This is a genomic window from Planifilum fimeticola (assembly GCF_003001905.1).
In the GTDB taxonomy this organism is placed as follows: Bacteria; Bacillota; Bacilli; order Thermoactinomycetales; family DSM-44946; genus Planifilum; species Planifilum fimeticola.
In genome coordinates this window covers 57,672-115,342 of sequence record NZ_PVNE01000004.1, presented here as the reverse complement: position 1 = coordinate 115,342, position 57,671 = coordinate 57,672, and the positions used below count along the sequence as shown (strand labels likewise).

Sequence of the window (57,671 nt, the reverse complement as noted above, 5' to 3'; positions counted from 1 at the left end):
CCGACGCTTACCCACGAGGAGAAGCTGGAGCTGTTCAGCAGGGTGAGCCGGCAGGTGGACGGCCGGGTCAGAGTGATCGCCGGAACGGGCAGCAACAACACCGAAGCCTCTATCCGGCTGACGAAGGAGGCGGAAGAGGCCGGCGTGGACGGGGTCATGTTGGTGGGCCCCTATTACAACAAACCCTCTCAGGAAGGTCTGTTCCGCCATTTCCAGGCGATCGCCGAAGCGACTTCCCTCCCGGTCATGCTCTACAATGTCCCGGGACGGACCGGGTCGAACATCTCCGTCGACACGATGGTCCGGCTGACGGAGTTGGACAACGTGGTGGCGATCAAGGAAGCGAGCGGCGACTTGTCTCAGGTGACGGAATTGGCGTCCCGCGTGCCAGAGAGGGTGGCGGTCTACAGCGGCGACGACAAGCTGCTGCTGCCCATCCTTGCTGTGGGAGGGGTCGGGGTCGTCAGCGTGGCAAGTCATCTGGTCGGTCCCCAATTGAGGGAAATGATGGACGCCTTTTTCGCCGGCGATGTCCGGCGGGCGGCCCAAATCCACCAGCGATACAATCCGCTGTTTGAGGGCCTGTTCATCACCTCCAACCCGGTTCCCGTCAAATACGCCATGCATCTGAAGGGGTTGTGCGAACCGACGGTGCGCCTTCCGCTCGTGCCGCCGACGGAGGCGCAACAGAGTCAGATCAAAGAATTGCTCCGCATGCTCAACCTTTGATTCGAATCGCTCCGGGAAGTTCCCGGGGCTTTTTTATTGTCTCGGAAGGGATCCTGAAGATTGTTGCGTCTCCCGTCTCGGTTCGTGTATAATGAACGCAAGTGGCTTGTGCGGTTTCGGGTGACTTACAACTGAATACAGGAGGGTATTTTTTTGACGAAATTCAACTCACGAGGCAAACTAACCGTTTTTGCGCTCGGTGGGTTGGACGAAATCGGGAAGAACATGTACGTGGTTCGGTACGGGGACGATATCGTCGTGATCGACGCGGGTTTGATGTTCCCTGAAGAAGAGATGCTGGGAATCGATGTCGTCATTCCCGACATCACGTACTTGATCGAAAATCGCGAGAAAGTACGCGGGATTTTGTTGACGCACGGACACGAGGATCACATCGGGGCACTTCCTTACATCCTGCGCCATCTGAACGTGCCGGTTTACGGAACGAAGCTGACCCTCGGTCTTGTCGAACACAAGCTGCGGGAAGCGCACCTTTTGAATGAGACGAAGCGGATCTTGATTCACAGCCGTTCGGAAGTAAAGCTCGGTTCGATCAAGGCCACCTTTTTCAAAACCAACCACAGCATTCCGGATTCCGTGGGAATCTGTCTGGAAACCCCGGAAGGCTTGGTGGTGCATACGGGGGACTTCAAGTTCGACCTCACCCCGGTGAACGGACAGGCTGCGGAAATGCACAAGATGGCTGAGATCGGAAAAAGAGGCGTTCTGTGTCTTCTGTCGGACAGCACCAACGCGGAGCGGCCCGGTTTCACCGGTTCGGAACGGGTGGTCGGGGAAGCCTTGGAAGAGGTGTTCCGCAAGGCGAAGCAACGGATCATCGTGGCCACCTTTGCCTCCAACATTCACCGGATCCAGCAGGTGATGGATGCCGCCCACAACCACGGACGAAAACTGGCGGTTGTGGGGCGCAGCATGGTGAATGTGGTCAACATCGGTATGGAGCTGGGGTATCTTCGGGTCCCCGACGGTTTGTTGATCGATCCGGACGAGATCAATAAGCTGCCCGCTCATCGGGTGGCCGTGATGTCGACGGGGAGCCAAGGGGAACCGATGTCGGCTCTGACGCGGATGGCCCATTCGTCCCATCGCAAGGTGGAGGTGCTTCCCGGCGACACGGTGGTGATCGCGGCCACGCCCATCCCGGGGAATGAGAAGTTCGTTGCGCGCACGGTGGATCAACTGTTCCGCATCGGGGCGGACGTCGTCTACAGCACGACGTCTCAGCATGGTGTGCACGTATCCGGCCACGGGTCGCAGGAAGACCTGAAACTGATGTTGAACCTCATCCGTCCCAAGTACTTTATCCCGATTCACGGTGAGTACCGCATGCTGCGTGCTCACGCCCAACTTGCCGAGTCCGTTGGCGTCCGACCGGAAAACATTTTTATCTGTGACAATGGTGACACGGTGGAGTTTTCCGACGGAAAAGCGCGCTACGGTCCCAAGATTGCCACAGGCAATGTGTTGATTGACGGTTTGGGAGTCGGAGATGTCGGAAATATCGTGCTCAGAGACCGCAAGTTGTTGTCACAAGATGGAATTTTGGTGGTTGTAGTCACCCTGAGCAAAAACAACGGCACGATTTTGTCCGGTCCGGATATCATTTCCCGAGGTTTCGTCTATGTGCGGGAATCGGAACAACTGTTGGACGAAGCCAACCGCATTGTCACGCAGACGATGGAAAAATGCATGAAGGACCGAGTCAGCGAATGGGCCTCCCTCAAGACCAGCATCCGGGACGCCCTGAGCCGCTTTCTGTACGATCGGACGAGGCGGCGGCCGATGATTTTGCCGATCATCATGGAGGTCTGAGTCTCGGTTCCAAAACCGGCACCCGAAGGGTGCCGGTTTTTTCATGAAGGAATCGGATGTTGACGGTTTTCTCCTGTAGCGTTCAACCAAAGGGTGGATGTGCACGATCCGGATCCGGGAGAAGCCGGTCAGGCCGGACAACCGAAAATTTTCATTGGAAACGGCATTTCACTCTGCATGTGTTTGCCGCGGAGGGAGAAGGAGCTCCTTATTATTCGGGGGGATCTCTGAGCATACTAGGTGGGAAGACGGAGGGGTTGCGCGAGGAATGATTTGCGGCGGGTCTCGCCCCCTCGCGGTCCGGATTTTTTGCATTTTGGACAAAGGGGTGCTCACCAAAGTGGATTCGTTTTGGAATGAAAAGCCTTTGACCGAAGAGCAGGACAAGAAAAAAGAGACGATTCAAGCCATCCAGCAGCTGGGCGGGGCCAATGTTCCGCAGTTGGAATCCAACATCTATTGTTTGTCGGTGATCGGTCAAATCGAAGGGCATCTGGTCATGCCTTCCCACAACAAGACGACCAAATATGAACACGTCATTCCTCAGATTGTCGCCGCCGAGCAAAATCCGCAGGTGGAAGGCGTGATCGTGGCCCTCAACACCATCGGCGGGGACGTGGAAGCGGGTTTGGCCATCGCCGAGATGATCGCCACGATGAGCAAACCGACGGTTTCCCTCGTTCTCGGGGGAGGGCACAGCATCGGCGTGCCGATCGCCGTGGCGGCCGATGTCAGCTTCATCACCGAAACGGCCACCATGACCATCCATCCGATCCGGTTGACGGGCATGGTGGTCGGGGTGCCCCAAACCTTTGAGTACCTGGAGAAGATGCAGGAGCGGGTGATCCGCTTCGTGGTCAACCATTCCAACATCACCGAGGCCGCGTTTCGCCAGCTGATGTTCCGGACCGGAGAGCTGGCCCGGGATATCGGCACCAATGTGATCGGCCGGGATGCGGTGGGATATGGACTGATCGACCGGGTCGGCGGATTGGCCGATGCCATGGCGGAGTTGAACCGGCTGATCGAGGCCAGGAAAGCGGGAGGGCCCGTCCAATGATTCATTACACGGTCTTTCCTCCCGAATGGATCTACACGGATCCGCACCGCCCCCCGGAACGGCGCATCCGGGACGTGTCCATCGGCGGTGTGGCGATGCAGGTCGAGATATTGGAAAACGGGGAGGCGCGGATTCTCCGCCTGCTTTCCCCGGATCCACGGCATTATCTGAATCCCCGCCTTCAACCGGGCAACCGGATCCATCTCATCCCCACCCTCCAATAAAAAGCCCTTGCTCCTCGTTTGTTTCCGTTTATACCGGTCTTGCAAAGCACGGCCGAACTCCCGCGGTGATCCATGGGAATTCGGCCGTTTGTCGTTCGGGACAAATTTGCCCTTCAATTGGCTGAATGTGCCAGTTTCCATGTTATAATGGGAACGGAGGCTTGCCCGGGAAAGGTGAGATCGATGTCGAAGGGAAAGAGAAAAAGAAAAGAACAAATTCAAAGGGCCATCCACTTTGAATTGTACGGGATCGCCCTGTTTACCGCGTCTTTGATTGCCATGGCCAGCCTGGGGGCGGTTGGCCGCTCCCTGACATATTTGTCCAGGTTCCTGGTGGGAACCTGGGATTTCATCATCCCACTTACCGGCATGATCTTGTCCGTCTATATCATGGTGAAGCGGAGGTGGCCCACGGGTTGGTCCCCCCGCTGGACCGGGGTCGTCCTGATCATCCTCGCGTTTCTGGTGCTGAACCACATGAGCATGATGGACGCCCTCGGGCCGGAGGACCGGGGAAAAACGGTCCTCGCCGTCACCTGGGAAAAGATTTTGGCTGAACGACAAGCGGAGCTCCCCACGGATATCGGCGGGGGGATGATCGGCGGTTTGGTCTATTCGCTCTTCGAGTATCTGTTCGATGAGGCGGGGACGCCCATTGCCGTGGTTTCCCTGCTTCTGGCGGGGAGTCTGCTCGCGACGGGATTCTCCTTCGTTCACATGGTTCGTTCCATCCGGGAACGGGTGCGGCGTCGGCTGACCGGGTGGAAGCAGCAGCTGACGGAGCGCTGGCTGAAGCGGAAATCCTCTGCCAGGAGAAAAAAAAGGCCCAAGAAAACGGCTCAGCCCCCCCTCGGGGAGATGGAGATGGAGGGCGGAGATGGGGAGGTGCCGGTGATCCACGACTTCACGGAAAAGGAACATCAACGGGAATTCACCTCATCTTCGGAATCCGGCCGGCCCCAGCAGCTCACCCTCCCGCTGAAGGAGAGGGAGGAAAAACCTGAACCGAAAGAGCAGGAGAAGGCGTCCGTCAAGGTGCATTTCCAGCAGACGGATTTGGATCCGTCGGAATACCGCCTGCCTCCCTATTCGCTGCTGAACAAGCAACGTAACACCAATCGTGGGGAGGAGAAGCAGGAGATCAAGTCCAAGGCGAAAAAGCTGGAAGCCACCTTGGAAAGCTTCGGTGTCCGGGCCAAGGTGACCCATGCCCATCGCGGGCCTGCGGTGACCCGGTATGAGGTGCATCCGGAGGTCGGGGTGAAGGTGAGCCGGATTGTCAACCTGGCGGACGATCTTGCCCTCGCCCTGGCCGCGAGGGATATTCGAATCGAGGCCCCGATTCCCGGCAAGTCCGCTGTGGGCATCGAGGTGCCCAACCCGGAAATCGCGATGGTGGGTCTCAGGGATCTGCTTGAAAGTTCCGCATACCACGAATCCCCCTCCAAGCTGAGCCTGGTTCTGGGACGGGATATTTCCGGTGAACCGGTAGTCGGCGATCTGGCGAAGATGCCCCATCTGCTCGTCGCCGGTGCGACGGGTTCCGGGAAGAGCGTATGCATCAACGCGATGATTACCAGCCTCCTTTACAAGGCGAAGCCGAACGAAGTCAAGATGATGATGGTCGATCCCAAAATGGTGGAGCTCAACGTGTACAACGGGATCCCGCATTTGCTCACCCCGGTGGTGACCGATGCCCGGCGAGCGGCAGTGGCTCTGAAAAAAGTGGTGGCCGAGATGGAGAAGCGTTACGGGTTGTTCGCCAAAACCGGAGCCCGTGACATCGAAAGGTACAATCAAATGATCGAGGGGGATCCCGAGCGGGAACCGCTGCCGTACATTGTGGTGATCATCGATGAGCTGGCGGATCTGATGATGGTGGCGCCGGCGGATGTCGAAGACGCGATCTGCCGCCTGGCTCAAATGGCCCGCGCCGCGGGAATCCATTTGATCATCGCCACACAGCGTCCCTCCGTCGATGTGATCACCGGTGTCATCAAGGCCAACATCCCTTCGCGGATCGCCTTCAGCGTCTCCTCCCAGGCGGACTCCCGAACCATTCTGGATATGGGCGGTGCGGAAAAATTGCTGGGCAGGGGGGATATGTTGTACCTGCCCGTCGGTTCCTCCAAGCCGATCCGCGTTCAGGGGGCCTTTGTCTCCGACAAGGAAGTGGAGGCGGTGGTCCAGTTCGTCAAAGGGCAGCAGGAAGCCCGTTATAACGAGGAGATGATCCCCGACGTGAAGGAGTCGGAGGGAGAGGAAGCGATGGACGACGAGCTGTATCCGGAGGCGGTTCGGCTGGTGGTGGAGGCGCGGGTGGCCTCCGCTTCCATGTTGCAGCGCCGGTTGCGCATCGGATACACGCGGGCGGCCCGGCTGATCGACCTCATGGAAAGCCGGGGCGTGGTCGGTCCCTATGAGGGGAGCAAACCGAGGGAGGTGCTGATCACTCCCGAACAGCTTCACGCCCGGAAACAGATCTCCATTTGAGGGAAGTGATGAAAATACTGGCCAAAAGCCACCGGGCATGGTATAAAAATGATGGGGTAACCCTCGGTGTTGTTGCTGCCGGAAGGAGGCTGATACCACGAGTATGGAGGAAAGTTCCTGCGTCGAACGGTTGAGAGAACTGCTGAACCGCGGTGTCTGGGCGGAAGGGGAGATCCTTCCCTCGGAGTTTGAATTGGCGCAGCAGTTGGATGTCAGCCGGAGCGAGATTGTGGAGGCGCTTATGGCCCTGGAGGAGGAAAAGTACCTCGTTCACCACCACGGGATCGGGTGGGTTGTCGGTGCCCGTCCTGTTTTTTCTATCCGGATGGAGGAGCTGAGCAGCGTCTCCGAGATGATTACCCGTTCGGGGCGTTCCGCCGGTACGGTCTTTTTGGATGCTTCCGTCGAAAAACCGGATCCTTGGCTTCGGGAGCAGTTGAAGCTGGGACCCGAGGAGCTGGTTTTTCGACTGGAGCAGGTCCGGACAGCGGATGGGAAACCGGTGGTTTATTGTTTGGACAAGTTTCCGGCTTCGATTCTTCAGGATTTCCATCCCTGTGAAAGCGATTTCCTGTTTCAGCTTTTCGAAAAGGCTGGAAGGGGCGTGGTGAGGGCTCACACCCGCGTGGAAGCGATTGGATACCACGAGAGAATCTCGTCCCTTTTGTGCAGTCCTCCGGAATCATCGCTCCTGATCCTGCGCCAGCTCCATTTTGATGGACAGGATCGTCCGGTCTTGTTCTCTTCCCATTATTTTCGCTCCGATCAATTCTCCTTTCAGGTGGAGCGGTTCCGCCCGGCAGGACCCGTCGCGACTGATCTGGAGTTGATCGGGGAAAAATGAGCATGAGCTCGTCGCCATTTTTTCAAGGGGGTCAAGGAATTGAAGCGAAAAAGCTGGATTTCGTTGTTGTTATGCGCATTTCTCGTTCTTACCGCCGCAGGTTGCGGTTCCGGGCAACAGGGAGATCAGCAGGGCGCTGATCAAGAGGCCTTTTCTGCCGGAATGGTGACCGATACCGGGGGTATAAACGACGAATCTTTCAACCAGACCGCCTGGGAAGGGATGAAACGCCTGAAAGAAGAGTTGGGTGTGGACGTCAAATACCTGGAATCCAAGCGGGATGCGGATTACGTCCCCAACCTTTCGCGTTTTGCCCGGGAAGGGCGGGACATCATCTGGGGGATCGGCTTCAAGTTTGAAAACGTGATCCCGCAGGTGGCCAAACAATTCGGCGATGCGAAGTTCGGAATTGTGGACAGCAACCTCGGCGGCAACATTCCGCCCAACGTGGTGGCGGTCACCTTCAAGGAACATGAAGGTTCCTTCCTGATGGGCGTTATCGCCGGTTCGATGACCAAGACGGACAAGGTGGGCTTTATCGGCGGGATCTCGTCTCCGCTGATCAAGAAGTTTGAAGTGGGCTTCCGGGCAGGCGTCAAGGCGGCCAACCCCGATGCGGAAGTGAAGGTGGCCTACGCGGAAAGCTTCGACGATGTGGCCAAGGGACGTTCGCTGGCCCAAAACATGTACAACAACGGCGTCGATGTGATCTACCATGCAGCGGGGGGAGTCGGCAAGGGGCTCTTCAATGAAGTGAAGACCCGCGAAAAAGGGAAATACTGGGCGATCGGCGTCGACATGGATCAGTCCTCCCTGGCTCCGGACCACACTCTCAGCTCGATGATCAAGCGCGTCGATGTGGCGGTTTTTGAAGTGACCAAGCAGGTGAAGGAGAACAAGTTCCAGGGCGGAAAAGAAGTGGAGCTGGGATTGAAGGATGACGGCGTGGGCATTGCCGAGACGACCAGCAAGCACGTTCCCGAAGACGTGCTGAAAAAAGTGGAGGAGTTCAAGCAGAAAATCATAAAGGGCGAAATCAAGGTTCCCTCGACGGAAGAAGAATTCAAGTCCTTTCAGTGACATGGGATGAAGCGGGGGCTAGCAAAAGCTAGCCCCTTTCTTGGGGGTAACGACCGAAAGGGGGGATCCGATTGTTTGTGGTTGAGATGGAGGGAATCACCAAGCGTTTCGGCTCCTTCGTCGCCAACGACGGTATCGATCTGCGCGTAAAGGGCGGAGAGATTCACGCGCTGCTCGGGGAGAACGGCGCGGGGAAGTCGACGCTGATGAACATTTTGTTCGGTCTGTATGAGCCGGATGAGGGAAACATCAAGATCAACGGAAAGTCGGTGACCATCAGCGATCCCAACGAGGCGGTCCGCCTGGGGATCGGGATGGTTCATCAGCATTTCATGCTGGTGGAACCCTTTACGGTGACGGAAAACATCATCCTCGGCAAGGAACCTCGCCGAATGGGTTTTCTGGACCTGAAGCGGGCGGAGGAGGAGGTTCGCCGCCTGTCGGAACAGTACGGGCTTCAGGTGGATCCCAGGGCGAAGATTCGTGACATTTCGGTGGGGATGCAGCAAAGGGTGGAGATTTTGAAAACCCTGTACCGGGGGGCGGACATCCTGATTTTGGATGAACCGACCGCCGTGCTGACTCCCCAGGAGATCGACGAATTGATCGAAATCATGAAACGGCTTGTGCGGGAAGGGAAGACGATTATCTTCATCACGCACAAGCTAAAGGAAATCATGCGGGCCTGCGATACGGTGACCGTGATCCGGAGAGGGAAGATGATCGACTCCCTTCCTGTCTCCGAGACCGATGAAAACCGGCTGGCGGCCCTGATGGTGGGGCGCGATGTTTCCTTTACCGTGGAGAAGGCTCCGAGTCAGGCGGATGAACCGGTCCTGGAAGTGGAAGGACTGGTGGCGAAGGACAATCGGGGGCTTGAAGCGGTACGCGGGCTGGATTTGACGGTTCGCGCGGGGGAAATCGTCGGAATCGCCGGGGTGGACGGCAACGGACAGTCGGAACTCCTAGAGGCGATCACCGGCCTGCGGCGGGTCGATGCGGGTGTCGTCCGCCTGAGCGGAAAGGATGTGACGAACAGAAAAACCCGGGAGATTCTCCGTGCAGGCGTGGGACACATCCCCGAGGATCGTCAAAAGCGCGGGTTGGTGCTGGACTTTTCCATCGGAGAAAACCTGGCCCTGATCACCTATTATCAATCTCCCTTTGCACGCGGTATCCGTCTTTGCTACCCGGAGATCTTTGCCCACGCCAAACGCCTGATCGAGCAGTTTGACGTCCGGACCCCGGACGAACGCACGGCGGCCCGGGCGCTGTCGGGGGGGAATCAGCAGAAAGCGATCATCGCCCGGGAAGTGGAACGGGATCCGGATCTTTTGATCGCCGCCCAACCGACCCGCGGGCTGGATGTGGGGGCCATCGAATTCATCCACCGGCGGCTGATCGAGCAGCGGGACAAGGGAAAAGCGGTATTGCTTTTCTCCCTGGATTTGGATGAGATTCTGAAGTTGAGCGATCGGATAGCCATCATCTGTGAAGGGAAAATCGTCGGCTGGGTGGATCCCGAAACGGTGACCGAAGAGGAATTGGGGCTCATGATGGCCGGTGGGAAGGAGGAAGGAGCAAAACCATGAATCTCTTTGTTCGCGCCAATCGTCAATCACCGCTGGTTTTGGCCATCGTTTCGGTTCTGCTGGGAATGCTGGTGGGGGCGATTCTGATGGTGCTGGCCGGCTATGATCCGGTGCGGGCCTACAGCGCCCTTTTTCGGACTCCCTTTACCCAGTCCTTTGACATCGGGGAGACCATCCGAACCATTTCTCCGCTCATCATGACCGGTCTGGCCGTCGCCATCGCCTTCCGGACGGGTTTGTTCAATATCGGAGCGGAAGGACAATACATCATCGGACAGTTGGTGGCCGTCATCGTGGCGCTGAAGTTGTCCCTTCCCCCGGTGCTGCACGCTCTGGTCGCCATGATCCTCGGAGGGTTGGCAGGTGCCCTGTGGGCCCTTTTGCCGGGGATTTTGAAGGCAACGCGGGGAGTTCATGAGGTGATTTCCACCATCATGATGAATTTCCTCGCCTTCTATCTGTCCAACTTCCTGGTCCGGTCGTGGCTTAGCAGCGGGGCCGATTCGACGCCGATGATTCCGGAGTCTGCTTCCATACGATGGAATGTGTTGACGGATGTTTTTGCCAATTCGCGGATTCATTTGGGAATTATCATCGCGCTTCTCCTCGCCCTGTTCATGCACTGGCTGCTGTGGAGGACCACCGTCGGCTTTGAATTCCGGGCGGTCGGCCTGAACCCGCATGCCTCGGAGTACGCCGGAATGAGCGTGCGGCGGAGCATCATCCTGTCGATGATGATCAGCGGTTCCTTCGCCGGTCTGGCGGGTGCCACCGAGATGCTGGGAACCGACGAGTATTTAACGATCCTCACGTTTTTCAACGGACTGGGCTTCGACGGCATCGCCGTCGCCCTGCTGGGCGGAAATACTCCGTTGGGCGTGATTCTGGCCGCCGTCCTTTTCGGGATATTGACCTACGGCGGGGGGACGATGCAATTTGAAGCAAATGTTCCCTTCGAAGTGATCCGCGTGGTGTTTGCGGCGATCATCCTGTTTGTGGCGGCCAATGTCACCGGTTGGATCGTTGAGCGCTTCCGGCGGGAAAGGAGGGTGAAAGAAGATGCCTGATCTGACGGCCTTGATTCACTCGGCGGTGCTTTATTCCACCCCCCTCATCCTGGCCGCCATCGGTGGGCTGTATTCGGAGCGGTCCGGCGTGGTCAACATCGCCCTGGAGGGGTTGATGATCATCGGAGCTTTCACTGCCGCGGTGATCACGATTTTGACGGGGAACCCCTGGATCGGTCTCGCGGCCGCGATGATCGCCGGTGTCCTCATGGCGATTCCCCATGCCGTGGCTTCGATCACCTTCAAGGCGGATCAAGTGGTCAGCGGGGTGGCGATCAATTTTCTCGCCCTGGGGCTTTCGGTTTATCTCGTCAAGTATATGTATGAGGGCGCCGGCAAGACGCCGACGGTTCCGGAATTGTTCCACCAGGTGCCGGTTCCCCTGTTGAGCGAGATTCCCGTGATCGGGCCTTCGCTGTTCAACCAGTTTCCCACCACTTACCTGGCTTATCTGGTGGTGATCGTCACTTATATCGTGCTGTACTACACTCCCTTCGGCATGCGGCTCCGGTCGGTGGGTGAGCATCCCAGCGCCGCGGAGACGGCGGGGATCAACGTGATCCAAATGCGCTACATCGCCGTGATGATCAGCGGTGCCCTGGCGGCCGCAGGAGGAGCCGGATTGTCCATCGCCATCGGCAGCGAATTTGGCCAGACGACGGTTTCGGGACAGGGCTTCATTTCTCTTGCGGCGCTCATCTTCGGGAAGTGGCATCCCTTGGGAGTGTTGGGGGCGGCGCTCTTTTTCGGCTTTTCCGTCTCCCTGGCGCTGATCGGTCAAATTTACGGATGGACGCAGGTCGTCCCGAGCGAAGTGCTGAGCATGTTGCCTTATGTCCTGACTCTTTTGGCCCTGGCCGGTTTTGTGGGCAGATCGGAAGCGCCGGCTGCGGTTGGTAAGCCCTACGAAAAGGGCGGGCGATGAGCAGATAAGAACCCGGAAAGCGGAGGGGACTCAATACGTTGTGCCCGTCCCCATTTGCTTTCCGGGCTTCTTTTTTTCTTCCTGGACGAGGGACAAGATCCACGCCTTCAGGTCGACGATGCGTCGGTGGGCCGGCTTGACGGTAGTCCCACCCGCGATCAGGGGAACGAGCATTTCCCGTTGCTTCAGGGAGCCGTGGCTTCCGCCGCCCGGATGGCTCGGGGAGGTGCCGTAACGGAACTCGTATCCGGTGCGGGCGGTGACGAGGAGACAAGGACCCCGCTGAGCGCCCGCAGCTCCCAGGATTTGACGGAGTGCGTCGGGGTAGGTTCGGTATCCGATACTTTTGTTTGCCGGATCGATCCGAAGGTCCAGGACTTCCGGGTTTCCCGAAACGGTCCAGGTGTTTCCGTAGGGATCGGTCCACGGCCCGCCCCTCCGAAAGCGGAGGATGCCCGTTCGGCTCTGGACGGTGATCATGTTCCCGTCGCGCTGCATCACCAGGTCGATGCCGGGGTGTTTCAACAGCCTCCTTTGAACGGGCAGGGTCGGCACGGAGGGACGGGCGGGATAGAGAACCGCCAGCTGTTCGTTGGGAGCTACCACCCAGTCGTAGTCGCCCGGTTTCAGGCGGGAGCCCGGCGGAAGAAGGCGGAATCCTTTCAAGATCTCTTCCAGATGGATTTGATGGCCTTCGTCGTCCTTGACCGGGACATGGCCGCTGTCCCCCATCAGAATGAAGATGTAGCGGTCAAGGGCCTGTTCCCAGCTCCCGAAGGAGGAGAGGAGGGAGGACAGTCGTCGATCGATTTCCAGGAGGTGTTGGCGGTGGCTCGGTCCTTCCCTGTGCACCTTCTTGTCCAGCTCGGACAGATAGGCGATCAAAAAATCGGGCTGGGGATTCCGGTGTAGCCACCGCCTGGCCGTGCGCCAGACATCGGCATCGCGAAAGGAGTTTGTGGTGAAGAAGGTTTCTCCGCCGGATTCTTCCTTCTCCGAAAGGATAGGCCCCAGAGCCAACAGGTCGGGGCCCTTTAAGGTCAGTTCGAACAGGGGAGTGTGATGGCTGACGGGTCCCCGGTGAACCAGGAGGTTGATGGAACCGGTCCGGAGGCCGGTCCGCTCCAGGGCTTCGTGGATGGTGGAGACGCGAGGACTGAGGTGTTTTTGATTCAGATCCGCGAGCACCCAATGCAGGGTGGTCAAGGGTCCCTGTTTCCACAGGGAGCGGGGGGAATCCCCGTAATTGATGACCCGTCGGGATTCCGGATCGTACCAGACGAGGGCGGGGACGCGGTGTTCGTCCGGATAGGTGCCGGTGATCAGGGAGCTGTCGATCACCACACTCATGGACGGGAAGACGCTGACCACGTCATCCCAATAGAAGCCGTGATCGATGAGAAACGGAATGGCTTTCAGTTTTCCCTCCCGGAGGAGTTCGTTCAGGGCTTCCGGCATCAAGGAATCGGCGACAAAAAGCGCCACGCCCCGAGAGGGGGAAGGTGCCGACTCCGGCGATTGGAGCGGTTTTGAAGCGCGGACGGGGAAAAGAAGAAAACCGACCAGAATAATTGAGAAGAGGATGGACAACAGGTTTCGCAATGGGAGGTCCCCCCTTGATGAGGTAATACCGTTTGATAGTATGGCCGAAAATGGGGATATTACCTGAAGTGAAAAGAGGGATGTCCACCCGTTTCACTCCCATTTTGGTTGGTCTATAATGGAAAGAGGCGTTGTCATTTCACATCCAGGGAGTGTGTGAGAAGGAGGGTATCGGCGTGGGAGTGTCGCCTTTTGAGACGGTATCAATGGGAAATTTCCGCGTTCATGTCTGTCCGACGGAAAAATTTAAAACCACCACCATCGCCGCCATGATTCAGCAGGAGCTGACGCCGGAGACGGTGACGAAGACGGCGTTGCTGCCGAACGTACTTCAGCGCGGAACGGTTTCTTATCCGTCCACGCTGCAGTTGAAGCGGAAATTGGAGGACCTTTACGGGGCCACCCTGTACACCGACGTGTTCAAGCGGGGAGAACGCCACATCATGCATGTGGGACTGGAGATTGCCAACGGCCGGTATCTCTCCGAAAGCCCGAAGCTGCTGCGGGAAGGGACCGCTTTTCTGATGGAGGTTTTGACCCGTCCCGTGACTGAGGACGGGGGGTTTCGCCGCGCTTACGTGGAAGCGGAGAAGAAAAATCTGAAACAGAAGATCGACAGCCTGTTGGATGACAAGATTCGTTATGCCGCCCAGCGCTGTGTCGCGGAAATGTGTGACAAGGAACCTTTCGGCCTGTTTGTATACGGTCGGACCGAGGATCTTCCTTCGATCGACCCGGATAATCTGTATACATATTATCGCCAGGTGATCGAAACCCGTCCGATCGATTTCTTTTTCGTGGGAAATGTCTCCGTCGATGAAGTGGCCGCGCTGGTGCGGGAGCTGTTTCCATACGCGGAGGGGGAGCGTCCGCCCGTCGAGGTAAAGCGGGAACAGCCCGCCGTCGACCGGGTCAAGGAAGTGGTGGAACGGCTGGATGTGATTCAAGGGAAGTTGAACATGGGCTGTCGCACCGGGGCGACGATCCGGGATGATGATTACATTTCCCTTTTGATGTATAACGGAATTCTCGGAGGTTTTCCCCACTCGAAGCTGTTCATGAATGTGCGGGAAAAGGCCAGCTTGGCCTACTACGCCTCTTCCCGGCTGGAGAGTCACAAGGGGATTTTGACCATACAGTCGGGGATTGAAATCGCCAATTACCGGAAGGCGTTGGACATCATCCAAAAGCAGCTGGATGCGATGCGGAAGGGGGACATCTCCGACCGGGAGCTCAGCCAGACCCGGGCCACCTTGTCCAATCAACTGCGGGAACGCCAGGACCGACCCTATGAGCTGATCGATTTTGCCTACCATTCCATCTTGAGCGGAAGGGATTGGACGATCGATCGGTTGCTCAAGGGAATCGAAGAAGTGAACAAGGAGGATGTGCGCCGGGTGGCGGAACGGGTTCAGCTTGACACCATCTATTTCTTGCGGGACAAGGGGGGAACTGCAGATGGAGCGAATTGAGCATCGTCAGCTGGGGGAAACCCTGTATCGCGAAGAGCTTCCCAACGGACTTCAGGTTTACGTATTGCCCAAGCCGGGCTTTTTCAAGACTTACGCCACCTTCACCACCCATTACGGTTCGATCGACAATCATTTCCGGCCCCCCGGGAAGGAAGAGATCCGCGTTCCCGACGGGATCGCTCATTTCCTGGAGCACAAAATGTTTGAAGAGGAGGACGGAGACGTTTTTCAGCGCTTCGCCGCCCAAGGGGCGTCGGCCAACGCGTTCACCAGCTTTGACCGGACGGCTTACTTGTTTTCCTGTACCGAACAGGTGGAGGAAAATTTGACGACCCTGATCGATTTTGTCCAGAATCCCTATTTTACCGAGGACGGGGTGGAAAAGGAGAAGGGGATTATCGGACAGGAGATCCGGATGTATGACGACAACCCGGATTGGCGTTCCTATTTCGGGTTGATCGAGAGCCTTTATCAGCGGCATCCCGTACGGATCGACATCGCCGGCACGGTGGAGTCCATCGCCGAGATCACCAAGGATACGCTGTATACGTGTTATGAGACCTTTTACCACCCCAGCAACATGCTCCTGTTCGTCGTCGGGCCCGTCGATCCCGAGAGGATCATGTCCCTCGTGCGGGAGAACCAGGCGAAAAAATCCTTTGAACCTCCGGGGGAAATCGGTCGGTTCTTCCCCGAAGAGCCGGAGGAGGTTGCCCGTCCGCGCCATGAGATTCGGCTGAGCGTGGGGATTTCCAAGTGCATGTTCGGATTCAAGGAGCCGAGGACCGGGTTGTCGGGGGACGACTATCTGAAGCAGGAGACGGCCACCTATGTGGTGTTGGAAGCCCTGTTCGGTCCAGGTTCCGATCTGTACCAGTCTTTGTACGACGACGGATTGATTGACGAAAACTTCGGCTTTGATTATTCCCTGGAAAAGGGATACGGGTTTTCCGTCATCGGCGGAGACACGCCGGATCCCGACGCCTTGATCAGGCGGGTGGAGGAGGAAGTTCCCCGCGTTCTGAACAAGGGCATTTCGGAGGAGATTGTCCAGCGCATCCGCAAGAAGCGGTTGGGTCAAATGCTTCGGGCTCTCAATTCACCGGAGTGGATCGCCAATCAGTTCACCCGCTACCGCTTCAATCAGAGCGATCTGTTCCGGGTGATTCCCGTGTTGGAAGAGTTGACGCCGGAGGAAATCAATCGCCGCCTCCAAGAACATGTGAATCTGAACCGGATGGCGGTCTCGATCGTGAGGCCCCTTGGAGAATAAACATTTGGTCCGGTAAAGATCTTCTAGGATCGGAAGGCAGGGGGTTGTGCCATGGCGGAGGTCACGGCATAACCCCCTGCCGGGTTGATGAACGAGTTGGAGGTGGGAGGATGAAACCCCTCGCGGGACAAGCTGCCTTGATATCCGGAGGAAGCCGCGGGATCGGTGCGGCGGTGGCCCGTCGGTTGGCGGAAGCCGGTGCGGATGTGATGGTGATGTACCGCACTTCCCGGGCAGCGGCGGAAGAGGTGGTGCGAAGTTGTCGCATGCAGGGGGTTCAGGCCTGGGCGGAGCAGGGGGATGTTCGCGTTTACGAGGATGTGAAGCGGGTCGTCCGGAATTCGTCTCTTTATTTCGGGCATCTGTCCCTCCTGATTCACTGCGCCGGGGTGGCGGGGAAGGGACTTGTTCAGGATGTGGATGATCAGGAGTATGACCGGGTGATGGACACCCATGTGCGCGGGGCCTTTCACCTGGTCCGGGCGGCGCTTCCTTCCTTTTTGGCGCATCGGTACGGAAGGATCATCCTGCTTTCCTCGATCTGGGGAGAGGCGGGGGGATCCGGAGAGGTCTTGTATTCGGCGGCAAAGGGAGCCATCAACGGCTTGACGCGGGCATTGGCCAAGGAGTTGGCTCCCTCCGGGATCAGCGTCAATGCCGTGGCTCCCGGAGCCATCCGGACGGACATGCTGGAGGAGCAATTGTCGGAGGAAGAGATGGATGCGCTTTCGGAGCGGATTCCCGCCGGCCGCTTGGGAACGCCGGAGGATGTGGCTTCGGTCATCTGCCATTTGTGCCTTCCGGAATCGGGATATGTGACCGGTCAGGTCATCCATGTCAACGGCGGCTGGTATCCGTAAATTGGGTGATTTCCGGCCGCCTGTGGGCTGCGCCTGCATAAGAGGAAAGGGAAATGATCATATTACATCCTAGATCGAGCCAAAATGCAAAGGAGGCGCAACCCGTGTCCATCTTGGATAACTTTCAGGATTGGAAAAACTTTTTGTCCGAACGGGTAAAGCAGGCGGAAAAAATGGGAATGAGCAAGGACACCATCCAAAATCTCGCATATGAAATCGGCGATTATCTGGCCAAAGATGTAGAACCAAAAAATGAAGAGGAACGTCTGCTCAAGGATATGTGGAATGCGGCGGATCAGGAGGAGCAGCGCGTGATGGCCGGATTAATGGTGAAAATGTTGAATGATGGAAAAAAATAAGCCCATTCTTTTCCATTCAAATGAAACGCCCTGTTACGGGCGTTTCATTTATGTTACAAAAGGATTTCAATCGCGCGCAGGGTTTTGCTCAGTTAAAGGCGTGTGGTATACTATATAGCGAATTAGCGGGATATTTGGCAATTCGACTGAATATTTGACAGGATTTGACGAAAGGTGTCTCGAATGATAGATAATATGTGGTATCTCGAATATCACATTCACAAAAACCGCCCCGGATTGTTGGGAGACATCGCTTCCCTTCTCGGGATGCTGTCCATCAACATCTTAACCATCAACGGGGTTGAAGACCGGCGGCGCGGCATGTTGCTCAAGACCGACGACAGGGAAAAAATTCACGCCCTCAAACACATTCTGAACCGGGTTGACAACATTACCATCACCGCGCTTCGCCCTCCCACGTTATTGGACCGCATGGCGGTTCGCCACGGCCGCTATCTGGACCGATGCCTGGAAGACAAGCGAACTTTCCGCTTCACGCGGGATGAGCTGGGTCTGCTGGTGGATTTCATGGCGGAGTTGATGAAGAGGGAAGGACACCAGATCATCGGCGTGAGGGGAATGCCGAGGGTCGGAAAAACGGAATCGATCGTGGCCTCCAGCGTTTGTGCAAACAAGCGATGGACCTTTGTTTCGTCCACCCTGCTCCGCCAAACGGTTCGAAGCCAGCTGGCGGAGGACGAGATGAATCCCAATAACGTGTTCATCATCGACGGAATCGTCTCCACGCTCCGTTCGACGGAACGCCACCATATGCTGGTGCGCGAGATCCTACAAATGGATGCCACAAAGGTTATCGAACACCCAGACATATTTATCCGCGAGACCGAGTACACGCTTGACGATTTCAATGTGATCATCGAACTCAGGAATCACCCCGAAGAAAAAATCGACTATGACGTACTGGATTCCGATATCGCGGCATTTTGACGCTGGTTAAAATCGGGGAGAGACGAGGAGTGGGAATTATGGAGATCGGAACTCAATTGAGGCGGGCGCGAGAAGCGATGGGATTGTCGTTGGAGGATGTGCAGCAGCAGACGAAGATCCATGCGGAGTACCTGCATGCTCTGGAAAACGATCGGTTTGATTCGCTGCCGAGCCCCTTTTACGTGCGCGCGTTTCTGCGCACCTATGCGCGATGTCTGGGGATGGATCCTCAATCCCTTCTGGACCGCTACGAACGTCTCAATCAGGGTGGAGCGGATTCGGCAGCGCGGTTTCGCAGAGCTCGTCCTGCTCAAGGTGCCGGGTATCGGAGCAACACCGGTCGTTTTCGAGCCGCTTCTCCCATGAGGGCTCCCGGGCCGAGCCCGCAAGGGGCGGCCGCTTCTGAGCGCCCAAGTCAGCACGCGGGCCCCGCCGGCCCGTCCCAACACACGGTTTCGTTCCGTCCATCTCAGAACACCGGGCGCTTTCAAACGGTGCAGATGGATGCGGTCACCGGACGGGAACGGGCAGTGCGCGAGGAGACGCGTCCTCCCGTCTCTTCCCGGCCCTCCGCCGTCTCCCAGCAAACCGGACGTTTCCGCAGCGGAGCGCATCCGATTGTCAAAGCGGAGGGACAAGCTCTTCCGCAGCCAAGACCTTCATACAACAACAGACCTCCGGTTTCTCCGCAGGAGTCCCAAGGGAAGAAACGGGGAGGAATGTGGATAGGTGCCGCCGCCGTCGGCGTCCTCCTCTTGGGTTCTGCGGCTTGGTATTGGACGCAGATGGACACTCCCTCCAATCCTCCCGAGGCGCAACAACCCGGTGGGACCGGGGAGACCGGCAACGGCACGGCTTCCGCGCAGCAGACAAACACACCTGAGCTGGTACTTAAGGAAGTGGATTCCGGGTTTTCCGGCGATCTGTTCGAGCTGAGCAAAGCGGACGAGATTGTCCTCGAGATCAAAGCGACCCAGGGGGAGAGCGTTTTCCTCTACGGGGAAAATCCCAATGAGCCGGAAGAAACCTACACGATGAAACTGGGAGATGCCCGGACCGTTAAAAAGGACAAATTTTTGTGGTTCCGGTTGACGGTTCCTTCCGCGGTGCAGATTCGGGTGAACGGCGTGGAGGTCGATACGACCGCACAGGATGTGGCGAAAAGTTATCGCATTCAATTGAAAAAGTAATCATCGGATGAAACAGCGTTTCGGGAGGTGGGCTGGGTGTCGGAGGATATCGGTTACCGGCTCAGACGGGCCAGGGAGGCCCGAGGCCTGACCGTGGATGAGGTGGCGGATCGCATCCGTATCAAAAAAGCGTATGTAATGGCGATGGAGCAGGGACAATTTGATGCGCTTCCCAGCCCGTTTTATGCCCGCTCCTACCTGCGCACTTATGCCCATTTCCTCGGGTTGGATGCATCGGCCGTTTTGCGGGAATATCGGGAACAAACGTCGGAACAGGGGAACTTTGAACGCCCCTTCTCCCGCGGATGGGAGCGGGGGACGAGACGGCCACCGGTTCGGGAGGAGGGAGGTTCTCGCCAATGGCCCTTGCCGGAGAGGGAGGATCGGGAACCCCCTTCCTGGACGGGAAAGGGGAGAGCGTGGGAAAGGGAGTCCTCTTCCTATGGGCCGGAGCGATCGGACAACATTCCTTACCGGTCGACAGCCTATCCGAACGGCCAATCGCAGGAATGGGAGGAGGTATCCCGGGAAAGTCCCCCTGGGGCCGGATCCTTTTCCGCGGATCCTGCCCTGCCCCATTCCCATTCCTCGTATTCGACAAGGCCCTTGAGAAGCCTTTCGATGTCGCAGGACGTGCAGCCGCGCGGTGAGCTCGAGTATCCGATGCGTTCGGCCGATCCGGGGGACGGGCGCGCCCTACCCATGGTGGTGGAGGAAAGGAGCGGGGAAGCTGAATTGGTTTCTCACCTTTCCCGCCGCCGAAAATCGGCGTCAAAGGAAAAGGAAGGAACCTTCGGCAAATGGTACAACCGTTTCCTCATCGCCGGCACGGTTCTCCTGATACCGGCAGCCCTTGCCGTCGGCATTCTGATCTGGGGAGAAGACAAGCAACCCATCAACGCCGGGGATCGCACCGAGGTTTCGGCCGACGGTTCGGGGACGGACAAGAAGGAGCCCATCGTTTATCCGACTGAAACCAGCAAGAGCGGCCCTGACCACTTTGAGCTGACCCAGGCGGACAAGATTGAGCTGAAGATCGATGCGGAGAGCGAATGTCGGATCGAGATACGCGAGCAGGAAGTGGGCAAGAAGTTGGAGGAGGTCACCCTGAAATCCGGTTCCGCTCCCTTCGCTTACGAGTCCGATAAAGAAGATTTGTGGGTCGAGCTGAAACCCTCGAAGAGCGTGAAAATCTCGGTGAACGGCAAAAATGTGGGCGAGTATAAGAAACAAAAAGTGGTTCACATCCGTTTGGTGAAATGAGCTCCCGATCCGTGGGAGCTTTTTGACATTGATGAGCGCAGCAGGTTATACTCAAACAGGAAAGAGACGACTTGTTTGATGGGTGGCTTAATCTATGGGAGGTGTGCCGGGTGTCTCTCGAGATCGGTCTCCGGCTGAAAGAAGCAAGGGAATCACTGGGTCTTTCCATACAGGATATTCGGGATCAAACCCGCATAGAATCCGGATATCTGATCGCCCTTGAAAACGGGGAGTTTGACAAATTGCCCAGCCCCTATTTTGTACGCACCTGCATCCGGGCGTATGCCAAGTGTGTCGGCATTGAGCCGCATCATCTGCTGAAAAAATATCATCCCATTCCGGGCGAGTCCGGATCTCAAGATGCGTCGAAGAAGAGGAACACGGATCGGCAGAAGACGGTACAGGATCGTTCCCGCTTTACGTCGACATATCCCCGCGTCTCTCCCTGGGAGGAGTCTGCCGATTCTTTCAACGAAGAGGGGGGGAGGCAGGGAAGTCGAAGCTATATGCAGCGCACCACGCGCATGGAATCGCTCTCGCAAAGGACTAACCCGAACCTGGGAACCGGTTTTTCCTCGGGAGACACGGATCCCTACGGAATTCCCTCCCGGAGGGAACATCTTTCTGACGCGGATCAGGCTTCCGGGGATCCGATAAAAAGCCGGAACACGGGACGGCAGAGGGCGGTACAGGATCACTCCCGCTTCACGTCGAAGCTCTCCCGCCTTTCATCCCGCAGGGAGTCGGATGGGTCCGGTGAAGAACGGGGATGGGAGGATGCGCAAGGATCTCCAGAGCGGACCATGCGTTTGGAGTCGCTGTCGCAAAGGACCAACCCGGGAGCCGGTTTCGTTTCGGGAGACACCGATCCGCGCGATGAGGAACGGGAATCCCGGTATCATTATCCGGTGGAGCTTTCCGCCCGTTCCCGCCGCTCGGAGAGAGCCGATGAAGGATCATCCAGCCGAAAAATTCGCCGGATTGGCATTGTCGCGGGGATTGCCCTGTTTATTCCCGCCGCGGCCTGGGGAGCATTTTCACTCCTGAAGGATGATCCTCCCGCGGAGACGCCCTCCCCGAAAGCGCAGCAACAAAGCGAGTCGGGGGGAGTGAACGCCGATGAGCCGCTGTCGGCTCAGGACAACGATGTCTCCGAAGACAGAGGGGAAGAGGCTGAGGTGACGCTGGTGGATAACAGCGGCGGAGTCGCTCATTATCAAATTGCCGCAACGGGGGAGCTGTCGCTGGAAATCGGACCGGCGAGCGATGTCTGTTGGGTGCAAATCCGCGAACAGGCAGAATCAGGGAAATATCTGAAGGATGTGACCCTTAGGAATAACGAGACCTATAAATACACACACCCGGCGGACGGGTCCTCCAATTTGTACATTGAATTCGGGGCTCCGCATGCGGTTAAACAAATCAAGGTGAACGGTCAGTCCATCGATTCTTCCAAGATGGTCCGCATTGAACGGACCGAGTGAAGAATCGGCGGATCAGGGGCAGGGTCAGCATCCCTTTCCACGAAGTTTCGCCGGGTTCCCTGCCCCAAAAGCTTTTCAGGCCCATGGGCCTTGCGGTGAGGACCGGGACGCAAGGTCGGGAGGTGTCAGTCCATGTCCAATCCCGCGGAAGAGCTGAGGCGGGCGCGGGAAGCGGCCGGTCTCAGCTTGGAGGATGTCGAGAGAAGGACGCGTGTGCAGTCACATTATTTGAAGGCGATCGAAGAGGGGAATTATTCCGCGTTGCCCGGACATTCCTATGCCCGGGCGATTATTCGCACTTATGCGCAGTGTTTAGGGGTTTCGCCGGCGCCGATTTTGCGCGATTACGAGGGGAAATTGAAGCACTCCGCTACCGTGGAGGCTCCCAAGCGCTCCCTTCCGAGCCGCAAGGAGCGATACGCGGCGAGGAGGGGTCGGAGGAAGGACTGGAAAACGGCACTGCCGGAGGTTTTTTCTTCAAAGCAATTATTGATCGGCGCTTTATCGCTGGTTCTCATATTGGGCGTTGCGTCCACGCTTTATTTTGTCGATGTCTTCGGGAGCGGTCCGGAAGGCGATGAGTCGGCTTCCCCGGAGACATCGGAGGTGCGGGAAGAGGGACCCCCGTCAGAGGAACGGGGTTCACCCCAAGCGGCTTCCCTGTCCGGGGACGGGAACGAGGTGTCTGTCCGCCTGGTGAAGACGTCGGAATCGAACAAGCACGGCGATGAATACGCGATCGGCCATGCGGACAAGGTGGTGGTCACCATCAAAGCTTCGGCCGAAAGCTGGTTCCGCGCACGGGGAGGGGGGCCGACCGCTTCGGTGATGAAGGACGGGTATATCAAGGCGGGACAAACGGAAACCTTCACCCACTCCGAATGGATTTCCCTTCATCTGGGCAAGCCGGACAAGATTGAACTGCGGGTAAACGGGTATTTGGTGGACACGGAAGGGCAGAAAGATCCCCAGACATATCAGTTCCGGCTGGACGACAAGACCGATGAGAAGGCGGACAAGGATTCGTAGAAGTCATTTCGCTTTTTGACATGCTGAATGGGCATCGTATATACTTACGGAAGAATGTCAGAGATGGTGCCCATTTTTTGGAGGAAATGCGATGCCGGAAAAAGTTGCGATTGTCACGTTGGGATGCGAGAAGAATCTCGTGGATTCGGAAATCATGTCGGGACTGATTGATCGGCAAGGTCACATGCTGGTGGAGGATCCGAACGACGCCACCGTCGTGATAGTGAATACATGCGGGTTTATCGACGCCGCGAAGGAAGAGTCGATTAACGCCATTTTGGACTTGGCGGAGCTGAAGGAATCGGGACAAGTGAAAAGCCTGATTGTCTCCGGGTGTCTGGTACAGCGCTATAAAGAGGAACTGATGAGGGAGATTCCGGAGATCGACGGAATCGTGGGGACGGGCGATTTCGACAAGATCGCGGAGGTGATTGCCCAATCCATTTCGGGTCGTCGGCCGGTGATGGTAGGCAATCCCGTTTTTTCGTATGAGAAGGCTCTCCCGCGAAAGCGGTTGACTCCTCGCCATTTTGCCCATGTCAAAATCGCCGAGGGCTGTGACAACGCGTGCACTTTTTGCAGCATTCCCGTGATGCGCGGTGCACTTCGCAGCCGGAGCATCGAAAGCATTGTACGCGAGGTGGAGCAGTTGGCTGCGGAGGGAGTGCGGGAGGTGAGCCTGATCGCTCAGGACACCAGCAACTACGGAGTGGATCTGTATGGCTCCCCGTCCCTGGCACCCCTTTTGAACCGCGTTTCCGAAGTGGAGGGGATCCGCTGGGTTCGGCTTCATTATGTCTATCCGGGTGCTTTCAGCGATGAACTTCTGGAGACGATCGCTTCCAACCCGAAAATCTGCAAATACATCGACATGCCCCTGCAACACAGCGAGGATCGCATTCTCAGGCGCATGCGCCGACCGGGCAGGCAGCGGGATATCCTGTCCCTGATCGAAAAAATTCGCGGTCGCATTCCGGATGTGGCGATCCGCACTTCGATCATCGTGGGATTTCCCGGTGAGACGGAGGAGGATTTTGAGAACCTGCTCCGCTTTGTCCGGCGGGTGGAGTTCGACCGTTTGGGTGTCTTCACCTATTCCAACGAAGAAGGAACGCCCGCATCCCGGTTGCCCGACCATGTTCCGGAGGAAGTCAAGGAGGAGAGGGCCAACCGGCTGATGGAGTTGCAGCGCCAGATTTCGAGCCGTCGGAATCAGCGGCATGTCGGACGGGAATTGGAGGTTTTGATCGAATCCTACGATGGGCGCAGTGACGTTTACGTGGGTCGCAGTCAGTATGACGCCCCGGAGATTGACGGCGAGGTGTTTGTCCGCGGACAACAATTGCCCATAGGTGAAGTGATTCGCACCCGGATCACCCATTCTTTTGAATTCGACCTCGCGGGGGAGGTTCTCTGACGTGAATTTGGCCAACAAAATCACGCTGGCCCGCATCTTTCTCGTCCCGGTGGTGATGTTTTTCCTTCTGGTCCGGTTCAATCTCGGCCAGTTTCAGTTCGGGCAGGGGGTGATCACCGTCAGCGAGATCATCGCCGCCCTGATCTTCATCCTGGCCGCCGTCACGGACGGGCTGGACGGATATATCGCCCGGAAACGGAAGCTCGTGACCAATCTGGGAAAATTGCTGGATCCCCTGGCGGACAAGTTGCTGATTTCCGCAGCGCTGATTTCGCTGGTGGAGATGCAGCGACTGGATGCATGGGTGGCGATAGTCATCATCAGTCGGGAGTTTGCGGTAACCGGGCTGCGAATGATCGCCGCCGCCGAGGGGAAGGTGATTGCCGCCAGCCCTTGGGGGAAATTGAAGACGATCGTTCAAATCGTCGCCATCGTCGCCCTGATGATCAACAATTTTCCCTTCTCGTCCTTCGCCTTTCCCTTTGCCGGGATCATCACCTGGGCTGCTGTGATCATCACGGTCTGGTCCGGTGCGGATTATTTCATCAAAAATTGGAAGGTCATCCGATTTTCCAAACATCGATGAGGTGTGCCGCCCGTTTTGTCCGGGCGGCGAGACCCTCCGGATCCAACCGGCCGAATTGTCATCAGATCGGATAAACAGGAGGGTTGTATGCGCGGCGAAATCATTGCAGTTGGAACGGAGCTGCTCCTGGGTCAAATTGTGGATACCCATTCCGCCTACCTCTCCCGCGAGTGCGCCGAGCTGGGAATCAACATTTATTATCATTCCGCCGTCGGTGACAACCGGGAGCGGCTGAAGGAGATTCTCCGCCTGGCCGGGTCCCGGTCCGATCTGGTTTTGATCACCGGAGGACTTGGTCCGACCGAGGATGACTTGACGAAGGAAGCCCTTGCGGAGCTTCTGAATTTGCCCCTCGTGCCGCATCCCCCTTCCATCGCCCGGATGGAAGCTTTGTTCGCCCGCTTCGGAACGTCGGTTCCTCCCGGAAATTATAAACAGGGACTGGTGTTTGAAGGGGGGACGGTTTTTGAAAACCGCAACGGGACGGCTCCGGGCGTGGCGGTCACGCACGGGGGAACCACCTACGTGTTGATGCCGGGGCCCCCCGGCGAGTTGATTCCGATGTTTGAAGAGGAAGTGAAACCTTTCCTGATTTCCCTTCTGCCCGGTGATGAGAGGATCGTCTCCCGGGTTTACCGCTTTTTCGGGATCGGTGAGTCACATCTGGAGGAACGGATCAAGGATCTGATTCAAAACCAGGGGAATCCCACCGTCGCTCCGCTGGCAAAGGAGGCGGAGGTCACCCTGCGCTTGACCGCCAAGGCCCGCGATGCGGATGAAGCGGAGAGGATCATGGAACCCGTCCGGAGAGAAATAATGAAGAGGGTGGGCGGCTTTTGTTATGGAGAAGGGGAGTTATCGCTGGAGGAGTTGGTGATCCGGCGTCTCCTCGATCAAAAAAGGACCCTGGGTCTTGCGGAAAGTTGCACCGGCGGACTGATCACCCGCATGCTTACAACGGTTCCGGGAAGCAGCGGAGCGGTGAAGGGGGGCGTGGTCAGCTACACGTCGGATGTGAAGAAAGGAGTTCTGGGGGTTCCCGCCGGGGTGATCGAGCGATACGGGGCGGTCAGCATGGAAGCGGCCCTCGCCATGGCGGAGCGCGCGCGGGAGCTCTTCGGTTCCGATTTGGCCGTCAGTGTGACCGGTGTGGCGGGGCCGGATCCGGCGGAGGACAAACCGGTGGGACTGGTGTATATCGGTTGTGCGGAAGAGGGGTATCCCACCCGTGCGTATCGGCTCCGTCTCGGCGGAAACCGCCAAGGGATCCAGTTGCGTGCGGCAAAACATGCACTTTTCATCCTACAGGAACGATTAAAGAAAGGTGAAGCTCAGACATGAAGCGTTTTGACATGTTCGATTTGGATCCGGCGATCTTGCGCGGAATCGCCGATATGGGATTTGAGGAACCGTCCCCGATTCAGGCGGAATGCATCCCGCTGGTGTTGCGCGGGGAGGATGTGATCGGCCAGGCACAGACCGGAACGGGAAAAACCGCCGCCTTCGGCATTCCGGTTCTGGAACGGATCGATCCCCGCCGTCGTGAGGTGCAGAGTCTGATTTTGGCCCCCACGAGGGAGCTGGCGATCCAGGTTTCGGAAGAGATGCGGAAGATCGGGCGCCCCAAAAGGGTCAGGACCCTTCCCATCTACGGCGGGCAGTCGATTGGACGGCAAATCAAGGCCCTTCAGCAGGGCGTTCACGTGGTGATCGGGACGCCGGGACGGATTTTGGACCACCTCCGCCGGGGGACGCTGAACCTGAACCATGTGGAGATCATGGTTCTGGACGAGGCGGATGAGATGCTGGATATGGGCTTTATCGACGACATCGAATCGGTGATGAAATATTTGCCCGAACACCGGCAGCTTCTTCTCTTTTCCGCCACCATGCCTCCCGCCATCCGGCAACTGGCGAAAAAATATATGCGAAAACCCCGTTATGTCACGGTCAGCCGCGGCGAAGTGACCGTGCCCGTCATCGAGCAGGCGTATTATCGAGTGTTGGAAAGCAACAAGCTGGAGGCGCTGTGCCGGATACTGGACAGCGAGGATATCGACTTGGCCATACTCTTTTGTCGGACCAAAAAAGGGGTGGACGAACTGGCGGAGGCCCTTCAGGCAAGGGGATATCTGGCCGGGGGGCTGCACGGCGACCTTCCCCAGCAACAGCGGGATCGCGTGATGAACGCCTTCCGCGGAAAGGAGATCGAGCTCCTGGTGGCCACGGATGTGGCGGCACGGGGGATTGATGTCGGAAGCGTTTCCCATGTGATCAACTACGACATTCCCCAGGATACCGAAAGCTATGTGCATCGCATCGGCCGTACCGGACGGGCGGGCAGGACGGGAGTCGCCCTCACGCTGGTCACTCCCCGGGAGATGAAGCAGCTTCGTTCGATCGAGGAAGGGATTCATCAGCGGTTGGAGCTGCGGGAGATCCCCAGCCTGGAGGAAGTGGCGGAGAAGCAGCAGCAGACGTGGATAACCCAGGTTGAGGAGACGATTCGGTCGGAACAGGATTTTTCCCTGTTCAAAGAGATGGTGCGGGAGTTGACGGCCCGGCACAGCCCGGAAACCGTCGCGGTCGCCGCTTTGTATCTGGCCTTTGCCGATCGGTTGACCGGAAGCGCCGATCCCGCCTACGATTTCGGCGAGACGGGTGCCGCGCCCGGAATGGTTCGCTTCTTTGTGAATCTGGGGCGCAATGCCAATATCCGTCCGCAGGAATTGGTGAAAGTCATATCGGAGCAGGCGGGCATTTCGGCCAAACAGGTGGGGCGGATCAACATTTACGACCGGTTTTCCTTTGTGGAAGTTCCGGAAGAGGTGGCTCCTTTCGTCTTCGAAGCCCTGCGCCAATCGAAAATCAACGGGGCGAGGGTCAACCTCGAACCGGCGCGGCCCCGCAATCGTTCCTGAAAGAGAGAAAACACCCTGCCGGCAGGCGGCAGGGTGTTTCCGTTATTGAATGCCCAGGGCGATTTTGGCGTAACGGGACATCCGGTCTTTGGTCCACGGCGGATCCCAGACGATGTTGACTTCCACTTCCTTGACGCCGTCCACCCTTTTGACGGCTTCCGTGACGGCGCCGTTGATCATTCCGGCCAAGGGGCAACCGATGGCGGTCAGGGTCATCGTCACTTTCACATTGCCTTCGTCGTCGATATCCACGCCGTAGACCAAGCCCAGGTTGACGATATCGATTCCCAATTCGGGATCGGTGACTTCTCCCAGGGCCTCCATGATCTCCTCTTTCATCTTTTCCTTGTCCATCATCCACCCCTCCTTCCCGGGAAACGATGCCTCTCTTGGTGACGAGACGCTGTCTCCCCCTAGTTTACCACAATGGACCGGTCGCCGAAACACGGAAGGACCCTGGGGCCGATTGCGCCGGAGGAAGGAAGGGTTTTTTCCATTTCTTCGGAGGAAAATCCGAATAAATGTTCGCAAATGATCTTGGCACCCGGTGAAAAACGCGGTATGATGATATCGAGGTGAAACGGAAACAGAGGAGTGATCCTATGTCTGACCGCCGTCAGGCTTTGGAGATGGCTCTAAGGCAGATCGAGAAGCAGTTTGGCAAAGGTTCGATCATGAAGATGGGGGAAGCGGCCAATACCCAGGTGGAGACGGTATCCAGCGGTTCCTTGGGCCTGGATATCGCCCTGGGGGTGGGCGGTTATCCCCGCGGACGAATCATTGAAATATACGGCCCCGAGTCGTCGGGGAAGACGACGGTGGCACTCCATGCCATCGCGGAAGTCCAAAAAATCGGAGGACAAGCCGCCTTCATCGATGCGGAGCACGCACTGGATCCGGTGTATGCCCAGCGGTTGGGGGTCAACATCGATGAATTGCTCTTGTCCCAGCCGGATACGGGGGAACAGGCGCTGGAGATCGCCGAGGCGCTGGTTCGGAGCGGAGCGATCGACATCATCGTGATCGACTCGGTGGCGGCGTTGGTTCCGAAGGCGGAGATCGAAGGGGAGATGGGGGATTCCCACGTGGGTCTCCAAGCCCGCCTCATGTCCCAGGCGCTTCGGAAGCTGTCGGGGGTGATCAGCAAGTCGAAGACGATCGCCATCTTCATCAACCAGGTGCGGGAAAAGGTGGGGGTGATGTTCGGGAATCCGGAGACGACCCCCGGTGGACGCGCCCTCAAGTTTTACTCCAGCATCCGTCTGGAGGTGCGCCGCGCGGAGACGATCAAGCAAGGGAGCGAAATGGTGGGGAATCGCACCCGGATCAAAGTGGTGAAGAACAAAGTGGCGCCTCCCTTTAAACAGGCGGACGTGGACATCATGTACGGCGAGGGAATTTCGAACGAGGCGAGCATATTGGATATCGCCACGGATTTGGACATCGTGAACAAGAGCGGCGCCTGGTATTCCTGGAGCGGAGAACGGCTGGGCCAGGGGCGGGAAAACGCCAAACAGTTTTTGAAGGAACACCCTGAGGTGTGCGCGCAGATTGAAGCCGCGATCCGGGAGCATTACGGTCTGCCCGCCCCCAAGCGGGCGGAGGATGATTCTTCGGAGGAACTGCCCCTCGGATGACGATGGAAAAAGGGGTGATCACCCGGATCGAACGGTTGCCGGGTCGACCGCGGTATCGGATTTATGTCGACGATTCCTGCCGGTTCACCGTGGAAGAGGATGTGTTGATCAAATGCGGCCTGACGAAGGGGATGGCGGTCGATCCCGACCGGCTGGCTTCGATTCTGGAAGCGGAGGAGTGGAGCCGGGCCAGGAGGCTGGCGCTTCGTTATCTCGCGACAAAGCGGAGGACCTCCCGGGAGCTGGAACGGATGCTCCGGAGGAAGGGGGTCTCATCCGACCACATAAAAGCCGTCATGGACGAGTTTCGGCGTTTCCGCTATCTCGATGATCGAGCCTTTGCCCGGGATTGGGTGGAGGAGCGGAGAGCCCGGAAAGGGTACGGGGCGGCGCGGATTCGCAGGGAACTGGAGGAGAAAGGCGTTTCGGAGGAGCTGATTGCCGAGGCGCTGGGAGAAGTGGATGAGGAGGATGAGTATCGCCTCGCCATGGAAGTGGCGGAACGCCGATTGTCCCGCATGCAGTCCCAGCCCTGGCCCGCCCTGGAGCGTCGGTTGGGCCGCCAGCTGTTGAATCGCGGTTTTTCTCCGACCGTGGTATTCGAGGTGTTGGAGCGCGTCCGGTCGATTTATCGGGAAGAGGAAGGATGAGGGGCAGTGCGCTTTCTTTATGTGACCGACACGCATATCCGCGGAACTTCTCCCCGCAGCCGGACCGACGACTTTCCCCTTGCGATCCGGGAAAAGCTGCAGGAAGTGATTGAGCTGGCCCATCGGGAAGAGGTGGATGCGGTCCTTCACGGCGGGGATCTGTTTGACCGGCCGGATATTTCTCCGGCCGTGGTGCGGGAGTTTGCGGCGCTTTTTCGCCGATTGCAGGTTCCCCTCTACATGATTGCGGGCAATCACGACATTTACGGGCACAACCCGGACACGGTCGATCGCTCCATGCTGGGCCTGCTGGATGCCTTCGGGACAGTCCGGTTGCTGAGGAGCGGAGAGAAGCTTCTGCTGGAAAAGGGCGGGGTGTCGGTTCAGCTTTCCGGTCAACCGTTTCATTACGATTTGGACAAGCGTGATCCGGCACTCGATTATTCCGTGGAGAACCGGACCGGCGCCGACGTGTGCATCCACATGGTCCACGGAATGGCCGTCGACCGGGCGCTGCCCGCGGAGGTACCCCACACCCTCATCGACCGCCTCTGGTTCGATCAGGTGGATGTGCTCCTCACCGGCCATTACCATGCCGGGTTTCCGGTGCAGCGGCGAGGAAACCGGTATATCGTCAATCCGGGAGCCCTGGCCCGGATCAACAATCACCCGTCGGAGATTCGCCGCCGACCCCAGGTCGCCCTCATCGACATCGACGGGGAGATCCGCGTCCGGATCCTTCCCCTGTCCTGCGCCGCCTCGGGAGAAGCGGTGCTGGATCGTTCCTACATAGAGAAGGCGGCTTTTCGGGAAGAGAAGATGGCCGGGTTTGTCCAGCAGATCCGGGAGGCGGGAAATTTTCAGCACATGGCGGTGACCGATATCGTCGAGGAGATCGCCCGGATGACGGGAGTGGAGGATGAAGTGCGACTCGAAGCCCTTGCCCGGATCGGCGAGGTGCAGGAGCGGTTCGGATACGGGGAAGGTGTGGAGGATTGAAGCGGTTTAAAGGGCTTGTCATCGAAAATTTCCAATCCCACGAGCGGACGGAGATCGTTTTTTCGAAGGGGCTCAACGTGTTCGTGGGCCCTTCGGACAGCGGAAAGAGCGCCATTTTGCGCGCTCTGCGATGGGTGCTGTACAACCAGCCGCGGGGGAGCGATTTTATCCGGACCGGCGCTTCGCGCTGCCGGGTAACTCTGATTCTTTCCGACGGGACGCAAATCGTCCGGGAGCGATCCTCCTCGGTCAATCGCTATTTGATCCGGGATCCTCGGGGAAAGGAGCAGGTTTTTGAAGGGTTCGGCAGCGATGTGCCCCGGGAAGTGCTGGAGGCCCACGGAATGGTCCCCCTGCAGTTGGATGAGGACCGGGAATTGACGCTGCAGATCGGACAGCAGTTGGAGGGCCCCTTCCTCCTGTCGGAGAGCGGGGGGACGAGGGCCAAGTCGATCGGCCGCATCAGCGGGGCTCATCTCCTGGATTTGGCGCAGAATCAGACCGCCAAGGATCAGCGGGCCGTCTCCTCCCGGATCCGATTTGTGGAGGAGGAGATGGCGAGGCGGGAAGAGGAGCTGAAACCTTACGAGGGGTTGCCGCGCCTTCGGAAACAGTTGGATCGGGCCGCCGCGTTGAGAGAGGAAGCGGAGCGGAAGAAGGAGTTCCTCGAGAGGCTTCGCGGACTCAAGGAGCGATGGGAAGATTGCCAAAGCGAGATGTTGCGGGAGCGCAAACGGATTGCCTCCCTGGAAAAGGTGCCGGAGGCGGAGAAAATTTTTAGCCGTCTGGTGGAGGACGGAACCCGCCTGATCCGCATCCGGAAAATGGCCGATGGTTGGCGAAAGGGACGGGAGGAAAAGGCCCATTGGCAACAGGTGCGGTTTCGAACGACCCGGCTGGGGGAAGGGGCGCAACGGATCGCAGAGGCCGAACGGTTGCTGGAGCGGCTGGACCGGTTGCGCCGCCTGAGTAACCATCGGCTCCTTCTCGCGCGGGACATGGACAGGGAGCGACGCGTGGTTGAACGCACCGTCTCCCTTTCCGCAGCGGGCCTTCTCGTAGATGACCTCGGAGAAGCGGTGCTGAAGCTCCGGAAGATGGAGGAGAGGAGAAACCGCTGGGTCGGCATGAGAGGGGAGCGCGCGGGGGTGGAACGCACGCTGCGGCGGCTGAAGAGGGCGGAGCAGGCGGAGGCCCTCTGGGGTGGTCTGGAGGCGTCCTGCCGATTGTTTCAGTCGTTGAAAGAACGGCGCGATCGGCTTGAGGAACTGCGGGGACGGATCGAAAAGGGGATGCGCTACATAGCGGAGCGGGAAGAGGAGATCCGAAGGAAGTCGGAAGAGATGATCCGGGCCTTTGAGCGGATGGGGCGGTGCCCCACCTGCGGCATGAGGTTCGGACCGGACTTGTTGAAACATCTTTCCGAAGAGCTTCAGGGAGGGGAGTCGGGTGCAGCAGCAGGAAAAGGAGATTCAAGCACTTCGCAAGGCTTTGGACGAGGCCAAAGATCTGCGCAATCGGGCGGAGGTCAAGCTGGAGGCGCTGGAACGGCAGGAAAAGGAGATCCTGCGGGAGTTGGAGGAGCTCGGGGTGGAGCCGGATCGCCTGGATGAGGAGATCGAACGGCTGGAGCGGGAAATCGATGAGAAGATCAAACAGGCTTGGGAACTGATTCCCGTGGAGTTGATTCCGTCCCATGGATCGAAAGGATGAATTGAGCCGCTTGAGCCAGGCGCTGGCGGAAGCCGAGCGGCAGTGGGAGCGCCTGGAGGGCAAGAGGCAGGAGTTGGAGCGGCAGTACCGCGCCGTTCAAAGGGAATGGGAGGAGCTGCAAAGAAAGCGGGATCTCTACGAAAAGGTCCGCGTCCTTCTGCAGACGGCGGCGGAGCACGCCCGCCTCCAGGCGAAGGAGCAGATGGAGACGCTGGTGACCAACGCCCTCCAGTATGTATTCGGCCCCATGTTCCGTTTTGAGATTGAGCTCGCGGATCACGGGGGGAAACCCCACGCCGAGTTTTATGTGGTTACGGAATGGGAGGGGCGAAAGGTCCGAACCAAGCCCCAGGAAGCCCGGGGCGGAGGGGTCGTTGACATCACTTCCCTGGCCTTGCGGGTGGCGTTCATGGAATCATTCCGCCCGCGTCCCGAGGGGCCGCTGATTCTGGATGAGCCCGGAAAACACGTCAGTTCGGAATATGTGATCCCCATGTTGGAATTCCTCAAATCGACGGGGGAGATGTTCGGGCGGCAGATCATTTTGGTGACCCACGACCCCCATCTCACGGAAGGGGCTGAACAGGTGTTTCAAATCGGCCTCAAGTCCGGGCGGACGGTGGTGACTCCCCTCCGTCTCCTTGACAACGGGATTAATTAAATACTAAAATGGTGTTGCTCCAATGTGGTTGGCTATCCCTTTGATGGAAGGACCCGCATAACCACAAAGTTGCTATAATTTCAGACGGATGGGTTATGGTTTAACCCAACACTCCATTTCTCCCGTGAAAATTGGTGTGTATGGAAGAGGCTGTGTTTCCTGTGCCGGATATGATTGGGACGTGCTGCCCATTCTCCATATTTGGGGAATCTCCGTTCCCGCTTCCGGATCCATTTTGAGGTTGTTGTGATTTTGGCCGATGGCTTGGAGAAGGAAAGGATTTTGCAGCGAAAGCGGGCTGCAACAGAAGTTCAGCGCGGTTGAGTGGAAGACCGAAGTGGATCGGTCTTGTTTTATAAGTGGCGGAGGAAGGAGGTGGTAAGGGGGAATGCCGGACATACACATATTGGCTGTCAGCCTTATCGCGGGCTTGATCGGCGCCGTCGCCGGGTATTGGGGGCGGAAACTGACGGCTGAAGCGCGGATCGGCAGTGCGGAGAAGGAGGCCGAGCGCATCGTTCAAAATGCCATTCAGGAAGCCGATGCAGTGAAGAAGGAAAAAGTGTTGGAAGCCCGCGACGAGGCTCACGCGCTTCGCACTGAAGCGGAGCGGGAGATCCGTGAAGAGCGAAATGAACTGCACCGTCTGGAGCGGCGTCTGATGCAGAAAGAGGAAGCTCTCGACCGCAAGCAGGATTCCCTGGAGCGCCGCGAAGACGTTCTCAATAAAAAAGAGCGGGAAGCCCAAGAGCTGCTGAGAAAGGCGGAAGAGCTGAAACAGGAGCAGACGAGGGAGCTGGAGCGCATCTCCGGATTGACCGTCGAGGAGGCGCGGCAAAAGATTCTTTCCAGAGTGGAAAACGAAATGCGCCACGAGACGGCACAGATGATCAAGGAGATGGAGCAGCAGGCGAGGGAGGAAGCGGACAAGCGGGCGCGCAGCATCCTGTCATTGGCCATCCAGCGTTGCGCCGCCGATCATGTGGCGGAATCCACCGTTTCCGTTGTCACCCTTCCCAATGACGAGATGAAGGGACGGATCATCGGACGGGAGGGGCGGAATATCCGAACCTTGGAAACGCTGACGGGAATCGACCTGATCATCGACGATACCCCGGAAGCGGTCATTTTGTCCGGCTTTGATCCGATCCGCCGGGAAGTTGCCCGGGTCGCCCTGGAGAAGCTGGTGGCCGACGGGCGGATCCATCCGGCTCGGATTGAGGAAATGGTGGAAAAAGCCCGGAGAGAAGTGGATGAGCGGATCCGGGAGTACGGAGAGCAGGCCACCTTCGAAACCGGTGTTCACGGATTGCATCCCGATCTGATCAAGATTTTGGGGCGCCTGAAATTCCGGACGAGTTACGGGCAGAACGTGCTGAAACACTCGATCGAAGTGGCCCATTTGTCCGGGCTGTTGGCAGCGGAACTCGGGGAAGACGTGGTGCTGGCCAAGCGGGCGGGGCTTCTCCACGATATCGGAAAGGCGATCGATCACGAAGTGGAAGGATCGCACGTGGAGATCGGCATCGAGCTGGCCAAGAAGTACAATGAACACCCCGCCGTGATCAACGGGATCGCTTCCCACCACGGCGATGTGGAGGCGACCAGCGTCATCGCCGTGCTCGTCGGTGCGGCGGACATCCTGTCTGCGGCACGGCCGGGAGCGCGCCGGGAGACTTTGGAGGCATACATCAAGCGGTTGGAAAAACTGGAAGAAATATGCGAGTCCTTCGACGGGGTCGAAAAATCGTATGCCATTCAGGCGGGACGGGAAGTCCGCATCATCGTTCGGCCGGAAGAAGTGGGGGATGCCGAAGCGTCCCGTCTGGCCCGGGAGATCACCAAGAAGATCGAAAATCAGCTGGACTATCCCGGTCACATCAAGGTAACCGTGATTCGGGAGACCCGGGCAGTGGAATATGCCAAATGAGAAAGCGGCCCTTAGCCGCTTTCTTTTTTAAGCAGAGTTGGAGGCGCGAAGGATGCGCGTATTGATGATTGGAGATGTAGTGGGTTCTTGCGGGCGTTCAGCCCTTCGCAATCAGCTCCCTCGATTAAAGCGGTCTCTCCAACCGGACGTCATCGTCGCCAACGGGGAGAACGCCGCGGGGGGACGGGGGATTACCCGTGCCATTCTTCGGGAATTTTATGATCTGGGAATCGATTGCGTCACCCTGGGAAACCATTCCTGGGATCAGCGGGAAATTTTTGATTTCATCGACGATGAAACGCGCCTGATCCGTCCGGCCAATTATCCCGAAGGCACTCCCGGCCGGGGGGTTGCGGAGATTCCTGTGGGGCAGGAGGTTTTGGCGGTCATCAATCTGATGGGGCGAACCTTCATGCCGATTACGGAATGCCCCTTCCGGGTCGTGGATGCCCTGTTGAAGGATCTGGAGGAAACTTCCTTTATTCTGGTTGATTTTCACGCCGAGACCACTTCGGAGAAGCAGGCGATGGCTTGGTATCTCGACGGTCGGGTGTCGGCGGTGATCGGAACGCACACCCATGTCCAGACGGCGGATGAGCGCATTCTCCCTTCGGGAACGGCTTATCTCACCGACGTGGGAATGGTGGGCGCCTACAACGGGGTAATCGGCATGGATCGCGATCTGGTGCTGAAAAAGTTTCAGACACAGCTGCCGGTTCGCCTGGAAGCGGGAAGTGGGCCGGCCCAGCTGAACGCGGTCCTGATCGATTTGGAGCGCTCTTCGGGGCGCGCCCGCCAAATCCGGCGCATTCGCATCGATGACGATCATCCCTTCATGGATTGATTTTGGTTTTCAATATTTCGAATGTTTGACTTTATAGGAAGGAATTTATCGACGAATGGCGAATATACTAGCAGTGGACTTATTTCAATCACCAAGGAGGTACCCCCATGGAAGTATTAAAAGTTTCAGCAAAGTCCAACCCGAACTCCGTTGCCGGTGCACTTGCAGGTGTCCTGCGTGAGCGCGGGGCGGCCGAAATTCAGGCTATCGGTGCCGGTGCACTGAACCAAGCTGTTAAGGCGGTCGCGATCGCACGAGGGTTTGTGGCACCGAGCGGCATGGACCTGATCTGCATTCCGGCCTTCACCGACATCATGATCGATGGTGAAGAGCGAACGGCCATCAAGCTGATCGTGGAACCCCGATAAGGGTCAAAATGGCAATAAACCTGTTTATCTCGTATAGACAGGTTTTTCTTTTTTGGAAAGGATGAACCGGATGCGATGGATCGACGGCCACTGTGACGTGTTGTGGAAACTTTGGGACGCCCGGGAACCGATTTCCTTCTACGATGCGAAATCCCCGTTGGACGTCCGTTTTCCGGACGCCCGGGCCGCAGGAATCGGGTTGCAAGTCTTCGCCCTGTTTGTCTCCCCGAAGGTGCCGAGGGATTCGGCGTGGGACGCCGTCCTTCGCCAAGTGGATCTGTTTTACGAGGTGATCGTCCGCGATGGAAGTGAAGTGACGGCGGTCAGTTCGTCCGCCGAACTGGAAAATTTGAAGAGTTCGGGGAAGATGGGGGCTCTTCTGTCTTTGGAAGGGGCCGACGCCTTGTCCGGGGATTTGTATCGATTGCGCGTGCTTTACCGGCTGGGGGTTCGCCAGCTGGGGCTCACCTGGAATCATGCCAATGAGGCGGCGGACGGAGTGGAGGAGGATCGAGGCGGTGGCCTGACCCGATTTGGGCGGAAGTTGGTGGAAGAGATGGTCCGCCTTCGAATGATACTGGATGTATCCCATCTGTCGGAACGGGGATTTTGGGATGTGATGGAGTTCTCCGATGCTCCCGTCATCGCTTCCCATTCCAACTGCCACGCGGTTTGCCCGCACAGGCGCAATCTGAAGGATGATCAAATCCGCGCTCTGGTCGAAAAAGAGGGGATCATGGGAATCACCTTCGTGCCTCAGTTTGTGCATGAGCCGAAGGAGGAGGCCGCCGTGGAACACCTGCTGAGGCACATCGATCATGTGTGCGAACTGGGAGGAGAGCGCATTCTGGCCTTCGGGTCCGACTTTGACGGAATCTCTCACAAGGTCAAGGGGCTGGAGGATGTCGGGGGTTTTCCGTTCCTGGAAGAGCAGCTGTTAAAGCGTTACCCGGAGGAATGGGTAAGGCGTTGGATGTGGGACAACTGGTACGAATTTTATCGGAAACATCTTTCCTGAGGATCCTCCAGAGGCCCGTCGAGCCGGGCTTCCGGAGATTTTTTGATGTGCAATATCAGGAAATGGATCTGGAAAATATTATATGTTTTTAAGAAGACTTGTGAATCCGGTTTCACCGCGTCAAAAAGCAGAGAAAAAAGGCGGGATTGGGCGGGTATGGTGGTTGCTTTTTGAGGAGACTGGGTCTAGAATGGATAGATGATGAACGATATTTGAAGCCTTCATCAATATAGGGTTGAGAGGTAGTTGCAGGGTATTATTAAAAGGAGATGAGCACATTGGCCAAGCAGCTTTCATGGAAAGTGGGCGGTCAACAAGGGGAAGGGATTGACAGTACAGGAGAGATATTTTCCATTGCCCTGAACCGTATGGGATATTACCTGTACGGATATCGGCATTTTTCTTCCCGGATCAAAGGGGGACACTCCAATACCAAGATCCGGATCAGTATCCGCCCCATCCGGGCCATTTCGGATGATTTGGATGTTCTCGTCGCCTTCGATCAGGAAACGATCGATTTGAATGCCCACGAGCTCCGGGAGAACGGGGTGATTTTGGCTGACGCCAAATTTAATCCCACGGTACCGGAAGGGGTTCCCGCCCGACTCTATTCCGTTCCTTTTACGAAGATCGCCGAAGAAATCGGCATGGCGCAGATGAAGAACATGGTGGCGGTGGGTTCTTCCAGCGCCCTCCTCGGTTTGCCCGTGGAGGCCTTCCAGGGGGTGATCGAGGAGAAGTTTTTGCGCAAGGGCAGACACGTGGTCGATAAAAACATGGAAGCGATCTCCCGGGGGGCCCGGTATATTCTGGAGGAGGTCGGCGGCGCTCTCCCGGATCTTCAGCTGGACAAGAGCGACGGCAAGCGGCGCCTCTACATGATCGGAAACGATGCGATCGCCCTGGGGGCGATTGCCGCGGGATGCCGCTTGATGTTCGCTTATCCGATCACGCCTTCCTCCGAGATCATGGAGCAAATGATCAAGAGACTTCCTGAATTTGGAGGAACCGTCGTTCAAACGGAGGACGAAATCGCCGCCATCTCGATGGTGATCGGCGCCAACTACGGCGGCGTCCGCGCGTTCACCGCATCGGCCGGTCCGGGTCTTTCCCTGATGACGGAGGCGATCGGCCTGTCGGGGATGACGGAGACGCCGGCGGTGATCGTCAACACCCAGCGGGGCGGTCCCAGCACCGGTCTGCCGACGAAACAGGAGCAAAGCGATATCAACGCGATGATTTACAGCACCCACGGGGAGATCCCCAAAATCGTGATCGCTCCCAGCACGGCGGAGGAGTGCTTTTACGACACGATTCAGGCCTTCAATCTGGCAGAAAAATATCAGTGTCCGGTCATCATCCTGTCCGACCTGGCTCTCTCCCTCGGGAAACAGACCGTGGAGCCGCTGGACTACGACCGGATTCAAATCGATCGGGGACGCTTGATCTCCGATGAGGAAGAGCTGCCGACGCTTCCGGAAAACACCCTGTTTAAACGCTATCAGTTTACGGAAGACGGCATTTCCCCGCGCGTCTTGCCCGGGAAGAAAAACGGTTTGCACCACGTGACGGGAGTGGAGCACGACGAGACGGGGCGTCCCTCGGAAAATCCGGTCAACCGGAAAAAAATGATGGATAAGCGCCTGTCCAAACTGGCCGGAGGGATCGAGTTTGAAAATCCGGTGATCGTCGATGCCGACCACGAGGAAGCTGACCTCCTGATCGTGGGGATCGGCTCCACCCGCGGGACGATTCAGGAAGCGATGGAGCGTCTCACAGGCGAGGGAATCAAGGTGAATCACCTTCACATCCGCCAGGTTCTTCCCTTCCCGACGGAGGCGGTGCGCGAGCAGATGCAAAAAGCGAAGCGTATCGTCGTCGTGGAAAACAATGCGACCGGGCAACTGGCTTCCCTGCTGAAGCTTCACGTGGGCATGGCCGATAAGATTGTCCATGTCGGAAAATACGATGGCACGCCGTTCCTGCCCTCGGAAGTTTACAACCAGTGCAAGGAGCTGATGGTCCATGGCCACGTTTAAACAATTCCGGAACAAAGTGAAACCCAATTGGTGCCCGGGTTGTGGGGACTTTTCCGTGTTGGCCGCCATGCAGCGGGCCTTTGCCAATCTCGGTTTGGAGCCGGAAGATGTGGCGATCGTTTCGGGGATCGGCTGCTCCGGCCGGATTTCCGGATATCTCAACGCTTACGGTTTTCACGGCATCCATGGTCGCGCCCTTCCCATCGCCCAGGGGTTGAAGCTGGCCAACCGGGATTTGACGGTGGTTGCTGCAGGTGGTGACGGAGACGGTTTCGCCATCGGCATGGGTCATACGATTCATGCGATTCGGCGCAATGTGGATATCACTTACATCGTGATGGATAACCAAGTGTACGGTTTGACCAAGGGGCAAACCTCTCCCCGCAGTGAAGTGGGATTCAAAACCAAGAGCACGCCGAAGGGCTCCATCGAATCGCCCCTGTCGCCGATGGAGATGGCTCTGACGGTCGGAGCGGGCTTTGTGGCCCAAGGGTTTTCCAGCGATTTGAAGCAGCTGACGCGCCTGATCGAAGAGGGGATCAAACACAAGGGCTTCTCGCTCATCAATGTGTACAGTCCCTGCGTGACTTACAACAAGATCAACACTTATGACTGGTTCAAGGATCATTTGGTGAACCTCGAAGAGGAAGAGGGATATGATCCCTCCGACCGCACCAAGGCGATGCAGAAATTGATGGAGCACAACAGCCTGGTGACGGGAATCATCTACCAGGACAAAAACCGTCCCTCCTACGAAGACATGATTCCCGGCTTCCGCGAAGAGCCCCTTGTCAAACAGGATTTGACCCTGCCCCGCGAAAAATTTGAAGCGATGGTCGCGGAGTTTTCCTGAGAAAAACCGGCCGCTTCCTGCGAAGCGGCCTTTTTTGTCTTGGGCAGAATAAGTAGATGGAATCGGACGAAGCGGGCATCCAAACCGGTATCGGAGGAGATATCAGCGTCATGAAGTGGAGAGTCCTCGGATGTCATTCACCTTTTCCGGCTCCCGGCGGCGCCACTCCCGGATATCTGTTGGAGGCGGAGGGGCATCGGATTTTGATCGACTGCGGCAGCGGGGTGCTGTCCAAACTGGCCGAAGTGTGTCCCCCGTACCGCCTGGACGCGGTGATTTTGTCCCATCTTCACCACGACCATATCGCCGACTTCTTCGTTTTGCAGTATGCCGTTCAGACGGCGATGCGCCGGGGGTGGCGGCGGGATCCCCTCCCTGTATACGCTCCCACCCGTCCCGAAAAATGGGGGAACCTCCTTCCCTACGGCGACGCGATCCGGCTTCATCCCGTCCAGGAAGGGATGAAATCCATCCTCGGCAGATGGGAAACGACCTTTTTCCGGACGGATCATGCCGTTCCCTGTTTCGCGGTTCTTCTGGAGGGTTTTGGACGCAGCATTCTGTACGGAGCCGATTCCGGGCCGAAAACGAATTGGGACGTGATGGCGCGGAATCCCGATCTGTTTGTCTGTGAAGGCACGTTTCTTGAGCGGGATCTCCCCGAAAACCCCGTCGGCCATTTGTCGGTCAAACAGGCGGCGGAAGCGGCGGAGCGCATCCGGGCCAGGGAGCTGTTGTTGACCCATCTGTTTCCGGAATACGACCGCGATGAGATTGAAGAGGAGGTAAGGGGAAGCTATTCGGGACGGTGGTGGCTGGCGGAGACCGGATTGACCTTGTCTTTGTAAACGGAAGCGGGACTTCGGGGAATTCCTCGACAGGAATTCCCCTTGTTTTGTTGAAATCATAAAATGTGGCATGCGAATTTTTCTTTATTTTAACCCTCGTTCGTCCTTCCTCGACGGGGAGAGGGTACGATTTAAGTGAAGCCACTATTACGATGAAAGAGGGGGAGAAAGGTTGGGGAAACGGTCGCTATTCCGGACGAGTCTTTCGCTGTTGATCGCCGCTCTTCTGTTTATTGGTTCGGTCGGGCCGGTTTGGGCGGGCGGCGGTGACGCTGCTGTCGACCAATCGCGCAATAAGCGGCTGATCGATGTGCAGATATTGGGGATCAACGATTTTCACGGGCAGTTGAATGTGACGCAATGGGTGGATGGAAAACCCGCCGGCCGGGCCGATTATTTGGCGGCACACTTGAAGCGCCGTTCGGAGAAGAACAAGAACACGCTGATTGTCCAAGCCGGGGACATGGTGGGGGCCAGCCCGCCGATATCGGCTTTGCTCCAGGATGAGCCGACGATCGAGTTTCTGAACCGGATCGGGGTGGATGTGGGGACCGTCGGTAACCACGAATTCGATGAGGGAGTGGAGGAGATGCTCCGGCTGATAAACGGCGGGTTCCACCCGAACACCGGTTATTTTCCCGGAGCGAAATTCCCCTATGTCGTCGCAAACGTGTTGGACAAGAAAACAGGAAAGCCGGTTCTCCCGCCTTATGTAGTGAAAAGGGTGAAGGGGGTGCCGATCGGGTTTGTCGGCGTGGTGCTCACTGACACGCCGAGCATCGTCAATCCCGGCGGTGTGAAATCGGTGCGGTTTGTCGATGAGACCGCCGCCATCAACCAGGCGGTGAAGGAGCTGAAGAAAAAGGGCGTCCGTGCCATCGTGGTGCTTGCCCACGTTCCGGGCACCTCCAATTTGGACGGCAGTGCGGCGACGGGGGAGATTGTGGATGTGGCCAAGTCTGTCGATGATGAGGTGGATGTGATTTTTGCCGCCCACAGCCATCAGTACATGAACGCCGTCGTGGATGACAAGCTGCTGGTTCAGGCCTACTCTTACGGAACGGCGTATGCCGCCGTGGACCTGGCGATCGATCCAATAACGAAGGATATCACCCGGAAAAGGGCCGAAATTGTCACCGTCTGGCAGGAGGGGATCAAACCCGATCCCAAAATTCGCAGGATGATCGAGTATTACGAGGAAAAAACCGCTCCCATGGTCAACAAAGTGGTGGGTACGGCGGCGAAGACCATCCGGCGAGCGCAGAATGAGAGCGGTGAATCGGAGCTGGGCAATCTGATCGCCGACGCCCAGAGGACGTCGATGCAGACCGATTTTGCCTTCATGAATCCCGGGGGGATCCGGGCGGATATCGAGCAGGGGGAGGTGACCTGGGGGGAACTCTTCGCCGTCCAGCCCTTCGGCAACAACCTGGTGAAGATGACCCTTACCGGGGAGCAGATCCGCCGGCTGCTCAATCAGCAGTGGCAGCAGGCCAACAACCACTTTCTTCAGATTTCCGGATTGAGGTACACCTGGGACGATACCCGGCCGGTCGGCGATAAGGTGGTGGATATCTTCCTTCCGGACGGGTCCCGCATCGATCCGGACGCGGCCTACACGGTGACCGCCAACAGTTTTCTCGCCGAGGGCGGTGACAATTTCACGGTCTTCACGGAGGGAACCGATCGGGAAGTGGGTCCCGTCGACCTGGATGCCCTCGTCGAATACGTGAAGCAACTGCCGCAGCCCTTTTCCGCATCGATCGAAGGACGAATCGAAAAGATTCAATAGCTTTCTCTGTGAAGCCCCCGCCGTAAGCGGGGGCTTCCTTATATTGCATGTCCGTCATAGGTGGACATTCACCTTCCTCTCTGACGGTGGACATGGTATAATTTCGTTGGATTAGTAGGCATTAATGCCATCATGTCCTCGGAGAGGAGTGTCCTCTGTGAATGGAAAGATGCGTGCTCTGGTGAAACATCACCGGGCTTTCGGAGCAGAACTCCGGGAGGTGCCCATCCCGACGATCGGTCCGGATGAGGTGCTGATTCAGGTGAAATGCGTGACGATGTGCGGGACGGATGTCCATATTTACACTTGGGATGATTGGGCCTCTGGCCGGGTAAATCCCCCTTACGTGTTCGGACACGAGTTTTCGGGGGTGGTGGTCGAGGTCGGAGAGAAAGTGACATCCCTGAAGCCGGGGGACCGGGTCTCGGCGGAAACCCACATCGTATGCGGGGTATGCCCGCCTTGCCGGAGAGGAGAGGCCCATGTCTGTCTCAATACGGAGATCATCGGCGTGGACCGGGACGGCTGTTTTGCGGAATATGTGGCGATGCCGGAAAAAAATTTGTGGAAGGTGGATGATGACCGCCCCTTTGAAATCGCTTCCATCATGGAACCCATGGGCAACGCGGTCCACACGACCCTGTCCGGCCCCGTGGTCGGCAAGAAGGTGGCCGTGATCGGTTGCGGTCCCATCGGGTTGATGGCGATTTCCGTGGCCAAGGCAGCCGGTGCGGCGGCGGTGATCGCTTTGGATGTGAACGATTTTCGGCTTGAATTGGCAAATCGGATGGGGGCCACCCACATGATTCACTCCGGACGGATCGATCCCGTCGAGGAGATCCTTGCCCTCACGGAACGCGAAGGAGTGGACGTGGTGTTGGAAATGTCGGGTCACCCCACGGCCATTCAGCAGGGGTTCCGCATGCTGACGGGCGGAGGAAGGATGGCGATGCTGGGCCTGCCGACCCGCCCCGTGGAGCTGGACATCACGAAGGATATCGTGTTCAAGGGAGTAACGGTTCACGGCATCACGGGACGGAGGATGTTTGAGACCTGGGAACAAACGGACGGGTTGCTGAAATCCGGGGCGATCGATCTAAAGCCCCTGATCACGCACCGCTTTCCGCTGGAAGAGTACGAGAAGGCCTTTGATCTGATGATGAGTGGCAGCTGCGGCAAAGTGGTATTATATCCCTGAGTCGCGGTGGACTCGCCACAACACATCCTTTAGATTCTGATGAGAAGGAGGAGAAGGGATGCAGGGGCTGGAGCATCTGGAGCGGGAAATCGAAGCATGGCGCAAAGAAGGGGTTTTTCGCCCGCTTACCGAGATTGAGTCGGAGCAGGGAGCCCGGGTGGTGATTCGCGGAAAGGAAGTGATCCAGCTTTCTTCCAACAATTATCTCGGCCTGACTACCCATCCCCGGATGAAGGAGGCGGCCTTGGAAGCGGTTCGTACCTATGGCGCGGGAACCGGATCGGTCCGCACCATCGCCGGTACCTTTTCCATGCACGAAAGGTTTGAGGAGAAACTGGCCGAGTTCAAGCATACGGAAGCGGCCCTGGTCTTTCAGTCGGGTTTCACCGCCAACGTCGGGGTGATCGCTTCCATCTTGGGTGAGGAAGACGTGGTGATCAGCGATGAGCTGAACCACGCCAGCATCATCGACGGCATCCGCCTGACCAAGGCCTCCCGCAGGATCTACCGTCACGCTGATCTGGATGATTTGGAGAAGGCGCTCAAGGAGACCCAATCGGCCCGCACCCGCCTGGTTGTGACCGACGGTGTCTTCAGCATGGACGGGGATATCGCCCCGCTCAAGGAGATTGTGGAGCTCTGCGAGAAGTACGGTGCGGTCGTGATGGTGGACGACGCTCATGCCAGCGGGGTTCTCGGCAAAAACGGAAGGGGAACGGTGGACCATTTCGGACTGCACGGCCGTGTCCACATCCAGGTGGGCACCCTGTCCAAGGCGATCGGGGTTTTGGGGGGATATGTGGCGGGCTCCCGAATCCTGCGCGAATATCTGATCCACCGCGCCCGCCCCTTCCTGTTCAGTACGTCCCATCCGCCGGCCGTGACGGCGGCCTGCAGCGCGGCGCTCGACGTGCTGCTGGAGGAACCCGAGCTTATCGACCGACTTTGGAAGAATACGCGGTTCTTCAAAGAGGGCTTGAGAAAGCTTGGATTTGATATCGGTGACAGCCAAACTCCGATTACGCCGGTGATCGTCGGCGAAGGGGCGAAGGCGATGGCTTTGTCCGACGCCTTGTTCGAGGAGGGGGTTTACGCCCAGGGGATCGCCTATCCCACGGTTCCCAAAGGCAAAGCCCGGGTGCGCACCATCGTCACCGCCATCCATACCCGGGAAGACCTGCAGCAGGCGCTGGATGCCTTTGAGAGGGCAGGCAAGAAGGTGGGAGTTATCTGATCGGGAACATTTGGACGAGGAAGAAATCGTCCGCTTTCAGGCACCGGAAATCGAAAAAGGGTTTCCGGTGTTTTTTGCTTTTTGTTTTAAACATTAACCAGTTTGCTACACAGACCATTTAAAGTTTCACAAACGACTTGATTCAAGTCGTTTTTCATTCGGCCGGGTTCGAAGGGGCTGCAGCGCGCGGGAAGTTGCAAGAGCTTCCATTGAACCGGTTCGTATTTTGATGTATAATTTGTTAATTGCAAAGGATGAAATGGACTCATCGGGAAAGGTGTTGATATAGATGAGCGATCGCTTGACGGAGGTGAGCCGGTACTTCGTTCCGCCGAATCTCAAACAGGCGAAGCGGCGCGGAAAGGAAGAAGTACAGGTCCTTCAGTTCGAGGCGATTCCCGAGGACATGCGGGATATCGGCCGGGGAAAGCATTATTTGATCAAAACCTACGGCTGTCAGATGAATGTCCATGACAGCGAAACGATCGCCGGGATCTTGCAGTCGATGGGGTACAGCCCGACGGACAGGGAAGAGGACGCGGACGTGATCCTGCTCAACACCTGCGCCGTCCGCGAAAACGCCGAGGACAAGGTGTTCGGCGAGCTGGGGCGATTGAAACCGTTGAAGGTGGAACGCCCCGGACTGATCCTCGGTGTGTGCGGTTGCATGTCTCAGGAAGAGGCGGTGATTCGCCGAATCCTGCAACAGCACCAGTATGTCGATTTGATCTTCGGAACCCACAACATCCATCGGCTGCCCCATCTGCTCAAAGAGGCGCTGTTCGGCAAGGAAATGGTGGTGGAGGTCTGGTCCAAAGAGGGAGATATTGTTGAGAACCTTCCGAAAGCCCGGCAGGACGGCTTGAAGGCCTGGGTCAACATCATGTACGGGTGCGACAAGTTCTGCACCTATTGCATCGTCCCCTACACCCGCGGGAAAGAGCGGAGCCGCCGTCCGGAGGATGTGCTGGCGGAAGTCCGCGAGCTGGCCCGGAAGGGATATCGGGAAGTGACGCTGCTGGGGCAAAACGTGAACGCCTACGGGAAGGATTTCACGGACAGGACCTATACCTTCGCCCACCTGATGGATGATGTCCGCAAAATCGGCATTCCCCGGGTTCGTTTCACCACCAGCCATCCCCGGGATTTCGATGATCATCTGATTGAAGTGCTCGCCAAGGGGGGCAACCTGGTGGAGCACATCCACCTGCCCGTACAGTCGGGAAGCAGCGACATCCTGAAGCGGATGGCCCGGAAATACAACCGGGAACAGTATCTGGAGCTGGTCCGCAAGATCCGGGAAGCGATTCCCAACGTTTCCCTGACGACGGACATTATTGTCGGATTCCCGGGAGAGACCGAGGAACAGTTCGAAGAAACCCTTTCCCTGGTTCGGGAGGTGGAGTACGATTCGGCTTTCACCTTCATCTATTCCCCCCGGGAAGGCACGCCGGCCGCGCGCATGGAGGACGACGTGCCCCATGAAGTGAAAAAAGAGCGCCTGCTGCGTTTGAACCGGCTGCAGGACGAAATCAGCCGCCGCAAAAACGAGGAGCTTCGCGGTCAGGTGGTCGAAGTGCTGGTGGAAGGGGAGAGCAAGAAAAATCCCGAGATCCTCTCGGGGCGCACCCGTACCAATAAATTGGTCAACTTCCGCGGGCCGAAGCGCTTGATCGGAGAATTTGTCCAGGTTCGGATCAGCGAGCCTCTCACCTACACCCTGAAGGGTGAATGGGTGGAGACGGAGTCCTTGGCCAAGGCGGGGATGTAAATGGAGGAAATTCTGCCGGCACATCCCGTTTTGGCGCAAGCGGTCCGCCTGGGTCGGCGACTGACGGAAACCGAAGAGGTTCGTCGCTTTCGGGAAGCGGAGAGGCAGATTCAGGGAAGCGGACGGGTTCAGGGGCTGATCGAGGAGATCAAGCGAAAGCAAAAAGAGCTGGTCCACGCGAAACATTATCAGAAGACCAATTACATCCGCCGGTTGGAGGAGGAGCTGGATCGCCTGCAGCGGGAGCTGGAGGATCTCCCGATCGTCCGGGAGTATCAGCAATCCCAGGTGGAGATGAATGACCTTCTCCAGATGATTCAACGGGTGGTTGTCGATACGGTCTCCAGGAAAATCGACGTCGAAAAGGGCGGAAATATCGTCGGCGGGTGCGGCGCAGGCGGGCCGTGCCGCTGCCGATCATAACTTTTTAATCAAACCCCGCAGGGATTTCTGCGGGGTTTTTTGCACCCTAGTCATTCGCCCTGCATACAAATGGTACTGAACGATCGTTTGGAGGAGGGAGCACCGTGTCGAATACAGATAAAGGGCCGCAATACCGCCAAATCATCACCAAAGCGATCTGTGGCAGGGGTCGGAAGTTTTCCCAGTCGACGCATTCGATCGCACCTCCCGAGCACATATCCGGCATCCTCGGCGCCTGGATCATCAATCATAACTATAAAGCCAACCAGGTGGGCGAAACGGTCGAAGTCATCGGCAGCTACGACGTGAACATCTGGTATTCCTATGACGGGAACACCAAAACGGATGTGGCAAAGGAAACGATCCGTTATGTGGAACGCGTGCCGCTCAGTTACTACGACCGGAATGTTCGGGAAGGGACGACGGAGGTCACCGCCGTGGCCACTCAACCGCCCAACTGCATTGAGGCAAAGATCGCCGGCGGAGTTGTGCAAGTGAGTGTGGAAAAGGAATTCCTCGTGGAGATGATCGGCGAAACGAAGGTGTGCGTGGCCTGTTATCCGGCCAGCTTTGACGAGTGGGACGACAAAGACATGGTTGTGAGCAATGAATCGGATGGAGAAAGCTACGATTTCGACGATCTCGACCCCGATCTGATGGTGGATGATTTGGACGACTAAGCTCAGTCTAAATCGATTTCCGGATGAAAAGGGAGGCGGTTGCCTCCTTTTTCCTTTTAACTAACCTTCTCCGATTCCCTCACATATCATATCCAGAGGATATACGGAATGCGAAAGGGGACAGCGCAATGACTACCCTCGACCTTCCGGAAAAGAAGATGAACGATGAACAAGCAATCCGCGAGGAAGTGGTTACCGCTTCAAGAACCCTTTCCCCCTCGATCAATCTGAACGTATCGATTCCCTGGTATTCCGACCTGATGATGGAACTGAACCATCACGCCGCGGTCGAAAGGGCTCGTGACAGGAATTTTAAGTTCAATTGTCTGAGGCTGCACGGCGTGCCCGTGGCGGCGGATAAAACCGCCCTGAACCGTCAATACGTGATTCCCGTGTTTCAGACCGATGTGCTCGCCATGTACCGTTCGAAAAACAGTTATGTCTGGCTGGCGAACCGGAGCAATCGCACCCGGTTGCCCTTTCACAGGGTGAATATGTCGGAAAAGAGCAAGGAGATACAGCGGGCCGGCCGACTGGCGATCCGGGCCCTGTACGCCTTGGGGCTCGATTACGGGGTTGTCAAGATCGGCGTGCAACCCGGAGGTCAGTTGGTGGTGCTGGATGTCATCGTTCAGCCCCGGCTGAATCAGGAGATGGAGAACCGGTTTGTCCACTTTATTTATTTGTACGGGAAGCAGCTTTCCAACGCAGTCAAGCCGGTGGAGAAGGTGATGATCGGCGCCGATCCGGAATTTATCATGCAATCGGAAGAGGGAAGTCTGGTCCTGGCTTCCAAATATTTTCCCCGCTATGGACGGGTGGGGTGCGATGCGGTCTGGCACGGCGCCAACCGCGCGGACAAACCGCTCGTGGAGCTTCGACCCAAACCGTCGACCAATCCCCGCAATCTCGTGGTTCAGATGCTGCAGGGGATGTTCTACGCAGCCAAAAAAGTTAACGATGCTTCGGTCCGCTGGCTGGCCGGGGGAATGCCCTATCCGGGATATCCCCTTGGGGGACATATCCATTTCAGCGGCGTTTGGCTCAATTTCAAGTTGCTTCGGGCCCTGGACAATTACTTGGCGCTGCCCCTGATGCTGGCGGAGGATCCGCGCGGGGTGAAAAGGCGTCCCAATTACGGTTATCTGGGGGATTTCCGCCCCCAGTTCCACGGCGGCTTTGAATACCGGACGCTTCCCAGCTGGCTCATCTCCCCGACCCTGACCAAAGGGGTGGTGGCTTTGGCCCAGCTGATCGCCGCCAAGTATCCCTATCTCCGTCACGATTTTCTCCGGGAATATCCGGTTCAGAAAGCCTATTACCAAGGGAATAAAGAGGTGATCAGGGAAAAGCTGACGGAGATATGGACGGATTTGAGCGGTCTTTCCGATTATGACCGATACCGGTCCGATCTGGACGGATTTTTCAATTGGATTTTTTCGGGGAAAACCTGGGATGAATCGGTCGATTTTCGCTCGCGATGGAAATTGCCTCCCTTTAACCGGAAAAGGCAGTCGTCTTAAAAAGTTTGCTTGTTCGCCTGAAATCCGCGTGGTAAAATAAACCGTACGACAGCGAGCAGATCACAGAAATCGGAGGGTTTTCTCTTGGCGAACTACACTCCGATGATTCAGCAGTATTTGTCGATCAAGGCGGAATACCCGGATGCCTTTTTATTTTTTCGCCTTGGCGATTTCTACGAAATGTTCTTCGACGACGCCAAAAAGGCGGCGGAAGAGCTGGAAATCGTTCTGACCTCACGGGATGGCGGGAGAGAACGCGTTCCGATGTGCGGAGTTCCCTATCATTCCGCGGAGACATACATTGAACGATTGATCGATAAAGGCTACAAGGTTGCCATCTGTGAACAGGTGGAGGATCCGTCCCAGGCCAAAGGGGTTGTCCGGCGGGAAGTGGTTCGGGTCATCACCCCGGGGACGGTAATCGAGGAGCAGATGCTCGAGGAGAAGGAAAACAACTTTTTGGTCGTTCTGGCCGGGGATTGGCATCGTTCCGCCCTCGCCGCCTGCGATTTGTCGACGGGGGAGTGCCATATCACCCAGCTTGAGGGATCGGACGATCTCCTGGACGAAGCCGCCACCTTCCATCCCAAGGAAGTGCTCATCAGCGGGGCGCTCGCCCGGGACAAGGCCTTCGTGAAACAATCGGCCACCCGTCTGGGCAGCGTGGTCACCCCCGTCGTCGAGGAGGATCTCCCGTCTCTCGCGGAGATGGAGCGGCAGTTGAAGGAACAGTTTCCGGACGACTGGGGCGTGCTTACTTCCCCGGAGCTCACCCGGGCATCGGGGGTGCTTCTTTCGTATTTGCGCAGAACGCAGAAACGAACGCTGCGCCATCTCCACCGGCTGCATCGCTACGATGTCCGACGGTACATGATGCTGGATGACTCGGCTCGGCGCAATCTGGAGCTGACGGCCACGATCCGCGACGGAAAAAGGCAGGGTTCCCTTCTGTGGCTTTTGGACCGAACCGCGACGGCGATGGGAAGCCGATTGCTGAAAAGGTGGCTGGACAAGCCCCTGCTGGATCTGAAGGCGATTCTGGCGCGGCAGGATGTGGTGCAGGCCTTCACCGAGGATCTGATTCTTTTGGAGGAGGTTCGCACCCGGTTAAAGGGAATTTATGATCTGGAGCGGATCGCCGCACGCATCGCCTACGGTTCCGCCAACGGACGGGACCTCCGTTCCCTGTGCCGCTCCCTTCAGGCGGTTCCCACCCTGAAGGCGAGATTGGCCGAGAGCGGGAAGCCGGCTCTCACTGCCCTGGCGGAGCGAATGGACCCTTGTGCCGATGTGGCCCGCCTGGTGGAGGAATCCATCGTGGAGGATCCCCCTGCCGCCGTCAAGGAAGGAGGGGTGATCCGGGACGGGTATGATACCGGCCTGGATGAGTTGCGAAGCATCCAGCGGGAGGGGAAGGACTGGATCGCCCGCCTGGAGGAGCGGGAACGGGAAATCACCGGGATCAAATCGCTGAAGGTGGGATACAACAAGGTTTTCGGCTATTATATCGAGGTGACGAAGGCCAATCTGCGCCACCTTCCCGACGGAAGGTATCAGCGAAAACAGACGCTGGCCAATGCGGAGCGCTTTATCACGCCGGAGTTGAAGGAGCGCGAACGACAGGTGCTGGAGGCGGAAGAACGGGCGATCGCCCTGGAATACCGGCTGTTCACGGAGGTGCGGGAAGCGATCGCGGAACAGATTCCAAGGCTCCAGGCCCTGGCGGAGGAAGTGGCCCGCCTCGATGTTCTCCAGTCCTTTGCCACGGTTTCCCTGGAACGCGAATATGTGCGGCCGACCGTGGAAGAAGGCGGGGAGTTGCTGATCAAGGAAGGGCGTCACCCGGTGGTGGAGGCGGTGATGGAGTCGGGGAATTACGTTCCCAACGATGTGCGCATGGACGGCGATCACCGCCAGATCCTGCTCATCACCGGTCCCAACATGGCGGGGAAGAGCACGTACATGCGCCAGACGGCGTTGATCGTCATCATGGCTCAGATCGGATGTTTTGTCCCGGCCAGGCAGGCGGTCATTCCCGTCGTCGACCGGATCTTCACGCGGATTGGAGCGGCGGACGATCTGACCGGCGGCAGGAGCACCTTCATGGTGGAGATGGCGGAGACGCGACAAGCCCTGATGCAGGCCACTCCGGACAGCCTCATTCTGCTGGACGAGGTGGGACGGGGCACCTCCACCTACGACGGAATGGCCCTGGCTCAAGCCATCGTGGAGTATGTCCACAATCATGTGGGGGCGAAAACCCTTTTTTCCACCCATTATCACGAGCTGACCGATCTGGAGGAGTCCCTGCCCCGGGTGGTCAATGTCCATGCCCGCTGTATTGAGAAAGAGGGGAAAGTGGTGTTCCTCCACCGGATCGAGCCGGGAAGGGCCGACCGCAGTTACGGGATTCACGTGGCGGAGCGGGCGGGTCTTCCGGAAACGTTGATTTCCAGGGCCCGGGTGATCCTGGAGGAGCTGGAGAGCCGGGCGGAAACGGCAGCGAGCGGACAGCTGAATCTGTTTCAGTTTATGGCGGAGCCCGAAAGGGAAAAAGGAGAAATGTCCGCCCGGGAGAAACAGGTGATCGAGGATCTCCTGTCCTGGGACGTGCTTCGGACTCCTCCGCTCGATACGGTCCAATTTTTCTACGAGCTTCAGCGGCGGCTGCGGGATGACGACAGATCCGGGGGGAGATGAGATGAGCAGGATCCGCATCTTGGACGACCGGTTGGCCAACCAGATCGCGGCGGGAGAAGTGGTGGAGCGACCGGCTTCCGTCGTGAAGGAGCTGGTCGAAAACGCCATCGACGCAGGAGCGGATCGGATCCTCGTGGAGATCGAGGAAGGAGGAATCCGATCCATTCGCGTGGTGGACAACGGGTGCGGAATGGACCGCGAAGACGCGCAGCTGGCTTTCAGCCGCCATGCGACGAGCAAAATCCTCCGGGAGAGGGATTTGTTTGCCATCCGCACGTTGGGATTCCGCGGGGAAGCCCTGCCCAGCATCGCCTCCGTATCCAGGATGACTCTGACCACGGCGGAAAGGGGAGCGGAAGCGGCCACCCGGGTCGAGCTGGAAGGGGGGGAGATGCGTTCGGTCGGCGAGGCGGCCCATCCTCCCGGGACGGAAGTGGTGGTGCGCGATCTGTTTTTCAATACGCCGGCCCGTTTGAAGCACCTGAAAACCGTCAACACTGAAGTTAGCCACGTGGCGGACATCGTGGGGCGGCTCGCTTTGGCCCATCCGGAGATCCGCTTCACCCTCCGCCACGACGGCCGGGAGTTGATCCGAACCCTCGGAGACGGGAAGTTGCTACATGTGGTCCATGCGCTGTACGGCGGGAAAGCGGCCGGAAAAATGATATCGCTGAAGGCGGAAAACGCCGATTTTCGCCTCACCGGACTGATCGGCCGTCCGGAATTGACCCGCTCGAGCCGCTCCTATCTTTCGACGATCATCAACGGTCGCCACATACGCAGCCTCCCGCTGATCCACGCGGTGCTCCGTGGTTACGACACGCTTCTCCCGGTCTCCAGATACCCGGTGGCGGTGCTGTCGATCGAGTTGGACCCCAAGCTGGTGGATGTCAACGTCCATCCCGCCAAAATGGAGGTTCGTCTCAGCAAGGAAAAGGAGTTGACCGCCTTTATCGAGGCGGAAATCAAGAAGGTTTTCCGCAACCGTTCGCTGGCCCCCCGGGTGGAAGCCCGGGAAGTCGTGAAAAAGCGGCGCCCGGTTCAGCAGCAGTTTGACTGGAATGTCGGCCGTCGCGAGTCGAGACCGGTCCAGGCGGAGGAAGGGGAGGTCAAACCGAAGGTATCGGTCGTAAACCGGGTGCGGGAGGAACCGCGCGCTCCCCTTTTCCCGGAAAAGGCCCCGGCTCGGCAGGAGGAGCCTGTCCGTCCTCAGACAGTCAGGGATTTCGCTGAAGAGTCCGCTTCTCCGGCTGCGGAGGCTGCGGATAAGGAGGAGCGGTTTCCCGATCTCCAGCCCCTGGCTCAGGTGCACGGAACTTATATCGTGGCCCAGGCGGAAGATGGTTTTTATTTGATCGATCAGCATGCGGCCCACGAGCGGATCTATTATGAGAGGGTTTCGGCGGAGATGCGCAAGGAGGAGACAAAGGGGCAACCTCTGCTCATGCCGATTCCGCTGGAGTGCTCGCCGGGGGATGCGGAAAGGGTGTCGGCTCGGCTCTCCCTCTTTCGCGAAATGGGGTGGGAGTTGGAGCCCTTCGGCGGAAGCACGTTTCTGATCCGCTCGCATCCTCGCTGGGTTCCGCCGGGTCAGGAGGAGGAGACCCTGCGGGAGCTGATCGACTGGTTGAAAAGAGAAGGGACGGTTCGACCGGAACGGGTCCGGGATGCCGGGGCCAAACTGATTGCCTGCAAAGCGGCGATCAAGGCGAACCGGCACCTGAGCGGGGAGGAGATGTCTCGATTGCTGACCGATCTGGCCAACTGCGACAATCCTTTCACCTGTCCCCACGGGCGGCCGGTGATGATCCACTTTTCCACGCGGGAATTGGAAAAGCTGTTTAAGCGGGTGATGTGAGGTGTTCGTCACGACGTCCTATCATCCGCAGCCCGAGAGGGAACGGATTGCAAAAAAGTTGGCCGAGAGACTCTCTGTTCCCTGCGTTCCGCGGGAACGCAAGACGCTGAAACAGTTGTTCGCTGAAACCGGATTCACGCAGGCGGTGGTGGTGAGCCAGGGGGAGATCCGATGGGAAGATCGGGAGGGACGCCGGTTTTTCTTCCACCCCAGCATGTCCGCCGTCCGGGTAAAGCGGCTGAGAAGCGGCGGATCCGACCCGCTTGTGGAAAGCAGCGGGATGCGGCGGGGGGATGAGGTCCTGGACTGCACCCTCGGTATGGGGGCGGATGCCATCGTCGCCTCCTTTGCGGCCGGTCCGGAGGGGAGAGTGGTCGCCCTGGAGAGCCAGCCGGTGATTGCCGCGTTGGTGGAGCACGGACTGCGCACCTATTCAACGGATCGGGCGGATCTGACGGAGGCGATGCGTTCGGTGGAGGTGGTTTGCGCCGATTATCGGGATTATCTCCCGCGTTTGCCCGACAAATCCTTCGATATCGTGATGTTTGATCCGATGTTCGGCGAGACCGTCCGGGAATCTTCGGCGATGCAGGCCCTGCGGCCCTTGGCCAATCCGGAACCCCTCGATCCGGAATCGGTAAAGGAAGCGGTGCGGGTTGCCCGTCGTGCCGTGCTCCTGAAGGAACGGCGGGGAAGCGGCGAGTTCGCCCGCTTGGGATTCCGCGTCGCCAAGGAAGCCTCCAAATACGCTTTCGGTGTGATCAGGGTGGAGGGTGAGAATGGATGAGGGGGCCGCTTCTGGTGATTGTCGGGCCCACCGCCGTCGGGAAAACGTCGCTCAGCCTCTCGCTGGCTGGCGCATTTCGGGGGGAGATCGTCTCCGGGGACTCGATGCAGGTATACCGTCACATGGATATCGGAACGGCCAAGGTGACGGCGGAGGAACGGGAAAAGATCCCCCACCACCTGATCGATATCGTGGATCCGGATCACCCCTTTTCCGTCGAGGAGTATCAGCGATTGGCGCGGGAGGCGATCGAAGATATCCAGAGCAGGGGGCGCCTGCCGATTCTCGTGGGAGGAACCGGTCTCTACATTCAGTCGGTGACCCACGGATATCTCCTTCCCGGCGTTGAAGGCAATCCCGAGCTGCGGAAGGAACTTCACCGATACGCCGATGAAGAGGGGAACGAAAAGTTGTGGGAGAAGCTGAAGGCGGTGGATCCCGACACCGCCGCGCGCCTTCATCCCAACGATCGCCGGCGAATCATCCGCGCCCTGGAGGTGTACGAGGGGACGGGAGTTCCCTTTTCCAAACTGCAGCGAAAATCATCGCCCCGCTACGATATGTTGTGGATTGGACTCACCATGTCGCGGGAGCGGCTGTATGAGCGAATCAACCGGCGGGTGGATCAGATGATGGCGGAGGGGTTGGTGGAAGAGGTGGAGGCCCTGCGGAACAAGGGGTACCACCGGGATTTGACGTCGATGCAAGCGCTGGGATACAAGGAGATCATGATGTATTTGGACGGAGAGATCAGCCTCGAAGAGGCGGTGGAGGCGATCAAGAGGGGAACCCGTAAATACGCCAAGCGGCAGCTTTCCTGGTTTCGCCGGATTCCGGAAATTCATTGGTTCGATGTGAATAAGCCGGAAAGTGCGGAAGAAATTTGGGAACTAGCAGCAGGAAAGTTCCCCGCCTACAAAGAATAGATTAAACTAAATGTGAATGTACATAGGAGGTACGGCCATTGAAACAAACAATTAATATCCAGGACACTTTTCTGAACCAAATCCGCAAGGAGTCGGTCCCCGTCACCATTTATCTGATTAACGGCTTTCAGTTGCGGGGCGTCGTTCGGGGCTTCGATAATTACACAATCATCATCGACAGCGACGGCAAGCAGCAAATGGTTTACAAGCACGCGATTTCCACATTCACCCCTGCACGGCCGGTATCCCTGATGCCGCAGGAGGAAAACAACCAAAAAGAGGAATGATTCTCCCGCTTGGAACGGAACGCGGCCGGCACCGATCATTGGCCGGAGGCTGCCCACCCCCGCCGGAAAAAGGCGGGGGTGGGCCCTTTATATTCCGCAATTTTTCCGCGGTTTTCCTCATGTTTCTCACCAAACGCTGGGCTCCCGCGTATATATGGGGTGAGCCGAATCGGAACAAGAGGTGACAAACATGGGAAAAACGGTCATCACAAGGGAGTTGAACCGGATCCACGTGGTGTTGGAAAACGGTTCCCAGGGAAGAAACGCCTCTTATTCACAACAGCGTTCCTCTCTGCCCCCGCCGGTCGATCCGGAAACACACCCGGCGTTGTGCCGCTGTTTTGAGGAATTGGACCAGTTGGTGGGTCTTAGAAAGGTGAAGGAATTTGTGCGGGAGATTTACGCCTGGCTGGAGGTGGGGCGCCGCCGCGCCGCCGCCGGTCTATCCTCCGAGCAACAGGTTTTGCACATGGTGTTCGCCGGCAATCCGGGGACGGGCAAGACGACGGTGGCCCGCATCATGGGCAGACTGCTGAAGGAGATGGGGATTCTCTCCAAGGGACATCTCGTGGAAGTGGAGCGGGCGGATCTGGTGGGCGAATATATCGGGCATACGGCGCAGAAGACGCGGGAGCACGTGAAGCGGGCCCTGGGGGGGATCCTTTTTATAGACGAAGCGTA

Annotated in this window: 51 protein-coding genes (2 of these 51 cut by a window edge); 49 read left to right on the top strand and 2 right to left on the bottom strand. The window is 57.8% G+C overall.

Annotated elements, in window-relative coordinates; all coding sequences use genetic code 11:
• The 10 genes from dapA to CLV97_RS03985 all read left to right on the top strand — a co-directional run.
• Positions 1–729, top strand: the 3' portion of a protein-coding gene (dapA, locus tag CLV97_RS04030; RefSeq protein ID WP_106344246.1) for a 4-hydroxy-tetrahydrodipicolinate synthase. 156 nt of this gene lie to the left of the window's left edge; 729 of the gene's 885 nt are visible here — the last part of the coding sequence; its start codon lies beyond the left edge, outside the window; the stop codon is at positions 727–729.
• Between the two features lie 153 nt (positions 730–882).
• Entirely contained in the window at positions 883–2,562 is a 1,680-nt protein-coding gene (locus tag CLV97_RS04025; RefSeq protein WP_106344245.1) for a ribonuclease J, read from the top strand.
• A gap of 340 nt (positions 2,563–2,902) precedes the next feature.
• Positions 2,903–3,622, top strand: coding sequence for a ClpP family protease (locus tag CLV97_RS04020; protein ID WP_425440541.1), 720 nt, complete (start codon positions 2,903–2,905; stop codon positions 3,620–3,622).
• Positions 3,619–3,846, top strand: a complete 228-nt coding sequence (locus CLV97_RS04015; RefSeq protein ID WP_106344243.1) for a YlzJ-like family protein — start codon at positions 3,619–3,621, stop codon at positions 3,844–3,846. The genes CLV97_RS04020 and CLV97_RS04015 overlap by 4 nt, the downstream gene beginning before the upstream one ends.
• Before the next feature lie 183 nt (positions 3,847–4,029).
• Positions 4,030–6,339, top strand: a complete 2,310-nt coding sequence (locus tag CLV97_RS04010; protein WP_106344242.1) for a DNA translocase FtsK — start codon at positions 4,030–4,032, stop codon at positions 6,337–6,339.
• A gap of 103 nt (positions 6,340–6,442) precedes the next feature.
• Complete coding sequence (locus CLV97_RS04005) at positions 6,443–7,183, top strand: GntR family transcriptional regulator (protein ID WP_106344241.1); 741 nt, start codon at positions 6,443–6,445, stop codon at positions 7,181–7,183.
• 39 nt (positions 7,184–7,222) lie between these two features.
• Positions 7,223–8,263, top strand: coding sequence for a BMP family lipoprotein (locus tag CLV97_RS04000; RefSeq protein WP_106344240.1), 1,041 nt, complete (start codon positions 7,223–7,225; stop codon positions 8,261–8,263).
• 86 nt (positions 8,264–8,349) lie between these two features.
• A complete protein-coding gene (locus tag CLV97_RS03995) occupies positions 8,350–9,855 on the top strand; it encodes an ABC transporter ATP-binding protein (RefSeq protein WP_106344305.1) in 1,506 nt (501 codons plus the stop codon).
• Positions 9,852–10,922 (top strand): ABC transporter permease, encoded by a 1,071-nt coding sequence (locus tag CLV97_RS03990; RefSeq protein ID WP_106344239.1) that lies wholly within the window; start codon positions 9,852–9,854, stop codon positions 10,920–10,922. The genes CLV97_RS03995 and CLV97_RS03990 overlap by 4 nt, the downstream gene beginning before the upstream one ends.
• Entirely contained in the window at positions 10,915–11,847 is a 933-nt protein-coding gene (locus CLV97_RS03985; protein WP_106344238.1) for an ABC transporter permease, read from the top strand. Before CLV97_RS03990 ends, CLV97_RS03985 begins: the two co-directional genes overlap by 8 nt.
• Positions 11,848–11,877: 30 nt before the next feature.
• Here the strand turns inward: CLV97_RS03985 and CLV97_RS03980 are convergent, their stop codons facing one another.
• Complete coding sequence (locus CLV97_RS03980) at positions 11,878–13,449, bottom strand: alkaline phosphatase family protein (RefSeq protein WP_106344237.1); 1,572 nt, start codon at positions 13,447–13,449, stop codon at positions 11,878–11,880.
• 176 nt (positions 13,450–13,625) lie between these two features.
• Here CLV97_RS03980 and yfmF point away from each other — a divergent pair, with 176 nt between their 5' ends.
• From yfmF to CLV97_RS03915, 13 genes are all read left to right on the top strand, one after another.
• The gene (gene yfmF / locus CLV97_RS03975) at positions 13,626–14,921 is read left to right on the top strand and encodes an EF-P 5-aminopentanol modification-associated protein YfmF (RefSeq protein WP_245891356.1); all 1,296 of its coding nucleotides are present in this window, start codon (positions 13,626–13,628) and stop codon (positions 14,919–14,921) included.
• Positions 14,908–16,194, top strand: a complete 1,287-nt coding sequence (gene yfmH / locus CLV97_RS03970) for an EF-P 5-aminopentanol modification-associated protein YfmH (protein WP_106344236.1) — start codon at positions 14,908–14,910, stop codon at positions 16,192–16,194. Before yfmF ends, yfmH begins: the two co-directional genes overlap by 14 nt.
• Positions 16,195–16,304: 110 nt before the next feature.
• Positions 16,305–17,054 carry an elongation factor P 5-aminopentanone reductase gene (gene ymfI, locus CLV97_RS03965; RefSeq protein WP_106344235.1) on the top strand — a complete coding sequence of 250 codons (750 nt, stop codon included), beginning with the start codon at positions 16,305–16,307 and terminating at the stop codon, positions 17,052–17,054.
• A 104-nt stretch (positions 17,055–17,158) separates the two neighbouring features.
• Positions 17,159–17,413: a DUF3243 domain-containing protein gene (locus CLV97_RS03960; RefSeq protein WP_106344234.1), complete on the top strand. Its 255-nt coding sequence runs from the start codon at positions 17,159–17,161 to the stop codon at positions 17,411–17,413.
• Positions 17,414–17,596: 183 nt separating this feature from the next.
• Positions 17,597–18,361: a DUF3388 domain-containing protein gene (locus tag CLV97_RS03955; protein WP_106344233.1), complete on the top strand. Its 765-nt coding sequence runs from the start codon at positions 17,597–17,599 to the stop codon at positions 18,359–18,361.
• 38 nt (positions 18,362–18,399) lie between these two features.
• Positions 18,400–19,551: a helix-turn-helix domain-containing protein gene (locus tag CLV97_RS03950; protein WP_106344232.1), complete on the top strand. Its 1,152-nt coding sequence runs from the start codon at positions 18,400–18,402 to the stop codon at positions 19,549–19,551.
• Positions 19,552–19,587: 36 nt separating this feature from the next.
• Entirely contained in the window at positions 19,588–20,814 is a 1,227-nt protein-coding gene (locus tag CLV97_RS03945; RefSeq protein ID WP_170070351.1) for a helix-turn-helix domain-containing protein, read from the top strand.
• A 110-nt stretch (positions 20,815–20,924) separates the two neighbouring features.
• Complete coding sequence (locus tag CLV97_RS03940; RefSeq protein ID WP_146130402.1) at positions 20,925–22,298, top strand: helix-turn-helix domain-containing protein; 1,374 nt, start codon at positions 20,925–20,927, stop codon at positions 22,296–22,298.
• A gap of 132 nt (positions 22,299–22,430) precedes the next feature.
• Positions 22,431–23,327: a RodZ domain-containing protein gene (locus tag CLV97_RS03935; RefSeq protein WP_106344229.1), complete on the top strand. Its 897-nt coding sequence runs from the start codon at positions 22,431–22,433 to the stop codon at positions 23,325–23,327.
• 91 nt (positions 23,328–23,418) lie between these two features.
• The gene (rimO, locus tag CLV97_RS03930; RefSeq protein WP_106344228.1) at positions 23,419–24,744 is read left to right on the top strand and encodes a 30S ribosomal protein S12 methylthiotransferase RimO; all 1,326 of its coding nucleotides are present in this window, start codon (positions 23,419–23,421) and stop codon (positions 24,742–24,744) included.
• A gap of 1 nt (position 24,745) precedes the next feature.
• The gene (gene pgsA / locus CLV97_RS03925) at positions 24,746–25,330 is read left to right on the top strand and encodes a CDP-diacylglycerol--glycerol-3-phosphate 3-phosphatidyltransferase (protein WP_106344227.1); all 585 of its coding nucleotides are present in this window, start codon (positions 24,746–24,748) and stop codon (positions 25,328–25,330) included.
• 87 nt (positions 25,331–25,417) lie between these two features.
• The gene (locus CLV97_RS03920; protein ID WP_106344226.1) at positions 25,418–26,671 is read left to right on the top strand and encodes a competence/damage-inducible protein A; all 1,254 of its coding nucleotides are present in this window, start codon (positions 25,418–25,420) and stop codon (positions 26,669–26,671) included.
• Entirely contained in the window at positions 26,668–28,251 is a 1,584-nt protein-coding gene (locus CLV97_RS03915; protein WP_106344225.1) for a DEAD/DEAH box helicase, read from the top strand. Before CLV97_RS03920 ends, CLV97_RS03915 begins: the two co-directional genes overlap by 4 nt.
• Positions 28,252–28,293: 42 nt before the next feature.
• On the opposite strand, the gene CLV97_RS03910 is transcribed toward CLV97_RS03915, so the two are convergent.
• Positions 28,294–28,605, bottom strand: coding sequence for a metal-sulfur cluster assembly factor (locus CLV97_RS03910; protein ID WP_211295675.1), 312 nt, complete (start codon positions 28,603–28,605; stop codon positions 28,294–28,296).
• Positions 28,606–28,853: 248 nt separating this feature from the next.
• Here CLV97_RS03910 and recA point away from each other — a divergent pair, with 248 nt between their 5' ends.
• From recA to spoVK, 26 genes are all read left to right on the top strand, one after another.
• A complete protein-coding gene (recA, locus tag CLV97_RS03905) occupies positions 28,854–29,888 on the top strand; it encodes a recombinase RecA (RefSeq protein WP_106344223.1) in 1,035 nt (344 codons plus the stop codon).
• The gene (locus CLV97_RS03900; RefSeq protein WP_106344222.1) at positions 29,885–30,538 is read left to right on the top strand and encodes a RecX family transcriptional regulator; all 654 of its coding nucleotides are present in this window, start codon (positions 29,885–29,887) and stop codon (positions 30,536–30,538) included. The genes recA and CLV97_RS03900 overlap by 4 nt, the downstream gene beginning before the upstream one ends.
• A 6-nt stretch (positions 30,539–30,544) precedes the next feature.
• Positions 30,545–31,537, top strand: coding sequence for a metallophosphoesterase family protein (locus tag CLV97_RS03895; RefSeq protein WP_106344221.1), 993 nt, complete (start codon positions 30,545–30,547; stop codon positions 31,535–31,537).
• Positions 31,534–33,150, top strand: coding sequence for an AAA family ATPase (locus CLV97_RS18495; protein ID WP_106344220.1), 1,617 nt, complete (start codon positions 31,534–31,536; stop codon positions 33,148–33,150). The genes CLV97_RS03895 and CLV97_RS18495 overlap by 4 nt, the downstream gene beginning before the upstream one ends.
• Positions 33,128–33,250, top strand: coding sequence for a hypothetical protein (locus tag CLV97_RS18740; RefSeq protein ID WP_281257578.1), 123 nt, complete (start codon positions 33,128–33,130; stop codon positions 33,248–33,250). Before CLV97_RS18495 ends, CLV97_RS18740 begins: the two co-directional genes overlap by 23 nt.
• Positions 33,234–33,911, top strand: coding sequence for an AAA family ATPase (locus CLV97_RS03885; RefSeq protein WP_106344219.1), 678 nt, complete (start codon positions 33,234–33,236; stop codon positions 33,909–33,911). The genes CLV97_RS18740 and CLV97_RS03885 overlap by 17 nt, the downstream gene beginning before the upstream one ends.
• Before the next feature lie 388 nt (positions 33,912–34,299).
• Positions 34,300–35,841, top strand: a complete 1,542-nt coding sequence (gene rny, locus CLV97_RS03880; RefSeq protein ID WP_106344218.1) for a ribonuclease Y — start codon at positions 34,300–34,302, stop codon at positions 35,839–35,841.
• Positions 35,842–35,893: 52 nt separating this feature from the next.
• The gene (locus CLV97_RS03875) at positions 35,894–36,685 is read left to right on the top strand and encodes a TIGR00282 family metallophosphoesterase (RefSeq protein WP_106344217.1); all 792 of its coding nucleotides are present in this window, start codon (positions 35,894–35,896) and stop codon (positions 36,683–36,685) included.
• A gap of 107 nt (positions 36,686–36,792) precedes the next feature.
• Entirely contained in the window at positions 36,793–37,053 is a 261-nt protein-coding gene (gene spoVS / locus CLV97_RS03870) for a stage V sporulation protein SpoVS (protein WP_092041407.1), read from the top strand.
• A gap of 70 nt (positions 37,054–37,123) precedes the next feature.
• Positions 37,124–38,071, top strand: a complete 948-nt coding sequence (locus tag CLV97_RS03865; RefSeq protein ID WP_170070350.1) for a dipeptidase — start codon at positions 37,124–37,126, stop codon at positions 38,069–38,071.
• A gap of 278 nt (positions 38,072–38,349) precedes the next feature.
• Positions 38,350–40,110, top strand: coding sequence for a 2-oxoacid:acceptor oxidoreductase subunit alpha (locus CLV97_RS03860; protein ID WP_106344215.1), 1,761 nt, complete (start codon positions 38,350–38,352; stop codon positions 40,108–40,110).
• A complete protein-coding gene (locus tag CLV97_RS03855) occupies positions 40,097–40,963 on the top strand; it encodes a 2-oxoacid:ferredoxin oxidoreductase subunit beta (protein WP_106344214.1) in 867 nt (288 codons plus the stop codon). The genes CLV97_RS03860 and CLV97_RS03855 overlap by 14 nt, the downstream gene beginning before the upstream one ends.
• Positions 40,964–41,073: 110 nt before the next feature.
• Entirely contained in the window at positions 41,074–41,811 is a 738-nt protein-coding gene (locus CLV97_RS03850) for an MBL fold metallo-hydrolase (protein WP_106344303.1), read from the top strand.
• A gap of 172 nt (positions 41,812–41,983) precedes the next feature.
• Positions 41,984–43,603, top strand: a complete 1,620-nt coding sequence (locus CLV97_RS03845) for a bifunctional metallophosphatase/5'-nucleotidase (protein WP_106344213.1) — start codon at positions 41,984–41,986, stop codon at positions 43,601–43,603.
• A gap of 157 nt (positions 43,604–43,760) precedes the next feature.
• A complete protein-coding gene (gene tdh / locus CLV97_RS03840; RefSeq protein ID WP_211295673.1) occupies positions 43,761–44,801 on the top strand; it encodes an L-threonine 3-dehydrogenase in 1,041 nt (346 codons plus the stop codon).
• Between the two features lie 58 nt (positions 44,802–44,859).
• Positions 44,860–46,035 (top strand): glycine C-acetyltransferase, encoded by a 1,176-nt coding sequence (locus CLV97_RS03835; RefSeq protein ID WP_106344212.1) that lies wholly within the window; start codon positions 44,860–44,862, stop codon positions 46,033–46,035.
• A gap of 289 nt (positions 46,036–46,324) precedes the next feature.
• Positions 46,325–47,806, top strand: a complete 1,482-nt coding sequence (gene miaB, locus CLV97_RS03830) for a tRNA (N6-isopentenyl adenosine(37)-C2)-methylthiotransferase MiaB (RefSeq protein ID WP_106344211.1) — start codon at positions 46,325–46,327, stop codon at positions 47,804–47,806.
• Positions 47,807–48,229, top strand: a complete 423-nt coding sequence (locus CLV97_RS03825) for a YlbF/YmcA family competence regulator (protein ID WP_106344210.1) — start codon at positions 47,807–47,809, stop codon at positions 48,227–48,229.
• Positions 48,230–48,333: 104 nt separating this feature from the next.
• On the top strand, positions 48,334–48,909 hold the full coding sequence (cotE, locus tag CLV97_RS03820) for an outer spore coat protein CotE (protein WP_106344209.1): 576 nt from the start codon (positions 48,334–48,336) through the stop codon (positions 48,907–48,909).
• 128 nt (positions 48,910–49,037) lie between these two features.
• Positions 49,038–50,432 (top strand): putative amidoligase domain-containing protein, encoded by a 1,395-nt coding sequence (locus tag CLV97_RS03815; RefSeq protein ID WP_170070349.1) that lies wholly within the window; start codon positions 49,038–49,040, stop codon positions 50,430–50,432.
• 84 nt (positions 50,433–50,516) lie between these two features.
• Positions 50,517–53,132 carry a DNA mismatch repair protein MutS gene (gene mutS / locus CLV97_RS03810; protein WP_106344207.1) on the top strand — a complete coding sequence of 872 codons (2,616 nt, stop codon included), beginning with the start codon at positions 50,517–50,519 and terminating at the stop codon, positions 53,130–53,132.
• A gap of 1 nt (position 53,133) precedes the next feature.
• On the top strand, positions 53,134–54,990 hold the full coding sequence (gene mutL, locus CLV97_RS03805) for a DNA mismatch repair endonuclease MutL (RefSeq protein ID WP_106344206.1): 1,857 nt from the start codon (positions 53,134–53,136) through the stop codon (positions 54,988–54,990).
• Position 54,991: 1 nt separating this feature from the next.
• The gene (locus CLV97_RS03800; protein ID WP_106344205.1) at positions 54,992–55,777 is read left to right on the top strand and encodes a class I SAM-dependent methyltransferase; all 786 of its coding nucleotides are present in this window, start codon (positions 54,992–54,994) and stop codon (positions 55,775–55,777) included.
• Positions 55,774–56,703, top strand: a complete 930-nt coding sequence (gene miaA / locus CLV97_RS03795; protein WP_106344204.1) for a tRNA (adenosine(37)-N6)-dimethylallyltransferase MiaA — start codon at positions 55,774–55,776, stop codon at positions 56,701–56,703. The genes CLV97_RS03800 and miaA overlap by 4 nt, the downstream gene beginning before the upstream one ends.
• Before the next feature lie 38 nt (positions 56,704–56,741).
• Positions 56,742–56,990: an RNA chaperone Hfq gene (gene hfq / locus CLV97_RS03790; protein ID WP_106344203.1), complete on the top strand. Its 249-nt coding sequence runs from the start codon at positions 56,742–56,744 to the stop codon at positions 56,988–56,990.
• Positions 56,991–57,180: 190 nt separating this feature from the next.
• Positions 57,181–57,671 carry the beginning of a stage V sporulation protein K gene (gene spoVK / locus CLV97_RS03785; RefSeq protein WP_106344202.1) on the top strand. Its footprint extends 499 nt past the window's final position, so the window shows 491 of its 990 coding nt (coding positions 1–491); its start codon is at positions 57,181–57,183; its stop codon lies beyond the right edge, outside the window.

Coding starts and splice junctions, on each gene's coding strand:
- CLV97_RS04015 (WP_106344243.1), top strand. CDS start 3,619: ATGATTCATTACACGGTCTTTCCTCCCGAATGGATCTACACGGATCCG.
- CLV97_RS04010 (WP_106344242.1), top strand. CDS start 4,030: ATGTCGAAGGGAAAGAGAAAAAGAAAAGAACAAATTCAAAGGGCCATC.
- CLV97_RS04005 (WP_106344241.1), top strand. CDS start 6,443: ATGGAGGAAAGTTCCTGCGTCGAACGGTTGAGAGAACTGCTGAACCGC.
- CLV97_RS03995 (WP_106344305.1), top strand. CDS start 8,350: ATGGAGGGAATCACCAAGCGTTTCGGCTCCTTCGTCGCCAACGACGGT.
- CLV97_RS03990 (WP_106344239.1), top strand. CDS start 9,852: ATGAATCTCTTTGTTCGCGCCAATCGTCAATCACCGCTGGTTTTGGCC.
- CLV97_RS03985 (WP_106344238.1), top strand. CDS start 10,915: ATGCCTGATCTGACGGCCTTGATTCACTCGGCGGTGCTTTATTCCACC.
- yfmH (WP_106344236.1), top strand. CDS start 14,908: ATGGAGCGAATTGAGCATCGTCAGCTGGGGGAAACCCTGTATCGCGAA.
- ymfI (WP_106344235.1), top strand. CDS start 16,305: ATGAAACCCCTCGCGGGACAAGCTGCCTTGATATCCGGAGGAAGCCGC.
- CLV97_RS03955 (WP_106344233.1), top strand. CDS start 17,597: ATGATAGATAATATGTGGTATCTCGAATATCACATTCACAAAAACCGC.
- CLV97_RS03950 (WP_106344232.1), top strand. CDS start 18,400: ATGGAGATCGGAACTCAATTGAGGCGGGCGCGAGAAGCGATGGGATTG.
- CLV97_RS03935 (WP_106344229.1), top strand. CDS start 22,431: ATGTCCAATCCCGCGGAAGAGCTGAGGCGGGCGCGGGAAGCGGCCGGT.
- rimO (WP_106344228.1), top strand. CDS start 23,419: ATGCCGGAAAAAGTTGCGATTGTCACGTTGGGATGCGAGAAGAATCTC.
- CLV97_RS03920 (WP_106344226.1), top strand. CDS start 25,418: ATGCGCGGCGAAATCATTGCAGTTGGAACGGAGCTGCTCCTGGGTCAA.
- CLV97_RS03915 (WP_106344225.1), top strand. CDS start 26,668: ATGAAGCGTTTTGACATGTTCGATTTGGATCCGGCGATCTTGCGCGGA.
- CLV97_RS03910 (WP_211295675.1), bottom strand. CDS start 28,605: ATGGACAAGGAAAAGATGAAAGAGGAGATCATGGAGGCCCTGGGAGAA.
- recA (WP_106344223.1), top strand. CDS start 28,854: ATGTCTGACCGCCGTCAGGCTTTGGAGATGGCTCTAAGGCAGATCGAG.
- CLV97_RS03900 (WP_106344222.1), top strand. CDS start 29,885: ATGACGATGGAAAAAGGGGTGATCACCCGGATCGAACGGTTGCCGGGT.
- CLV97_RS03885 (WP_106344219.1), top strand. CDS start 33,234: ATGGATCGAAAGGATGAATTGAGCCGCTTGAGCCAGGCGCTGGCGGAA.
- rny (WP_106344218.1), top strand. CDS start 34,300: ATGCCGGACATACACATATTGGCTGTCAGCCTTATCGCGGGCTTGATC.
- CLV97_RS03875 (WP_106344217.1), top strand. CDS start 35,894: ATGCGCGTATTGATGATTGGAGATGTAGTGGGTTCTTGCGGGCGTTCA.
- spoVS (WP_092041407.1), top strand. CDS start 36,793: ATGGAAGTATTAAAAGTTTCAGCAAAGTCCAACCCGAACTCCGTTGCC.
- CLV97_RS03865 (WP_170070350.1), top strand. CDS start 37,124: ATGCGATGGATCGACGGCCACTGTGACGTGTTGTGGAAACTTTGGGAC.
- CLV97_RS03855 (WP_106344214.1), top strand. CDS start 40,097: ATGGCCACGTTTAAACAATTCCGGAACAAAGTGAAACCCAATTGGTGC.
- CLV97_RS03850 (WP_106344303.1), top strand. CDS start 41,074: ATGAAGTGGAGAGTCCTCGGATGTCATTCACCTTTTCCGGCTCCCGGC.
- CLV97_RS03835 (WP_106344212.1), top strand. CDS start 44,860: ATGCAGGGGCTGGAGCATCTGGAGCGGGAAATCGAAGCATGGCGCAAA.
- miaB (WP_106344211.1), top strand. CDS start 46,325: ATGAGCGATCGCTTGACGGAGGTGAGCCGGTACTTCGTTCCGCCGAAT.
- CLV97_RS03825 (WP_106344210.1), top strand. CDS start 47,807: ATGGAGGAAATTCTGCCGGCACATCCCGTTTTGGCGCAAGCGGTCCGC.
- CLV97_RS03815 (WP_170070349.1), top strand. CDS start 49,038: ATGACTACCCTCGACCTTCCGGAAAAGAAGATGAACGATGAACAAGCA.
- mutL (WP_106344206.1), top strand. CDS start 53,134: ATGAGCAGGATCCGCATCTTGGACGACCGGTTGGCCAACCAGATCGCG.
- miaA (WP_106344204.1), top strand. CDS start 55,774: ATGAGGGGGCCGCTTCTGGTGATTGTCGGGCCCACCGCCGTCGGGAAA.